We start from the raw sequence: 56,715 nt of genomic DNA, 5'->3' as shown, positions 1-56,715 counted from the left end.
GCGGCGACGGCGTTTGCCAGTCGTGCGGATCGACGTTCAGACCGACCGTCAGATAGCCGAGTTCGGCCCCGACCCGCGTCGCATGCAGTTCGTCGCCACGATCGGGATCGGCGTCGCCGAGGAACGGTGGCCGGAACAACCGCATCGCCCGCCCGGTATAGGCCTCGACCAGCCGTTCGGTCGCGGTCAGTTCCAGCCGGATGGCTTGCGGAGAGCGGTGCGACAGATTGGCATGCGAGGTGCTATGGTTGCCGAGTTCGCTGCCTTCCGCGACGATCCGTCGCAGGATCGGCCCCTGCCCCAGCGCATTGGCACCGGTAACGAAGAAGGTGGCGGGCGCGCCTTCGCGCTTCAGCACGTCGAGGATTTTGGGTGTCCAGAGCGGGTCGGGACCATCGTCGAAGGTCAGCGCGACCATGCGCCGCTGCGCGCCGGTGCGCTGGACGATATCGGGTCCGGGCAGGCGATCGACCCGCGCCGCGCGGACCATGCCGCTGGCGTCGGACCGCAGCGTGCGGTGTCCGGCGGTCGCGCCGGCGTCCAGCCGCAACACCTCGCCCTGCCCCAGCAGCGTCACGCCCGCTGGCTGGGGCAGGGTTCCGGTCCCGGTGGCGGAACCGGTACGGGCGACGGTCCAGAAATGCGGGTCCTCGCTGCCCATGCGCCACAGCGCCACCGCATGTGCGCCGGCGACCGACGCCGCGCGCAGCTGATTGGCGGCGGTGACGGCATCGAGCAACCAGACCTGATGGTCACGCCCCCGTTCGCGATAGGCGAAGTGCCAGTTGCCGCTGGCCCGATCATATATCGGCACGGCGCCCGCCTGTCGGGCAAGGTTCCACGCATCTGCCACGCGCAGCGGCTGGGTCGTGCGACCGTTCCAGTCATAGCCGTAATTGCCCAGCGCGACGATCGTGCCGGGACCGGCGGTGCGCAGCGCATCGGCCACGACCCGCGCGAACCAGGGTTGCGACGCGATCGGCCCCGCCGCCCCGCCCATCCAATGCTCGTCATAGGCCATCAGCACCAGCCGATCGACGACCTTCGCATAGCGGGCAAGGTCCCATTCCGCGTCCGCGACCGGGGTCGCGATCATCACCTGCCAGTGCCGGCGGGCAAAGCGCGTGCGGAGTTCGGACAGGAACCGGCGATAATTGGCGTGCGCGCTTGCGGGCAGGCTTTCGAGGTCGAGCATCACGCCCATTCCCCGCTCCGCCGCCACCATCGCTTCGATCTGTCCGGCGAAGCGGTTCCGCGCCGTTGCATCGGTCAGCAGCGCCGCGGTGCCGATACCGTCCCAGCTGCCGTCCTCACGCGCATTCTGGACCATCGGGATCAGCGCGGGCGGACGTTTCGCCTTCGCCAGTACGGCGTGCAGATAGTCGTCCGATTCATAGGCGAAGCGATGGTCGCGCCCGGCAACCGACGCGATGCCCGGTGCCAGCCAGTCGACCTCGTCCACATGACGCGCCAGCGACTGCCGCGATGCCGCGTCCCATGGCATATAGAATCCGAGTACCGGCAGGCGGCGAGCGGCGGCGGCGGTCTGCCCTGCCGGCAGCCAGGGACCGGTGCCCGTTGCGACGGGCGCAGCGGCAATCGCCTGCGGACGCACGGCATCCCCGGGGAGCGCCAGTGCGCCCCGCTGCGGCGTCCGCGTCAGTGCCGAAACAACCAGCGCGACGATCGCCAGCATCGTGACGACCAGGATCGTCGCCCCCCATCGCACCCGCCGGGCGCGCCGCCCGCTGGCATCGTAAAAGATGGGATGTGTCACGCCGCCCCCTGAAACCTGGTACGGCGCGCTTAAACCGTGAAACCGAACATGCGGTTAACTACCCGCCTGTTCCGGGGTCGCCGCGATCACCGGACCGCCTGCGTCCGACGGATTGATTTTCCTGTTCTGACAACGCTATCACGCTGCCAGGGAACGCGACGCGGACAGGGCGCGCACCCGCTTGTCCGGCATCGTTGCCGGACCGGTGCGGCAACCGAACGGGGGGGAGGAACAGCATGCGCCGGATCGCGCCACGCCATCATGGCCCGCCCCCCTGCGGCTTGGCCGACCAGCTTCTGATCCCGTTCGATACATCCCGTTCGCCCGAACGTTCTTCCCCTTCGCGAAAGACCCCATCGATGTCCGCATCCCTTCGCCTTGCCGCCCTGCTCGGCAGCACGCTGCTCACCGCCACGCCGGTTCTGGCGCAAACCACCAACAACGCCCCGCAAGCCGCCACCCGCCCCACCGACGGCCCGCAGGCGCGGCCGTGGATGGACCGTGCGCTCGATGCCGATGCCCGCACCGAACTGGTGCTGAAGGAGATGACGCTCGACGAGAAATTGCAGCTGACCTTCGGCTATTTCTCGACCAAGGCCGATTGGCAGCGCACGCCGATCAAGAATTACGAACCGCCCAAGGACGGGCTGCCTGATTCGGCAGGTTATGTTCCGGGCATTCCGCGCCTCGGCATTCCCGGCCAGTGGCAGACCGATGCCGGCCTCGGCGTCGCGACGCAGCGTTCGCCGACACCGCGGCTGCGCACCTCGCTTCCCTCGGGTATCGCCACCGCCGCGACGTGGAACCCCGAGGTCGCGCAAGCCGGCGGCGCGATGATCGGGCGCGAAGCGTTTCTGTCGGGCTTCAACGTGCAACTGGCCGGCGGCATGAACCTGATGCGCGAACCGCGCGGCGGCCGGAACTTCGAATATGGCGGCGAAGACCCGTTGCTCGCCGGCATCATCACCGGCCATGAGATCAAGGGCATCCAGTCGCAGCACGTCGTGTCGACGATGAAGCATTATGCGTTCAACGGGCAGGAAACCAACCGCTTCAACATCGATCACCGCATTGACGAGGCAGCGGCACGCCAGTCGGACCTGCTCGCCTTCGAATTCGCGGTCGAGACCGGCGACCCCGGATCGGTGATGTGCGCGTACAACCGCGTCAACGGCTTCTATGCGTGTGAGAATGACTGGCTGCTCAACCGCACGCTGAAGAAGGACTGGGGCTACAAGGGCTATGTCATGTCGGACTGGGGCGCGACCCATTCGACGACGCAGGCGGCCAATGCCGGGCTGGACCAGCAATCGGGCTGGGCGTTCGATCGCTCCGCCTATTTCGCCGATGCGCTGCGGGAGGCGGTGAACAACGGCTATGTTCCCGAAGCGCGGGCGACCGACATGGCGCGCCGCATCCTGTGGGCGATGTTCAAAAACGGCCTGTTCGAAACGCTGGTCGCCGGCGACCGCGCGACGACGATCGATTATGCCGCCCATGCCGCCATCACCCGCACCGATGCCGAGGAAGGCATCGTCCTGCTCAAGAACAGTGCCGGGTTGTTGCCGCTTGCCGCCACCGCGAAATCGATCCTGCTGATCGGTGCCCATGCCGATGTGGGCGTGCTGTCGGGCGGCGGATCGAGCCAGGTCTATCCGCATGGCGGCCCGGTCAACGGCCTTGCCGTCGCCGACGAATATCCGGGCGGCTTTCCGGGGCCGAAGCTCTACCACCCGTCGTCGCCGATGAAGGCGCTGCAGGCGCGCAGCCGGGCGCAGATTACCTATCTCGACGGCAAGGACGTGAAGGCCGCTGCCGCCGCCGCGCGCAAGGCCGACATCGTCATCGTGTTCGGCGAGCAATGGACCGGGGAATCGATCGACGCCCCGAACCTGAACCTGCCCGACAATCAGGACGCACTGATCGACGCGGTCGCCCGCGCCAACCGCAAGACCGTGGTCGTGCTCGAAACCGGCGGCCCGGTGCTGATGCCGTGGCTGGGCAAGGTCGGGGCCGTGCTGGAGGCATGGTATCCGGGAACGTCGGGGGGCGATGCGATCGCCCGGGTGCTGACCGGAGAGGTCAACCCGTCGGGCCACTTGCCCGCGACCTTCCCCGCATCGCTCGCGCAACTGCCGCGTCCGGTGATCGAGGGCGATCCGAAGCTCGACCGCGATTCGCACCCGATGGGCAACTATAATATCGAAGGGGCTGCGGTCGGTTATAAATGGTTCGACAAGACCGGAGCCAGGCCGCTGTTCCCGTTCGGCTATGGCCTGTCCTACACCGGCTTTACGCTGGGCGGGCTGACCGCCCAACCGTCCGGCAAGGGCGTGCAGGCGCGCTTCACCATCACCAACACCGGCAAGGTGCGTGGCAAGGGACTGGCGCAACTCTATGTCGCGGGTGCCGGCTGGGAAGCGCCGAAGCGGCTGGGCGGCTTTGCCAAGGTCGATCTGGCCCCCGGCGAAACGCGGACGATGGACGTGACGGTCGATCCGCGACTGCTGGCGACGTTCGACAGCCAGACGCGCGGCTGGAAGATCGCGGGCGGCACGTATCAGCTGCTGCTGGCCAACAGCGCGACCGACATCGTCGCGCGTACGAGTGTGCAAGTGGCAGGCGCTACGCTCGACAATCGCGGGCGGTAACTACGTCCGAACGTCGGGAACGCCTCGAGCCCGATACACCGCCTATCGGGCGCTCGAGGCAGGATCGTCACTCCCGCGAAGGCGGAAGTCCATAATCGCCGATGTCGAGGCTCTTGCAGCGACCTCAGCGGATATGGATTCCCGCCTTCGCGGGAATGACGAATGGCGCGGTACCGCCAATGCGTCACGGGTGGCATCGTTCTCCGGGATATCCGCCTGATTGCCATTCCTGTGATTAGAGGCGGGGAGTGCTTCCGATCCCCGGACGACAAAAAGGCCGCGGTAGCAGACGCCACCGCGGCCTTTCCATGCAGTGCTGCGCGCGGGCGTCGCCCGCGCCGCCGGCTTACTTCTTGCCGAGCGTGAGACCGCCGAAACGCTTGTTGAAGCGTGCGACCTGACCACCCGAATCCAGCATCTGGCCACGGCCGCCGGTCCATGCCGGGTGCGCCAGCGGATCGATGTCCAGCGTCATCAGATCGCCTTCCTTGCCCCAGGTCGAACGGGTTTCGAACACGGTGCCATCGGTCATCTGGACCTTGATGGTGTGATAGTCGGGGTGCGTTTCTTTCTTCATCGGTCTTCTCCACGAGCGGCTGGTTCCGACCAGCCTGGAAACAGGAAGGCGCGCCCGTACACGGACGCGCCCGCAATAGCAATGATCCGCGCCGGCTTACGCCTTGGGCGGGTCGGCGATCATCGCGGTGAATTCGCATTCGGCGGCGAGTTCGCCGTCGATGCGCGCCTTCCCCGCGAATTTGCAGACCCGCGAACGCTTTTGCAGGAATTCGGCCTCCAGCGTCAGCAGGACGCCCGGCTCGACCGGCTTGCGGAATTTCACGCCATCGATCGACATGAAATACACCAGCTTGCCCGAACCGACGAGACCGAGGCTTTCGACCGCGAGGATACCGGCGGCCTGCGCCAGCGCCTCGACGATCAGGACGCCCGGCATGATCGGACGGCCGGGGAAATGCCCCTGGAAAAAGCCTTCGTTGATCGTCACCGCCTTGATCGCGGTGATCGACCGGTCGGGGATCAGTTCCACGACACGGTCGACCAGCAGCATGGGATAGCGATGCGGGATCGCCGCCATCACCCGGGTGATGTCGAACGGTCCGATCGAGGTCGCCTCCCCTTCCACGATCAGCGGCCTGCCGGGGCCGGACGCGTGCCAGCGGCGGGGGCGGTCGGAGCGGCCTGTGCCGGCGCGGTCACGCTGACGCTGGGCAGCTGCGAATTGAGCGTGGTCAGCACGGCGTCGGTGATTTCGGTCGCCGGCGCGTTGTAGAAGCTGTTGCCCTTGTCGACGGCCAGCGTCGCACCGCGCTGCTGCGCGATCTGGGTGATGATCGGGCCGAGGCGGGTGCCGATCTGTTCACGGACATAGGCGATGTTGCGCTGAACCTGCTGTTCCTGCTGGCTGATCTGCTGCTGCGCCTGCTGCTGACGCTGCTCGAACGTGCGGATGCGGGTCTGGAGCGCGGCGTCGGGAGTGCCCTTGGCAGCGGTCACCGCCGTCTGGAGCGACTGCGCTTCGGTCTGGAGCGGCTGGCCCAGCGAGGTGGCGAGCGACTGGAGCTGCTGACGCTGCGACTGGAGCTGCGTCGTCGCCGCCTTGCACGCGGTGCAATCGCGGAAGATTCGCTCGGAATCGACGACCGCGATCTTGGCGTCGGGCAGCGCCTGCGCGAACGCCGGGGCGGTCGGAGCGGCAAAAACGAATGCGGCGATCGCCGCCTTGGTGAGGCTACGCATTAGAATTGAGTTCCTACGTTGAAAGTGATGAGTTTCTTGTCGTCGCCCGGCTGGCTCAGCAGCGCCTTGGCCAGATCGATCCGCAACGGGCCGAACGGCGAGTTCCAGTTCACGCCGATACCGATCGACAGACGCGGCTTGGCCGAATCGCCAAGGAACTGTTCGAGGAACGGCTGCGTGGTGTTGATCGCGACCGTGTTCGGCTCGCCGCCCAGACAGGTGCCGCCGACCGTCGTCGCATAGCCGACCGAACAGGTCGTCTGCCGGATCGCCGGTTGGCCGGACCCGTCGGTGAACTGGTTGTTATAGACCTGCAACCCGTCCGACGTCTTGATCGGCGAGCTGAACGGCAACAGCGAGGGCGATCCGTCCTTGTTGAATTGCAGCGTGCCATCGGCACTGCGCGCCTGTTCGAATGCCAGCGTCGGCCGTGGCCGGGTAACCCCGAACAGCGCACCTGCCTGGATGAAGACCGACGGCCGCAGACCCAGTTCGGCGATACCCGAACCCAGCGGCGGTTCGAGCTCGATTTTGCCGAGATAATAGGCCTTGCCGCCCAGCGGATCGTTCAGCGTCTGATCGCGTGCGGTCACCAGCGTCTGATCGCCGCCGGCGACCGAACCGGTATATTGCTGGCGCTGGATGCGCGGGCCGACGCCGCGGATATCGAAGCCGCGGAACTGCGGTTCGCCAAGGTAGAAGCGGTCGACGATGCGGACCGGATCGATCCCCTCGCCGGCGCGCTTTTGCAGCGAGTGGATATAGCCGCCCTCGACCCCGGCGGACAGGATGAAGCCGCCGACATTCCAGTATTTGTCGAAATCGCCGCGAATACGCGCGAACCGGACGTCGCCGCCCAGACCCGCGAAATCGAGGCCGGTGACGAGACGCTGGCCACGCGACGGCCGCAGACGGTTGTTGAGATTGTCGAAGATCAGGTTCCCGCCGACCATGCTGGTCAGCCGGTTGCCGATCGAATCGCACAGATAGCGCCCGGCCTTCAGCGGGTCGCAGACGCCGTTGGTGAAATACGTCCCCTGGTCCAGCCCGACATTGTCCTGGCTCAGCTGATACCGGCCCGACAGCGTCCAGAATTCCGTCAGCGGGACGCTGGCCACGATCTGCCCGCCGGTCGAAACCTGCGAATAGAGCGAGTTGCGGCCGGTCCCGAGGAAATTGAACGAGTTCAGATCGCGGCGGAACAGCGTCCCGCCCAGCGCGATATTCTTGTCGAACAGATAGGGTTCGGTGAAGCCCAGCTCGACCGACTTCTGATAGGTCGAATAATTTACCGACGCTTGAAGATCCTGCCCCTTGCCACGAAAATTACGCTGCCGGATCGATGCCTGGATGATGAAACGTTCGAGGCTGGAGAAGCCTGCCGACAGCGTCAGTTCGCCGGTCGACTTTTCCTCGACGTTCGCGCCCAGCACGATGCGATCCGGCGAGGAGCCCTCGGTGCGGTCGATCTCGAACTTGTCCTGGAAATAGCCGAGCGAGTTGATGCGATCCTGCGACCGCTTGATCAGGAAGGCGTTGAACGCATCTCCCTCCGCCACGCGGAATTCGCGGCGGATGACGCGGTCCTGCGTCTGGGTGTTGCCGGTGATGTTGATCTTCTCGACATAGGTGCGGTTCGCTTCGTTCAGGACGAAGGTGATCGCCATCGTATGTTTTTCGCGATCCGGCACATAATCCGGGCGAACATCGGTAAAGGCATAGCCGAACAGGCCGGCATATTCGCTCAGCTGGTCGATCGTATCCTCGACCAGCTTCGCGTTGTACCAATCGCCCTTCTTCATCGGCAGCGTCTTGGTCAGCGCGGCATTGTCGAAGTCGCGGATCGCGCTCTCGACCTTGACGTCGTCGAACTTATAGCGCGCGCCTTCCTCCACCACATAGGTGATGATGAAGTCTTCCTTGTCCGGCGTCAGTTCGGCGACAGCCGAGATGACACGGAAATCGGCATAGCCTTCGGTCAGGTAGAATTGCCGCAGCTTCTGCTGATCGGCGGCCATGCGATCTTCGTCATAGCTCGTCGCCGAGCTGAAGATACGCCACGGCCGCGACTCCTTGGTGTACATCTCGCCGCGCAACTGGCTGTCGCTGAACACCTCGTTGCCGAGGATGTTGATCTGGCGGACCTTCGACTTCGCGCCTTCCGACACCTCGAAAATGACGTCGACGCGGTTCTGGTCGAGCATGACCATCTTCGGTTCGACCCGCGCGGCGAAGCGGCCCTGGCGGCGATACAGTTCGATGATGCGCGCGACGTCGGCGCGAACGGCGGTGCGGGTGAAGATCTGCCGCGGGGCGAGCTTGATCTCCTTGGTGATCTTGTCGTCCTTCAACCGCTTGTTGCCCTCCAGCACCACGCGGTTGATGATCGGATTCTCGCGGACCCGGACGATGATGTCGCCGGTCTCGGCACCTTCGATCGCCACGTCGGCGAGCAGATCGGACGCGTACAGGTCCTTGATCGCCTGATCGAGGGTTTCGGGGGTGTAGGGGATGCCGATACGCAACTTGGTATAGGACAGCACCGTATCGGGTTCGATGCGCTGCGATCCCTCGACGCGGAGCGAGCGGATGGTGCGGATCGGTGCGGCGGGTACCGCCGGAGCGGCAGCGGCGGGCGCGCGCTGTGCCGGCGCGGCAGCGGCGGGCGTACGCTGCGCCTGCGCGAAGGCCGTGCTCGAGAGCATCGTGCCCGCGAGCAGCGCGGCACCGCGCACGCCGTGAATCGAAAACTTGCTTAGCGTCACCAAACCCACCCCAATCGGAGGAACTTTTACTACAGGACGTGCGCGCACTGCCCTAACCACGTCAGCCGATCAAGCCGGCCAGCCCCCGCCACACGCCGAACGTCCCCAGATCGTTCACCGTGACGAATATCATCAACGCCAGCAACAGGGCCAATCCACCACGAAACGCCCATTCCATCGTCCGCGGACGGACCGGCCCCCGCTTCACCGCCTCGATCGCGTAGAACATCAGATGGCCGCCATCCAGCATCGGAACTGGCAACAAGTTGATGAATCCAAGATTAATCGAAACGAACGCGACGAACGTCACCAGCGCCGGCCAGCCGAGCGAGAACTGCTCGCCCGACGCCTTGGCGATGCGCAACGGCCCGCCCATTTCCTCGACCGATCGCCGGCCGGTGATGATCTGTCCCAGCCCGTCGACCGTACCGCGCAGGATCGTGCCGACCATGCGGACGCCCTCGCCCGGTGCCTGCCAGAGCGGCAGCGCCGCGAAGACCGGCACCCCGCGCTCGATCCCGAACCGGCCGATCCGCGCCTCGTTGCCGAAGCGATCGCGCTGCCGCACCGCGCCGATCGTGGCATCGGTCGTCCGCGGGGCATCGTCGCGCAGATAATCGACGCGCACACGCTCATCGGGACGCATGACGGTGTAGAAGGAAAGCTCGGCGAAGGTATCGATCGGACGGCCGCCCATTGCCGTGATCTGGTCACCCGCCTGCAGCCCGGCGTGCTCGGCCGCGCTGCCGGCGACCACGCGGCCGATCGTTGCCGGGGTCCGGTCGACGCCATAGGCCGCCGCGAACCCGCCAAGGATCGCGACCGCCAGCAACAGGTTCACCGCCGGTCCCGCCGCGACGATGATCGCCCGTTGCCAGACCGGCTTGGCCTGAAACGTCCGCGCCCGTTCGGCGGCGGGCAGTTGCAGCCATTCGGCATCGGCTTGGGATGCAGGGTTCATATCGCCGGCAAAGCGAACATAGCCCCCCAGGGGTAGCCATCCGAATTTCCAGCGCGTGCCGTGACGGTCGGTAAAGCCGGCGATTTCGTTGCCGAACCCGACGGCGAAGGCATCGACCTTCACGCCGAACCAGCGCCCCGCGGCATAATGCCCCAGTTCGTGCAGGAAAACGAGCGGCCCCAACACCAGCAGGAACGCGACGACGGTAATCAGCAACCCGGGGGATTCGATCAAGCCGCGCAATCCTTCACACGCTCCCGCGCCAATGCACGCGCTTCGGCATCGATCGCCAACACGGCGTCGAGCGTCTGCGGCCCTGCCGGGTCGAAGCGTTGCAAGACATCGCCGACGATTGCGGCAATTTCGAGGAAACCGATCCTGCGGTCGAGAAACGCCGCCACCGCAACCTCGTTGGCGGCGTTCAGGATCGCGGGCCGCCCGCCACCGGCCGACAATGCGGCACGCGCCAGTGCCAGCGCCGGAAACCGCACCATATCGGGCGCTTCGAAGTCGAGCCGGCCGATCCGCGCGAGGTCGAGACGTTCGCACGGCGTTTCCATGCGATCGGGCCATGCCAGCGCATGCGCGATCGGTACCCGCATGTCGGGCGATCCAAGCTGCGCCAGGGTCGACCCGTCGACATATTCGACCATCGAATGGATGACCGACTGCCGATGGACCAGCACGTCGAGCTGCTCGGGCGTGACCGGGAACAGGTGATAGGCCTCGATCAGTTCGAGCCCCTTGTTCATCATCGTCGCCGAATCGACCGAAATCTTGGCACCCATCGACCAGTTGGGATGCGCCACCGCCTGTTCGGGGGTGATGCCCTGCATCTCGGCGAGCGAGCGTTCGCGGAAAGGCCCGCCGCTCGCGGTCAGGATGATGCGGCGGATGCGTTCGGGGGGACAATCGTCGAGGCACTGGAACACGGCATTATGTTCGCTGTCGACCGGCAACAACGTAGTGCCGGCCCGGCGAGCCGCCGCCATCATCACGTCGCCTGCCGAAACCAGTGCTTCCTTGTTGGCGAGCGCCACCGCGCCGCCACGGGCGAGCGCCGCCATCACCGGCTTGAGGCCAGCGGTGCCGACGATCGCCGCCATCGTCCAGTCGACGGCACGCGCCGCGGCATCGATCACCGCCTGCTGACCGCCCGCCGCCTCGATTCCGCTATCGCCAAGCGCATCGCGCAGTGCCGGCAGACATGCCTCGTCGCCGACCACCGCCAGCTTCGCACCCACCCGACGCGCCGCTGTCGCCAGCTTGCCGACATCGCGGTTCGCGGTCAGCGCCTCGACCTCGAAATCACCCGGTGTGCGCTCGATCAGGTCGAGCGTCGACGTGCCGACCGATCCGGTCGCTCCCAATATACTGACGCGCTTCATGCCAAATACAGTCCTGCCAACAGCATCAGTGCCGCGGCCGGCGCGACCGGTACCAGCCCGTCGAGCCGGTCCATCACCCCGCCATGGCCGGGCAGCACGTTGCCCGAATCCTTGACGCCAGCCATACGCTTCAACTGGCTCTCATAGAGGTCGCCCACCTGCGCCAGCACCGCCAGCAACGGCGTCGCCAGCACCAGATGCAGCGGCAGCCCGGCATATTGCAGCACGCCGCCCAGTACCGATGCCGACAAGACGCCGCCGATCAGCCCGGCCCATGTCTTGTTCGGACTGATCGTCGGCGCCAGCTTCGGTCCGCCGATCGTCCGGCCGGCAAAATACGCACCGATGTCGCAGGCCCAGACCAGCGCCATCGCCCAGAATGCAAGCAGCAACCCATCCGGCCGGTCGCGCAAAAACACGACCGCCAGCGCCGGAAAGCCACAATAGAGAATGCCACGGGCCAGTTTCGGCAGGCGGGTCGTGATGACGATGAAGAACGCCGCACCGATGATGAGGCCAAACGCAAGGAACCCCGCCCCCGCCGCCAGCGGTGACAGGATCGCCAACGGTACGGTCAGCGCCAGTTGCGCCAGCCGCTTATGCTCGCGCGAAACCTTATGCAGGTCGGCCCATTCGGCCATCATGAACAACGTACCGATCGCCACCAGCAGCCAGAAGGCGAACCCGCCGATCCACAAGGCGGTCGCTGCGACGGCGATCATGCCGACGCTGGCAAATGTGCGCGTGGCGAGGTCGGACTTGCGGCGCGCTACGGGATCGGTAACGGGGTCGGGTGTCACAGGCCCCCGAACCGGCGCTGACGCCGGCCATAGGCGGCGATCGCCTCCGCCAGTGCCGCACCGTCGAAATCCGGCCACAGCGTGTCGACGAACAGCAACTCGGCATAGGCCGCCTGCCACAGCAGGAAATTCGACAGCCGCTGTTCGCCCGAGGTGCGGATCATGAGGTCGAGTGGCGGCAGGTCGTGTGTATCGAGTTCGCGATCGATCGCTGCTTCGTCGATCGCCGACACCGGCATGCCCGCAGCGACCCGCTCGGCGAGGCGACGGGCCGCCATGACCAGTTCGGCCTGCGCGCCATAGTTCAGGGCAATCGCCAGGATCGGACCGGTATTGGTCGCGGTGCGGACAACCGCCCCCTCGATCAGTTTGACAAGATCGGGCTGCAACGCCTGATAATTGCCGAGAATTCTCAGCCGTACGCCCTCGCGGTGCAGTTCGTCGATCTCGCTTTTCAGGAAATGGCGCAGCAACCCCATCAGGTCGCCGATCTCCTGTTCGGGACGGCGCCAGTTCTCCGACGAAAAGGCGTAGAGGGTCAGCGCCTCGACGCCCTGTTCGCGTGCCGCCCGCGCGATGTTCCGCACCGCCTCGACACCCTGCCGATGTCCCGCGATCCGCGGCAGACGCCGGGCCTTTGCCCAGCGTCCATTGCCGTCCATGATGATTGCGACATGGCGGGGGATCGAAGCGGTATGGGGCATCCCCGGTGCCGCACGATCGTCCGCCGGAACCGAGGTGCGAGCGGCGAACGACGTCACTTGCCGAGGATTTCCTTTTCCTTCGCGCTTGCCGTCGCGTCGAGCTCGGCGATGGTCGCGTCGGTCAGCTTCTGGACTTCGGTTTCGTGGCGCTTGCGCTCGTCTTCCGAATAGACGCCCTTCTTTTCGTCGGTCTTCAGGCTTTCCATGCCGTCGCGCCGGACGTTGCGGACCGCGATACGCGCCGATTCGGCGTATTTGCCGGCCAGCTTGGCGAGTTCCTTGCGGCGCTCCTCGGTCAGGTCGGGGATCGGCAGGCGCAGCGTCTGACCGTCGACGATCGGGTTGAGGCCGAGACCGGCCGAACGGATCGCCTTGTCGGCCGGGCCGACATTCGTCTTGTCCCACACCTGTACCGACAACATCCGCGGTTCGGGTGCCGAGACGGTCGCGACCTGGTTCAGCGGCATGTGCGCGCCATACACCTCGACGGTGACCGGATCGAGCAGCGATACCGCCGCGCGTCCGGTGCGCAGTCCGCTTAGATCGCCCTTCAGCGCCTCGACCGCGCCGGCCATGCGACGTTCCAGATCGGCCTTGTTATATGCGGCCATAACCGACTTCCTTTTGAATCAAGCGTTGTTCTGAACGATCGTCGAAACCCCGTCACCCGCCAGTACGGCGGCAAGGTTGCCCTCGTCACGGATGTTGAAGACGACGATCGGGATATTGTTGTCGCGGCACAACGCCACGGCCGAGGCGTCCATGACCTTCAGGTCGTCGGCCAGCACCCGCCCGAAGCCGAGCGTGTCGTACCGGGTCGCGGTCGGCACCTTCTTCGGGTCGGCATCATAGACGCCGTCGACGCTGGTGCCCTTGAACAGCGCTTCGCAGCCCATTTCGGCGGCGCGCAGCGCGGCGGTGGTGTCGGTGGTGAAGAACGGGCTGCCGGTGCCGGCGGCGAAGATCACGACGCGGCCCTTCTCCATATGGCGGACCGCACGACGGCGGATATAGGGCTCGCATACCGATGCCATCGGGATCGCCGACTGGACGCGGGTCTCGACGCCGATCTGTTCGAGCGCGTTCTGCATCGCCAGTGCGTTCATCACGGTCGCCAACATGCCCATATAGTCGGCACTGGCCCGTTCGAAGCCCTGCGCCGCACCTGCCACGCCGCGGAAGATGTTGCCGCCGCCGACGACGACGCACACCTCATGCCCCTCGCCCCGCGCCGCCTTGATCTCGCGCGCGACCCGGTCGCACATCGCCGGATCGATGCCGAACTGCCCCGATCCCATCAGGACCTCGCCCGAGAGTTTCAGGAGGATACGGTTGAAACGGGGACGGGACATGACACCTGCGAAAATAGCCGATCGGGAGCGCGGCGGACCCTAGCCTTGAGCGTTCCCAAAGCCAAGCGACGTTATGCCGAACCGAAACGGGCCGCGAGGATGGTCTATCCTCGCGGCCCGCAAGCCCGTGAAACGGAAGCGCGAATTTAGCGGGCGAGGCCGGCCGTCGCGGCGACTTCGGCGGCGAAGTCGCTCTCTTCCTTCTCGATGCCTTCGCCGAGCTGGAAGCGGACATAGTCCTTCAACACGATCGCGGTGCCGGCATCCTTCGCCGCCTTGGCGACGACGTCGGCGACCGGCGTCTTGCCGTCCATCACGATCGGCTGGCTGAGCAGCGCGTTTTCCTTGGCGAACTTCTTCACCGAACCTTCGACCATCTTGGCGATGATGTCGGCCGGCTTGCCCGAATCGGCGGCCTTTTCGGTCGCGATCTGGCGCTCACGCTCCAGAATGTCCTGGTCCAGACCGCTCTCGTCGAGCGCCAGCGGGAACGCGGCAGCGATGTGCATCGCGATCTGCTTGCCGAGCGGCTCCAGCACGTCGAAACCCGCATCCGATTCGAGCGCGACAAGCACGCCGATCTTGCCGAGGCCCGGTGCGGCCGAGTTGTGGACGTACGGGATCACCGCGCCCTTGGCGACTTCGACGGCCTTCGCGCGACGCAGCACCTGATTCTCGCCGATGGTCGAGATGTTGGCGACCAGCGCGTCCTCAACGGTGCCGCCGTTCGGCATCGTCTGGCCCTTCAGCGCGTCGACATCGTCACCCTTTTCCAATGCGATCGCGACCACGTCACGAACGAAGCCCTGGAACTGGTCGTTCTTCGCGACGAAGTCGGTCTGGCTGTTCACCTCGATGGCGACGCCCTTGGTCCCGGCCACGGCAACGCCGACCAGACCTTCGGCAGCGGTGCGGCTCGACTTCTTGGCGACGGCGGCGAGGCCCTTGGTCCGCAGCCAATCGACGGCGGCTTCCATGTCACCGTTGTTTTCGGTCAGCGCCTTCTTGCAATCCATCATGCCGGCGCCCGAGCGCTCACGCAGTTCCTTGACGGCGGCGGCGGTAACTTCTGCCATGATCTGGCTCCTGTTTGGTGTTCGATATGCTTGCGGGCGAGGCAGCGCGTGTTTCGCCCTGCCCCGCCCGCACGTCAGTTCCGTGACAGCTTACGCTTCGACCGGAGCTTCCGACTGCTCGACGCTCAGCGCCTCTTCCGCCGGCGGTTCGTCCATCGCGCCGAGATCGCGGCCCGAATGCGCCATCGCCTGCTGACCGCCACGGGTCGCGGCGATCGCGATCGCTTCGCAGTACAGACGGATCGCGCGGCTGGCGTCGTCGTTGGCGGGAACCGGGAAGGCGATGCCGTCCGGCGACACGTTCGAATCGAGGATCGCGACGACCGGGATACCCAGCGTATTGGCTTCCTTGATCGCCAGCTCTTCCTTGTTCGCGTCGATCACGAACATGATGTCGGGAATGCCGCCCAGATCGCGAATACCGCCGAGCGACAGCTCCAGCTTGTCCTTCTCACGGGTCAGGTTCAGCACTTCCTTCTTGGTCAGGCCGTGCGTGTCGCCCGACAGCTGCTCTTCGAGTGCCTTGAGACGCTTGATCGAGTTGCTGATCGTCTTCCAGTTGGTGAGCATGCCGCCCAGCCAGCGATGGTTGACGAAATGCTGGCCCGACTTGCGAGCGGCTTCGGCGATCGGCTCCTGCGCCTGGCGCTTGGTGCCGACGAACAGGACCTTGCCGCCCGACGCGACGGTCGACGACACAAATTCGAGCGCGCGCGCGAACAGCGGCACGGTCTGCGACAGGTCGAGGATGTGGACGCCGTTACGATCGCCAAAAATGTACGGCTTCATCTTCGGGTTCCAGCGATGGGTCTGGTGGCCGAAGTGCGCGCCCGATTCGAGCAGCGCTTGCATGGTGACGACGGGTGCCGCCATAGGATAATTCCTTCCGGTTGATCCTCTGGGAAGCAGGAACCCTTAGAGAGCCAAAGGCTCGGGCACCGGTATGTGCGCTTCCCATGTGGGGTGGAGACCGGGGCCCTTAGCGCAGGACGTACCAACGATCAAGTCTTGACGTTGGAACGATATGAGAACATTACAGGTTCAGAAACGGACCATGGAACTGTGGTCTGGCCGAGATGTTCGACAAGTTGCGATTTTTCGGAATCGCACCTGTTCCGGGGAGTTTTGAGATGGCCCTGTTTGCTTACGCCTTGTTCGCCGCCGCGTTCCTGATCGCCATGGGAACGATCGTCGCCACCATATTGACGGCGAGCGATCGCATCCTGCGCCTGCTACGCCGGGGTCCGGAATGGTCGATCGATCCGTTGCCACCGGTTCGCCTCACGTCACGGCGTGGTGTCATCCGGCCGCGCGTTGTTACGGTCGCGCCGCAGCCGCTTCGCGCTGTTGCCTGATCCGGCCATAGCTGCGGATGCTGAACGGTAGCGTCGCCAGATAGGCGACGCATACCACCGTCAGCGTCTGCCACGGCGCGGATACCAGTGCGGCGGCCACCACGACGAGTCCGACGATCGCCTCGAAACGGATGTGGCGGCGAAGCTTGAGCGACGACCAGCTGAACGTCGCGAGGCTTGACACCATCAGGAACGCGACGAACGCCACCCATGGTGCCACGATCCATGGCGAGCGGAAGATTTCCTCACCGCTCCAGATCCAGGCATAGAGCGGCAACATGGCGAGGCCCGCGCCGGCCGGTGCCGGGATACCGGTCAGGAAACCGGCCGATTTATGCGGCTGTTCGGCTACGTCAATCCGCGCGTTGAACCGGGCAAGTCGCAGCGCCGTGAACACCGCATAGATCAGCGAGACGATCCAGCCGACGCGCGGTTCGTTGAGCAGTGCCCAAAGATACATGATCAGCGCCGGCGAAACGCCGAACGAGATCGCATCCGACAGCGAATCCAGTTCCGCACCGAACCGGCTCTCGCCGCGCAACATGCGCGCGACGCGACCGTCGATGCCGTCGAGCACGCCGGCCAGCAGCACCATCAGCACGGCGCGTTCCCATTCGCCACCGATGGCGAACCGGATGCCGGTCAGGCCGGAACATAAAGCGAGCGCGGTGACCGCGTTCGGAGCGAGGGCGCGCAGCGGAATGCCGCGGACTGGCAGGGGGCGTCGCATCGCTACTGTGCAATCCCGGAGGGCGCAGGCAGGCCCGGTCGGCCGAGAACGGTCTCTCCGGCAACGCTGCGCTGGCCGAGCACGACCTGTGGCGCGATACCCTCGGGCAGGAACACGTCGACACGGCTGCCGAAGCGGATCAGTCCGACCCGCTGCCCGGCGGCAACGAAATCGCCCGATTTCACGAAACCGACGATCCGCCGCGCGACCAGTCCCGCGATCTGGGTAAAGCCCACACGCTGGCCGTCGAGGCTTTCGACCACGACATGCTGACGTTCATTTTCGTCGCTCGCCTTGTCGAGATCGGCGTTCAGGAACTTGCCCGAGATATAGACCACCTGCCGGATCGTCCCCGCAATCGGGGTGCGGTTGATATGGACGTCGAAGACCGACATGAAGATCGACACGCGCACCAGCGGCTGATCGCCGAGACCGTTCGGCCCCCGCAATTCGGACGGCAGGTCGACGCGCTCGATCATCGTCACCAGCCCGTCGGCAGGCGCGACGATTAGCCCGTCGCCCTGCGGCGTGGTACGGATCGGATCGCGGAAAAACGCCGCGACCCAGAGGGTGACCAGCGCCATCGGCCACGCCAGCGTTTCCCACGCCATGAACGCGAAGAACGCGGTGATTGCGGCGGCGATGAGGACGTATTTGCGCCCTTCGGGGTGAACCGAGGGCCAGCGCCACTTGACGGTCGTGGTGCCGACCGCGGGCTTTTCGAGCGATGCCATGAAGCGTGGTGTACCCAAGGCGGGCCGTGCTGACAACCGCCGCGCATTCCCGACGCGGTTGATCCTTGCCAACCGACCCCGTAAGGCCGCGGCAATCGCAACAGAAATCGAGAGCAGGCGCATGGCGAAGATCAAGGTCAAAACCCCGGTCGTGGAGATCGACGGCGACGAAATGACCCGCATCATCTGGGTGTGGATTCGCGAGCGGCTGATCCAGCCCTATCTCGAGATCGACCTCGATTATTACGACCTTGGCATCGAAAAGCGCGACGAGACTGACGACAAGATCACCGTCGACAGCGCCAAGGCGATCCAGAAGTACGGCGTGGGCGTGAAGTGCGCCACGATCACTCCCGACGAACAGCGCGTCGAGGAATTCGGCCTGAAGAAGATGTGGCGTTCGCCCAACGGCACGATCCGCAACATCCTCGGCGGCGTGGTCTTTCGCGAACCAATCGTCATCTCGAATGTCCCGCGCCTGATCCCCGGCTGGACCAAGCCGATCGTCGTCGGCCGTCATGCGTTCGGCGACCAGTATAAGGCGACCGATTTCAAGGTCCCCGGCGCGGGCAAGCTGACCATGAAATGGGAAGGCACCGACGGCCAGGTGATCGAGGAGGAAGTGTTCGACTTCCCCGCCGCCGGCGTCGCCATGGGCATGTACAATCTCGACGAATCGATCCGCGATTTCGCGCGCGCGTCGATGAACTATGGCCTCGGCCGCGGCTGGCCGGTGTATCTGTCGACCAAGAACACGATCCTGAAGGCCTATGACGGCCGCTTCAAGGATATCTTCGAGGAAGTGTTCGCGACCGAGTTCAAGGACAAGTTCCAGACCGCCGGTATCGAATATCAGCATCGCCTGATCGACGACATGGTCGCCTCGGCGCTCAAGTGGCATGGCGAGTTCGTCTGGGCCTGCAAGAACTATGACGGCGACGTGCAGTCGGATCAGGTCGCGCAGGGATTCGGATCGCTGGGTCTCATGACCTCGGTCCTGATGTCGCCCGACGGCAAGACGATCGAGGCCGAAGCGGCGCATGGCACCGTCACGCGTCACTATCGTCAGCATCAGCAGGGCAAGGCGACCTCGACCAACCCGATCGCGTCGATCTTCGCGTGGACCGGCGGCCTGAAGTATCGCGGCAAGTTCGACGATACGCCCGACGTCACCAAGTTCGCCGAAACGCTGGAGCGCGTCTGCATCGAGACCGTCGAGGCGGGCCATATGACCAAGGATCTCGCGATCCTGATCGGCCCGAACCAGCCATGGATGACCACCGAACAGTTCTTCGAACAGGTTCGCGTCAACCTCGAATCGGCGATGGGTTCGCAGGGCTGATCCACGCCGCCCCGATGGCCGAAGGAGCGGCGTCCATCCGATCGGATGGGCGCCGTTCGTGCGTTAGCGGTTGCCGCCACCGTGTCGCGTCCGCAACAATGCACCCATGCCATTGCCGATCGATTCGACGCCGTTCAGCGATTCGCTGGTCATTCTGGGGGCCGCCGGCCTCGTCATTCCTGCGTTTGCCCGGTTTCGCGTAAACCCGGTGATCGGGTTCATCCTCGTCGGCGTTCTCGTCGGTCCGTTCGGGCTGGGCGCGTTGGTCGACCGGGTGCCGTGGCTCTATCACATCACGATCACCGACCGACATTCGATCGAACCCTTCGCCGAATTCGGTATCATCCTGCTACTGTTCTCGATCGGTCTCGAACTGTCGTTCAAACGGCTCTGGGCGATGCGGCGGCAGGTGTTCGGACTTGGTGCCGCCGAGCTGCTCGGATCGGGCCTGCTGATCGGCCTCGCACTGATGATCATGGGGCAGGCGAGCACCGGTGCGATCGGCCTTGGCCTCGCGCTTGCTCTCTCCTCGACCGCGCTGGTGCTGCCGATGGCGGGCACCACCGGGCCGGTCGGGCGCACCGCCTTCGCGATGTTGCTGTTCGAGGATCTGGCGCTGGTGCCGATCATCTTCGCGCTGGGCGCGCTTGCCCCCGCCGCGTCCGACGACGGCTGGGCTGGGTTGGCCAATACCGCGATGTGGGGCGGGGTCAGCGTCGCCGCGCTCTATCTGGCGGGACGGTTCGTCCTGCCCAAATTGTTCGCACAGGCGGCGCGGACCAAGAGTCCCGAACTGTTCCTGTCGGCCAGCCTGCTGGTGGTAATCGTCGCCAGCCTCGTCACCACCGCCGCCGGGCTATCGCCGATCGTCGGTGCGCTGCTCGCCGGGCTGCTGATCGCCGAGACCGAATATCATAGCGAGGTCGAGGTCATCACCGCACCGTTCAAGGGGCTGGCGCTCGGTGTGTTCCTTATCACCATCGGCATGAGCCTCGACATCGCGACGATCGTCGAGAATTGGCCCGAATTGCTCGGTGCGATCGCCGGGGTGGTGGTGGTGAAGGCACTGGTCACCGGCATCTTGTTGCGGTTGAACGGCGTGCGCGCCGGCACCGCGACCGAGACCGGGCTGCTGATGGCCAGCCCGTCCGAAACGACGTTGATCGTGCTGGCGGCGGCGACGCAGGCGCAGTTGATCCAGGCATCGACCGCCGCCTTCTGGCAGACGGTCACCGCGATCGGCCTGACCATCACGCCGCTGCTGGCAATGCTCGGCAAGCGCGCCTCGCGGCGGATCGAACGCCGGACCGGCAGCGAGGAATCGCCCCCGGTCGACCCGACCGGATCAGGCGTCGTCATCATCGGGTTCGGCCGGGTCGGTCGTCTGGTCGCGGAAATGCTCAAGACGCACGGCAAACGTTATATCGCGGTCGATTCGGACATCGACAATGTCGCGGCGGCGCGGGCCGAGGGGCACCCGATCCTGTTCGGTGACGTCGCCCGGTCGGAACTGGTCGACCGGCTCGATCTGGGTCGCGCAACTGCGCTGGTGCTGACGATGGACGATCCGGTGCTGACCGTCCGGCTGACGCGGCGCGTGCGAGGGTGGGTGCCGAACCTCACGATCCTCGCTCGCGCCCGCGACGCCGCGCATGCCGCCGAACTCTACGCCGCCGGGGTCAGCGATGCCGTGCCGGAGACGCTCGAAAGCTCGTTACAGTTGTCGGAAGCGGTGCTGGTCGATCTCGGCGTTGCGATGGGACCGGTCATCGCCTCGATCCACGAAAAGCGCGACGAACTGCGTCAGATGATCCGCGAACAGGCGAGCATCGAACGCGAACCGCGCATCCGGCGGCTGCGGCGGGTCGACGATCCGGCCTGACGTCCTGTCCGTAAAACGAGCGCCGCCGCGGCATCGATCCGGGGCGGCGCTGTTCGTCGCTACTTAGCCGCGCCCGATCAGGCGGCGGGCGATCGCATCGGCGACGTCGGAATGCGGCAGCCCGCTCGCGTCGCTTTCGTCCCACACCTCGACCAGCCGGTCGGGAATGCGTGCGATGCGGCTTTCGACCTCGGCACGGTCGCCCTGCCCCAGATATTCGAGCGCGACGTTGATGATGCCGCCGGCGTTGATGACATAGTCCGGGGCATAGAGGATGCCACGTTCCTGCAGACGCTTGCCGTCCCCTGCCGTTGCCAGCTGGTTGTTCGCGCCACCGGCCACGGCCTTGCACCGCAGCGCCGCGATCGTGGCCTCGTCCAGCACCGCGCCGAGCGCGTTCGGGCTGACGATGTCAGCGTCCAGCGTCAGTACCGAGGCCGGATCGGCGGTCGTGGCCCCCAGCTCGCTGGCCAGTGCTTCCGCCCGCGCTTCGTTGACGTCGGCCAGCGTCAGCACCGCGCCGTCTTTCGTAAGCAGCCGGGCGAGGCCACCACCGACCGAGCCCACGCCCTGCACCGCCACGCGCACGCCGCGCATGTCATCGGTACCGAGCGCCCGCTTCGCCGCTGCGCGCACGCCGAGATAGACGCCCATTGCGGTGAACGGACCCGGATCGCCGCCGGCATTGCCCGCCGCGACCGGCAGGCCCGAAACATATCTGGTGGCGCTGGAAATGGTGATCATGTCGGCTTCGGACATGCCGACATCCTCGGCCGTCACATAGCGTCCGCCGAGCGATTCCACCGCTCGACCGAACGCCGCGAGCAGTTCGGGGGTCTTGGCACCACCCTCGGGGGCCAGGACCACGCCCTTGCCGCCGCCCATCGGCAGGCCGGCCATCGCATTCTTGAAGCTCATGCCGCGCGACAGGCGCAGCGCGTCGGTCACCGCCGCGTCGCTGCTGGCGTACCGCCAGAAGCGCACACCGCCCGCCGCCGGTCCAAGCGCGGTCGAATGGACCGCGATGACGCAGCGCAGGCCGGTCTGGTGATCCGAGAACAGGTGGATGCCTTCGTGATCGTCGAAGTCGGGATAGCCCCAATCGGTCTGCACGGTGGCGGCTCCAGCGCTGTAAGGGATGGGGCGACCGACGGGACTTGAACCCGCAACTTCCGGCATCACAAGCCGGCGCTCTAACCAATTGAACTACGGTCGCCGTGGAAGGGCGCGATTAGCCGGGCCGCAGGCATCGGTCAAGCAGTGGCGTGCCGACAATCCTTCTGGCAGGAAAAAGACCATGGAAACGGTCCCGCCCCCTGCCCCCGCCCGCCCAAATTTCGGCTCGGGCTTTCCGAGCGAACCGGTCGTCGCGCATATCATGACCCGCCCGGGCGTCCAGCGTGCGCCCAGCGCCAAGCTGTCGCTGTTCATCCGACGCGCGCTGATCCCGGCCGATCTGTGTACCGCATTGATCGAGCGGATCGACGCCAAACGCCGTCCGTCGACGATCGCCGACGCCAATGGTGACCCGACCTTCCGCACCAGCGAGACCTGCGATCTCGATTCGACCGACCCAGTCGTGGCGGCGGCCGAGTCACTGATCCTCGATTTTTGCGGGCTTGATCCCGCGCATGGCGAGCCACTGCAGGGGCAACGCTATGCCGTCGGACAGGAGTTCAAGGCCCATACCGACTATTTCGACCCGAACGGCGGCGACTTCGCGCGATATTGCTCGGTCGCCGGCAACCGGACCTGGACGGTGATGCTGTACCTGAACGAACCCGGCGCGGGCGGCGCAACGCGGTTCAAGGCGATCGACAAGATCGTTCAGCCCGAAACCGGCAAATTGCTGGCGTGGAACAACCTGCGAAGCGATGGCAGCCCCAATCCGGCGACCTTGCATCATGGGATGAAGGTCCGCGACGGCAGCAAATATGTGCTGACGAAATGGTTCCGCGAGCGTCGGTGGGGATAAGCGAACGGGCCGCCGGCATCACTACCGACGGCCCGTCGATCCGTTCGAAATTCGATCAGAACTGCGCGGTGATGCCCAGCGAGAACATCCGGCCAAGATCGTAGCGGTTGATATAGACCTGATTTCCGCCGAAATTCTGGCCTTCGGAGAAGCGCGTACCGGTCAGGTTGCGGGCCTCTGCCTTCACTTCCAGCTGCGCGCCGGCGACCTCGATGCCCTGCCGTGCGACGAGGTCGAGGCGGATGCCCGGACGCTCGACGATATCGGGCTGGAACCCGCTACCCGACAGGTTCGACGGACCACGATTGGTCACGCGGTCGCTGGCATAGTTGAACAGCAAGGTCAGCTGCGACAGAGCCGCCGTGTCCTCAACCCCCAACTGAACGTTGACCAGATGGTCCGACTGGCCGGTCAGCGGCGCGCCGTCGCGGAACAGCGCGTTCGCCCGACCGAAGCCGGCTTGGCAGCCGCCGATGCCGGGCGATCCCAGCGCGGCCGCCGGGTTGGGCACGCAGGTACCGTCCGCGGTAATCTGCGACTGGGTGTAGGTATAGTTGGCCAGCAGCAACAGGCGGCGGGTAGCGAAGACATTGCCGAGACCGCTTAGCGGCACGTATTTCAGCGCCTCGACCTCGGCACCATAAAGCGTCGCCTTGGGCAGGTAGGTGAAGCCGGTCTGCAACGTCGCGTCGGGGCTGGGATAGAAGCCGGCCTGTTCGATCGGATTGTCGATCCGCTTGTAGAAGCCGGCGGCGGTGATGCGCTGATCGCGCCCGAAGAACCACTCGTAGCGACCTTCGAGGTTCCAGAGCTTGGAGTCGCGCAGGTTCGGGTTACCGAAGAACAGGCGATCCGAGTCGGGATCGCGGAACTGTTGCGGGGCCAATTCGCGGAACTGCGGGCGTGAGATCGTCTTCGCACCGCTCAGGCGAAGCTGCATGTCCGACGCGAAGTTCCACGTCAGCGTGCCCGCCGGCAACCAATAGGCGTTCTTCAGGATCGTCGGCGTCAGGTTGATCGGCGTGACCCGCTCGTTCGCCGTTTCGTAGCGGACACCGGCCACGGCGCGCAGCCCGTCCGACACTTCGGCCTCTGCCTGCACATAGCCGGCATGGATTTCGAGACTGGCGTCATAGGCATAGGCACCAGCCTGGGTATTGAACTGCAGCTCGATTGTGCAGGCACCGGTACCGCGCTGCGGACAGGCATTGAACAGCGAATCGGGTGACAGCAGATAGTCGGGCCGCAGCAGATTGTTCGGGAAACCCGGCGCGGTGCCGGCACCGTCGCTGGTCTGATAGTTGAACTGCAACCGGCGCGACGAACGGTCGGTGTTCGAATAAAAATAGCCGGTCGATACGGTCATCGGACGATCGGTCGGCAGCTTGTACGCAAGGTCCGCCTGTCCCGTGTACAGGTCTTCGTTCAGCTCACTGAACACGACGCTGGCGAAGGGCGAGAAACGCTGCGTCACCTGATAGGCGCCGTTGCAGTTGAACCCGCGCGACACCGGGGCATCGGTGACCGTGATCGGATAGCCGTTGGTGGTGCGGTTCGAACACAGATAGTCGAACTGGCGTTCGTACGGCGCATTACGCTTCGAATTGGCGAAGGCGCCGCGGGCGTCGAACTTCAGCGCGTCAGTCAGCTTGAATTCGCCGACCAGCTGGCTTTCGATAAGCTGGCGTTCGAACCAGTTGGTGTTCTGCTGAACGCGCAGCCCGCTGAAATTGTTGTAATTGTCCGACGCCGCCAGACGACCCTGCTTCAGCGTGTCGTGGATATAGACGTTGGTCCAGCGCAGCGTATTGTCGTTGAACTCATAGCCCAGCCCGACCAGCCCGTTGGCGACGATCCGGTTGTCGGTCAGCACGGTGCGGAAGTCGTTACGGACCGTGCCGTTTTCGCTGACGCTGTCCTGCTGCGTCGCGTCACGCGTCCGGAACGTGTTCGACAGGCCGAGCGAGGCGATGACGCCCAGACGGTCGCTGCCGACATCGAACACCGACCCGCCGGAAATCTCACCCGACAGGTTCGCCGGCAGCTGGTTGTTGACCTGCAACAGCGAGGTCCGGGCATTGTCGAGCTGCGCGACCTGCGCGACCGGAATCAGACCCGATCCCTTGTCCGCGTTGCGGATGAACGACGGCACACCGCGCGTCCCGTCGTCATAGCCGACCCAGTCGCTCTTGCCGCCGGCATAGAGATAGCCGAGTTCGCTGGTGGTGACCGTATCGGCCGCGACCGAACCGCCGATCGTCAGGAAGTTCTTTTTCGGGATCGCCTTCGACGTCAGGTTGATGACACCGCCGCCGAATTCACCGGGAAAGTTGACCGAATAGGTCTTCTGCACCAGCGCCGACCCGACGATCGACGTCGGGAAGATGTCGAGCGGAACCGAACGGCGCAGCGGTTCGGGACTGGGCAGCGGCGAACCGTTGAGCAGCGACGACGAATAGCGATCGCCGAGACCACGGACATAGACGAAGCCGCCGCCAACGACCGACAGGCCGGTCACGCGGGTCAGCGCCCCGGCGATGTCGCCGTCGCCGGTCCGGGCAATGTCCGCTTCCGACAGCACCGATACGATTTGCGGCGTGGCGCGCACGACGTTCGGAATATTGCGGCCGACGACGACGATTTCCTCGCCAGCGGCTTCGTCGAAACCGGGTGACGAAACTTCGGCAGGAGCGTCGGTCGTCGTACCGTCCTGCGGCGCGGACGTCGCGGTATCGGGTTCGGTGCCGGTCTGGACGACCGGCGGCGTTGCGGTCGCCGGGGCGGCCGGCGTCGTCGACTGCGCCAGCACGGCCGGCGCAACCAGTTGCGAGGTCAGGAGGAGGAGTGTTGCGTAAGCGCGGCGGTGCTGCATGACCGTTGATCCACCTTGTAAGTCTGAAAGAGCGAATGCCGGGACGGGCGTATCGGCCCGCCCCGGCATCGGCGTGTCATCGCGGGTTACGCGACGGGTCGGATCAACGGCCCTGGCAGGCGAAGTAGACCGACGAGAAGACCGGCGGGCCGGCGTCCTGCTTGGTGGTGTCGGCCGCACGGATCGTCGAGCGGTCCGTCGCGCTGGTTTCGCCGGCGATCAGGTTGACGCAGGCCACGTTGCCGACCGACTTCACCACGCCGTTGACATAGCGCATGTCCGAACCGCCGCGCTGACGGATCGCCGCCGGGGCGAGCGCGGTCTGAATGAAGGTGAAGTTGGCATAGGTGCTGTACGTACGCGGCAGCAGGTCTTCGCCGTTGTTCGAGTCGATCTCGGTCGAGAACGAGTCGGCGGTCGCGCCCAGCACGCGCTGCGCCGCGATCATGAACTGCATGAAGCCGCGATAGCCGTTGTCGATGTCGAAACCGTCATCGTCTGCGCCGGTGATGGCGATGTACTTCAGGTTGGTCGTACCGCCGAAGATTTCGATGCCGTCATCGGCCGAGTTGTGGCTCTGGATATGATCCAGCACGGTGCCGCTGCCGGTACCGCCCAGCGTCAGGCCCTGCAATTCGTTGCCGTCGCTGATCGCGATACCCGAATAACGGATCTGGACGTAGGACATCTGACCCGAATTGTCGGCAGCGTTCGGACCACCGTAGAAGCGGCCGGTCACGCCTTCGATCGCCTGCTGGCACGTCGTCGACGAACCGTCGGCATTGTTCGGACCGGTACCGGTGGCGCAGACTGCGGTCGGCGCGCGGCCGAGCAGGATGATGCCGCCCCACTGACCCTGCGATGCGTCGGACACGCCGTTGTTCGCCAGATTCTGCTGCGAGGTAAAGACGATCGGTGCGTCGCGCGTGCCGATCGCCGAAATCTTCGAGCCACGGTTCACCAGCAGCAGATCGTTCGTGTTTTCCGACGAATCGGCCGCGATCACCGCACCGGCAGCGATCGTCAGCGTGACGCCAGCCGGGCCGGCGCTACCCAGATCGGTGCCGACTTCAGTCTGACCGCGCAGGCGATACACGACGCCCGCGATCTTCGGCAGCGACAGGTCGGTCGTGATGTTCTGCGGCAGACGGCAATAGCGCAGCGTCGGGCTGGTCGAGCTGTTCGTGCCATCATCGGTCGTGCCGGTCGGGCAGACCGAGGTCGCCGCGGCATAGGTACCGATCGACGGCACCGAGGTGCAGCGCGCGCCCGAACCGCCGAATTCGGCCGAGGTCGAGTTGCAGGTCCAGCCCTGGAACGCGGTATCGGTCGGACCGTTCAGCGCGCCAACATAGTTGGTGCTGGTGAAGAAGCTGTTGATCGTCGACGGATCGGCTGCGGTCGTCAGCGAGGTTGCGCCGACCGGATACACGCCGTTCAGCACCGACCCGACGCCGTTGACGTTGTTGTTGGTGCCGGCGTTGACGATCGCGAGCTGTTCGTCCGACGTCACGGTGATGCCGTTGACGGCGGTCTGCGCGGCGAACTGTGCCGCGGTGATCGCGCTCGGCGTGGCCGACGCGGTCGGGGTGGGCGTGGGAGCCGGGGCCGGGACGGTCACGTTGATGCTGCCGGCGCCCGGCGACGCGACACCGTCGGCACCACTGCACCCGGCGAGCGCGGCACAAGCCGTCGTTGCCATGAGAATAAGACCGAAGCGCTTGCTGCTGGCCATCACCGATGAACTCCCGAAACCTGGTTTGTCGTTATGCGGGCGCGAGGCCCGGCGATCGTCCAGGGCTCCCCCTCTGTCCGATCCACGCTTGCCCGTTAGGATCGCCGGATGACGGCACCATGCGATTCCGGTGAAGGTTCGAAGACGGTATGGTTTCTATTTTGTGACAGTGCGCCGGATCGGGACGGCAGCCGCCCGAATCAGAAACGGCCGCCCGGCACATCGCCTCTGGACAGAGGTTCGACGTGCCGGACGGCCGTTGATCTGGTGGGCGCGACAGGGATTGAACCTGTGACCCCACCCGTGTGAAGGGTGTGCTCTACCGCTGAGCTACGCGCCCGGAAACCCGGAGGCCGGGTCCCTAAAGGGGTCCGGCCAAGGTGTCCAGAACTTAATTCACCGAGTCCTTCAGGCCCTTGCCGGCCTTGAACTTGGGCTGCGACGACGCCTTGATCGTCATCGGTTCGCCGGTACGCGGGTTGCGGCCGGTCGATGCCTTGCGCTTCGATACCGAAAACGTGCCGAATCCGACAAGGCGCACTTCATCGCCCTTCTTGAGCGCCGCCGAGATGACGTCGAATACCGCTTCGACCGCCTTCATCGCATCGCCGCGGGTAAGCCCCGAATGGTCGGCGACCTGCCCGATCAGCTCCTGCTTGTTCATCCCGTGGAACCCCCTTCGTATCAGAAAAAATATAGCCAGATTCGAACGCGCCAATAAGGCCGCTTCGTCGAAACCTGTCAAAGCAAATTGGCAAAGTCAGCGCAATCCAATGGATTGCGTAATATCGCTGCGATGCGTCGGTTGGGCGACGCCGGCGGGACGGTGTTACCCGCCCCGCCGCCATCGATCAATGCGGTCGCGACTCGGCAATACCGGGTACCGGCACCGGCGGCTGCGCGGCCAGATCGTCGGCCTCGGTCCAGTCGATCGCGGTCAACGGTTCGGTCAGTGCGAGTCGCAGCACTTCGTCGACATGCGACACCGGGATGATCTCCAACCCGCTGCGGATATTGGCCGGAATTTCTGCCAGATCCTTCTCGTTCTCGATCGGGATCAGCACCGTGGTGATACCGCCGCGCATTGCCGCCAGCAGCTTTTCCTTCAGGCCGCCGATCGGCAACACCCGGCCGCGCAACGTCACTTCGCCGGTCATCGCCACTTCGCGCCGTACCGGCACACCGGTCAACGTCGAGACGATCGAGGTGACCAGCCCTATGCCGGCCGACGGCCCGTCCTTCGGCACCGCCCCTTCGGGCAGGTGGATGTGCACGTCCTTGCGGTGGAACAGACTCGGCTTGATGCCATAGCCCGGCGAGCGCGCCTTGACGTAGCTCCACGCCGCCTCGACCGATTCCTTCATCACGTCGCCGAGCTTGCCGGTCGTCTTGACCGCGCCCTTGCCCGGCACCGTGACGCTTTCGATCGTCAGCAATTCGCCGCCGACTTCGGTCCAGGCGAGCCCGGTAACCGCACCGATCTGATGCTCTTCCTCACCCACGCCGAAGCGATATTTGCGAACGCCGGCAAATTCCGACAGGTTTTCCGGCGTGACGGTGACCGACGTCGCCTTGCCCTCGAGAATGCGGCGCAGCGCCTTGCGGGCCAGCTTCGCGATCTCGCGCTCCAGCGTCCGCACGCCGGCTTCGCGAGTGTAATAGCGGATCAGATCGCGAAGCCCCTCCTGCGTCAGCTCGAACTCGCCCGATTTGAGGCCATGGGCGTCGACCTGCTTGGCGACCAGATGCCGTTCGGCAATCTCGACCTTCTCGTCCTCGGTATACCCCTCCAGCCGGATGATCTCCATCCGGTCGAGCAGCGGCTGCGGCAGGTTCAGCGTGTTCGCGGTGCACACGAACATCACGTCCGACAAATCGATGTCGATCTCCAGATAATGATCGTTGAACTTGGCATTCTGTTCGGGATCGAGCACCTCGAGCAGCGCCGATGCCGGATCGCCACGGAAATCCTGACCCAGCTTGTCGATCTCGTCGAGCAGGAACAGCGGGTTGGATGCGCCGGCCTTCTTCAAGTTCGTGACGATCTTGCCCGGCAGCGACCCGATATAGGTCCGGCGGTGGCCGCGAATCTCGGCCTCGTCGCGCACGCCGCCCAGCGACTGCCGAATGAACTCCCGGCCGGTCGCCTTGGCGATCGACTTGCCGAGGCTGGTCTTGCCGACGCCCGGCGGGCCGACGAGGCACAGGATCGGCCCCTTCAGCTTGTTGGTGCGCGCCTGTACTGCCAGATACTCGACGATCCGGTCCTTGACCTTTTCCAGCGCGTAATGGTCTTCGTCGAGCACGTTCTGCGCGACGGCGATGTCCTTTTTCAGCTTGGACTTCTTGCCCCAAGGCAGGCCCAGCAGCACGTCGAGATAATTGCGCACGACGGTCGCCTCGGCGCTCATCGGGGCCATCGTCTTGAGCTTCTTCAACTCCGACGTCGCCTTGGTCCGGGCTTCCTTGCTCAGTTTCAGCGTCGCGATCTTCTGGGTCAGCTCGGCGATTTCGTCGCCGTCGCCATCCTCGCCCTCGTTGCCGAGTTCGCGCTGGATCGCCTTCAGCTGCTCGTTGAGATAATATTCGCGCTGGGTCTTCTCCATCTGCCGCTTCACGCGACTGCGGATCTTCTTTTCGACCTGCAATACGCCCAGCTCGCCTTCCATGAAGGCGAACACCATCTCGAGCCGCTTCTGCGGATCGGCCTCGACCAGCAGCGCCTGCTTGTCGGCGACCTTGACCGCGATGTTGCCCGCGACCGCATCGGCGAGGCGCGATGCGTCGTCCAGCTCGGACAGCTGCACCGCGGTTTCGGCGGGCAGCTTCTTGTTGAGCTTGGCGTAATTCTCGAACTGATCGACGACCGACCGCATCAGCGCCTTCAGTTCGGCACTTGGCTGGGCGACGGCCTCGGCGACGCGCTCGTCCGTGCCTTCATCGGCGTCTTCGAGCGTCGTGTCGCCCGCTTCGGTCGGGGCAACCGTCGCGACCAGATAATTGTCGACCGTCTCCAGTTCGGTCAGCGTCGCGCGCGCCTTGCCCGACACCAGCACCCGCACCGTGCCGTCGGGCAGCTTCAGCATCTGCATGACTTCGGCCGAGACACCGACATCGTACAGGTCTTCGCGCGACGGATCGTCCTCACCCGGATCGAGCTGCGCCACGAGGAAGATTTCCTTCGATCCCGCCATCGCCGCTTCCAACGCGGCTACCGACTTGTCGCGCCCGACGAACAGCGGCACGATCATATGCGGAAAGACAACGATATCGCGCAGCGGCAGCACCGGCAGCTTCAGCGGCTCGGACGAAACGGAATTGGTAATCTCGGACATGGACACTCCACGACCCGGCCGAACTGCCGGACCCATCTACCTATATGGTGGTACTTATCGCCCCATCAATCTCCGGTCGATGGGAAGCTGATCGGTGGCCTTTTCCCTGACGCTCCTGCTCGCCGGCGCGGTGGCGCTATCGGCCGCCCCCAAATTACCCCCGGTTCCGCCGGTGCATCCGATGACGCTTCGATCGGGAGGGCCGGTCGCACCGGAACGTGCGGCGTTGCGGCTGGCGCATGTCGACCTCGCGATCGAGGCACTGCCGGCACGGCGCACGCTGTCGGGGCGGGCCGTCCTCACCCTCGACGCACGGGCAGCAACGCCGCGCATCGTCCTCGATCTCGACGATGCGCTGACGGTGTCGGCAGTGGCGATCGGCGGGGCTGTCCTGCCGAGGGCGGCATGGCGGCAGGGCGGCGGGCAGATCGTCATCGACCGTCCGCTACCCGCCGGGCAACGAACGGCGGTCGACATCCGCTATGCCGGGCAACCCCGCGTCGCCAAACGAGCGCCATGGGACGATGGCTTCGTATGGAGCGAATGGCAGGGCAAGCCATGGTTCGGCACCACCGCCCAGCTGACCGGCTGCGACCTGTGGTGGCCGTGTCTCGACTTTCCGGCGGGTGAGCCGGCCGCGGCGGATTTGCACTTCACCGTGCCCGCCGGCCTGTCCGCGCCCGCCAATGGCGTGCTGCGCGGGATCGACCGGCTACCGGACGGGCGCACGACGTGGAACTGGCATTCGGGATCGGTGAACCCCTATGCGCTGGCGATCAGCGTCGGGCCGTATAGCGAGATCAGCGGCACCTATCGCAGCCGTTACGGTAACGTCATTCCGCTTCATCTCTGGCATCTGGCGGGCAAGGATGCGCAGGCGGCGCAGCTATTCGCCGAATTCGCACCGACCCTCGATTTCTTCGAACAGGTCATCGGTCCCTACCCGTTCGCCGACCAGAAGGTCGGCGTGGTCGAGACACCGTATCTCGGCATGGAGCATCAGACGATCAACGCCTATGGCAATGGCTACAAGCCGGCATCAGAGGGCTTCGACTGGCTGTTCCAGCACGAATTCAGCCACGAGTGGTTCGGAAACCAGATGACGGCGGCCGACTGGGACGATTTCTGGCTCCACGAATCCTTCGCCGCGTATATGCAGCCGCTCTATGCAAAATGGCGGGAGGGCGATGCCCGTTACAGCGCGATGATGCTGGTCCAGCGCGACCGGATCGCCGCCAAGGTCCCCGTGGTGTCGGGCGTTCCCCGCACCGCGCGTGAGATGGAAAGCAAAGCCGGCCCCGGCAGCGACGTCTATTTCAAGGGTGCGTGGATGCTCCACACGCTGCGCCACCTGATCGGTGACCGGGCCTTTTTCGCCGCGACCCGGCGGCTGGTGTATGGGCGGCCCGATCCGAAGCCCGGCAATTTCCAGCCGCGGTTTGCGACCACCCGCGATTTCGAAATCGCGGTGGCGCAGGAAAGCGGCCGCGATCTCGGCTGGTTCTTCGACACCTATCTACGGCGAGGCACCCTCCCCGACCTGATCGATACCCGCGACGGCGACCGTCTGACGCTGCGGTGGAAGGTGCCGGGCGATGGCCCGTTCCCCCTGCCGGTCGAGGTGGCGGTCGATGGCGTCGTGCGAACCCTGCCGATGGCCGATGGCAGCGGCACCATCGTCGTGCCTGCCGACGCGCATGTCGTGATCGATCCGATGGCACGGCTGCTGCGCCGATCGATCGCGGTCGAACGGATGCAGGCACCGATCGCGCCGCCGAACGTTGCAACGCCATGAAACAACTTGGCAAACGTGCGGCCGAAATGGCGGCGACCTTTATGATCGGCGATGGTATGCTCGGCCTGTTGCAGCCGCGCCGTCATGTCGAACTGTGGCAGGAGCATGCGGGCGGCGCGGAGCTGCTGGTGCGGCCGTTCGTCGACCGCCCGAACCGTCGCCGGGCCTATGCCGTCTTGCAGATCGCCGCCGGTCTGGCACTCGCCGCGCGGCAGGCTACGACACGACGATAACCCGGTAGCCGCGAGTGCAATGCCTCGCGCCAGATCGATTATCCTGCGGCGATTACGTCGATCCATGTGGGCAATTCGGCCAGGCTTGAGAGTTGCCTGAACCGGTCGTGGCCCGATGGCGGCGGGGCAGCTTCATGCGTCCATGCCAGCGGTTGCGGTACGAACGCCGCCCATGCCCCGGCGGCCAGCGCGGGCAGGACATCGGATCGCATCGAATCGCCGGCCATCACCGCCCGTTCCGGTCGAACGCCATAGCGATCGAACAACCGCGCAAAGGTATCGACCGTCTTGTCGCTGACGATTTCGATCCCCGAAAACCGGTCACCCAGCCCCGACGCCGCCAGCTTCGCTTCCTGATGCAGCAGGTCGCCCTTGGTCACCAGCACCAGTCGGCCACGATCAGCAAGCGCGTCGAGCGTCGCCTCGATCCCGTGCAGCAGTTCGACCGGATGGGCGAGCAGCCGTCGTCCGGCCGCAAGCAGGTCGGCGATGACGCCGCTCGGCAATCGCCCGCCGCCCAGTTCCAGCGCGGTTTCGATCATCGACAAGGTGAACCCCTTGGCACCATAGCCATAGAGTTTCAGGTTGCGCGTCTCGCACGCATCGAGCGTTTCCATCGCCACGTCGCCGTCCGCGAAGGGCCGAAGCATCGCGACGAAGGCGGCATGCGCCTCATCGAAATGCCGCATATTATGCCACAGCGTGTCGTCGGCATCGAGGCAGATGAGTTCGATCGGCACGACCCAAACGATACCGGACGAGTCCGCCCGCCGAAAGCCCGGAAACGAAACGGGCGCCGGTTACCCGACGCCCGCCTGTCATTACAGGGTCGGCAGCCTACGCCGCGTCGCCCGCCTTTTTCTTCTCGGCATATACGCGGACCGGTTCCTTGCGGCCCTCGATCACGTCCTTGTCGATCACGACTTCGTCGACGCCATCCATCGACGGCAGGTCGAACATCGTGTCGAGCAGGATGCCTTCGAGGATCGATCGCAGGCCGCGCGCACCGGTCTTCCGCTCGATCGCGCGCTTCGACACCGACACCAGCGCCTCGTCGTTGAAGCCGAGCTTCACGCCCTCCATGTCGAACAGCTTCTGATACTGTTTGACCAGCGCGTTCTTCGGTTCGGTCAGGATCTTCAACAGCGCCGCGACGTCGAGGTCTTCGAGCGTTGCGATCACCGGCAAACGGCCGACGAATTCGGGGATGAGGCCGAACTTGAGCAGATCTTCCGGCTCGGTCTGGCGCAGCACCTCACCGGTGCGGCGCTCTTCGGGTGCCGCGACATAGGCACCGAAGCCGATCGACTTGCCCTGCAGACGGTCGGCGATGATCTTTTCCAGACCCGCGAACGCACCGCCGCAGATGAACAGGATGTTCGTCGTATCGACCTGCAGGAATTCCTGCTGCGGATGCTTGCGCCCGCCCTGTGGCGGGACCGACGCAGTCGTGCCCTCCATCAGCTTGAGCAGCGCCTGCTGCACGCCCTCACCCGACACGTCGCGCGTGATCGACGGGTTTTCGGCCTTGCGGCTGATCTTGTCGATTTCGTCGATATAGACGATCCCGCGCTGCGCACGCTCGACGTTATAGTCCGACGCCTGCAACAGTTTCAGGATGATGTTCTCGACATCCTCACCGACATAGCCGGCTTCGGTCAGCGTCGTCGCGTCCGCCATGGTGAACGGGACGTCGAGGATGCGCGCCAGCGTCTGCGCCAGCAACGTCTTGCCGCAACCGGTCGGACCGACCAGCAGGATGTTCGACTTCGCCAGTTCGACGTCGGCACCCTTCTGCCCGTGGTTCAGCCGCTTGTAATGGTTGTGGACCGCGACCGACAGGACACGCTTCGCCTGCTTCTGCCCGATGACGTAATCGTCGAGCACGTTGCAGATTTCCTGCGGCGTCGGGACACCACCATCCTTCTTGGCGACCAGTGCCGACTTCGTTTCCTCACGGATGATGTCGTTGCACAGTTCGACACATTCGTCGCAGATGAACACGGTCGGACCCGCGATCAGCTTGCGCACCTCATGCTGCGATTTGCCGCAGAACGAGCAGTACAGTGTGCTCTTGGAGTCGCCGCCGCTGAGCTTCGTCATTCAAATCATCTCCCGCGCCGCCGTGGCGCGTCTTGCCGCCTGTCAGGATACACACAGGCACATATCCGGCAATGCCTTAAAACTTTATCCGACCGCGCCGCCGGTTGAGGCGCGGTCGGACGATCCGCTTCAGGCTGCCGGGGTTGCTTCCTCGGGCGCACCCGGACGCTTGTCGAACACCTGGTCGACCAGCCCGAATTCCCGCGCCTCATCCGCTTCGAGGAAGGTGTCGCGGTCCATCGCCCGTTCGATCACGTCCAGCGGCTTGCCGGTGTATTTGGCGTACAGGTCGTTCATCCGGCGACGGATACGCAGGATTTCCTTGGCCTGGATCTCGATGTCCGACGCCATGCCCTGCGCGCCACCCGACGGCTGGTGGATCATGATGCGTGCGTTGGTCAGGGCGACCCGCATGCCGGGTTCCCCCGACGCCAGCAGGAAGCTGCCCATCGACGCCGCCTGTCCGATGCAGACCGTGCCGACGCGCGGGCGGATATACTGCATGGTGTCGTGGATCGCCATGCCGGCCGTCACCACGCCGCCCGGCGAGTTGATGTACATCCAGATGTCCTTCTTCGGATTTTCCGATTCGAGGAACAGCAGCTGGGCGGTGATCAGCGAGGCCATGTGATCCTCAACGCCGCCGGTCACGAACACGATGCGTTCGCGCAACAGGCGCGAATAGATGTCGAAGCTGCGCTCGCCGCGGCTCGACTGTTCGATGACGATAGGGACGAGGCCGTCGTGAATATCCTGCATTGGGTTCCCGCTGAGTAGATTTCGACCCCTACATCGGCGCTCGCGGAAGGCGACGCAAGAGGCTACCCCGCCGCAGCGCACCCGGAAAGATGGTTAGCGGCCACCCGGTGCGCGGTGCGCGAGATAGGCAAGCCGCCGAACCTCGCGCCGGCCGCGTACGACGGTATCGAGGATCAATCCCGAAAACAGGCACAGCGACGCCAGGATCACGAGGCCGGTCGCAAGGATCGCGGTCGGAAAGCGCGGCACCAGTCCGGTCCGGGCATAGGTGATGGCGAGCGGCACCGCGAGGATCACCGCCAGCACCGCCAGCGCCAGCCCGATCGCACCGAAAAACCACAAGGGCCGCTCGATCCGGTAAAGCGTCGCGATGGTGCGGGCGATGCGGAAGCCGTCGCCATAGGTTGACAGCTTCGACGCCGATCCCTCCGGACGGGCGAAATAGCGCGTGGCGATCTCGGCGACGGGCATGCGCAGTTCGAGCGCATGGACGCTGATCTCGGTCTCGATCTCGAACCCGGCCGACAGCGACGGAAAACTCTTGACGAACCGGCGCGAAAATACCCGGTATCCCGACAGGATATCGGTGAAACTCCGGCCGAACAACCGGGCGAGCATGCCCGTCAGCATGGCATTGCCGAAGCGGTGGCCGCGCCGATAGGCCAGTACGGCCTCGCTCACCCGCTGGCCCACGACCATGTCGAGCTGTTCGTCGATCAACCGCGCCACCAGTTGCGGGGCAGCCTCCGCGTCATAGGTCGCATCGCCGTCCGCCATGACATAGATATCGGCGTCGATATCGGCGAACATCCGCCGGACGACCGCACCCTTGCCCTGCAGGCGCTCGGTCCGCACCACTGCGCCGGCCGCCTGCGCGACCTCGATCGTGTGATCGGTGGAGTTGTTGTCGTACACATAGACCGTCGCCTGCGGCAGCGCGGCGCGGAACTCGGCGACGGTCGCCGCGATCGCGGCTTCTTCGTTATAGCAGGGCAGCAGGACGGCGACGGTCATGGACATGCCGGCGCGTACAACATCCCGCGTCGCCGAAAGCAAGCATCCCGACAGCAAAAGGCCGCCCGCTCCCGTTCGGGAAGCGGGCGGCCGTCCTGCCGTTGGGTCGCGATCGATCAGCCTTCTTCGGCTTCGGTCTCGACCTTCTTCTTGGCGCGTGGCTTCTTGGCCGGTGCCGGCTCGGCTTCCGCGTCGGCGGCTTCGGCCGGCGCATCGTCCGCCTTCTTCGCAGGTGCCTTGCGGGTCGCGGCCTTCTTCTTCGGCGCTTCGGCTTCGGCCTGCGCGTCGGGCGCAGCCGGCTCGACGTCCTTGGCCGTCACCGGCTTTGCTTCGGCATGGTCATGGTCATGGCTGTGATCGTGACCGCAGTCCGGGCCGTGCACATGCGGCACCGCGCCTTCTTCGCTCTCGATCTCGGCTTCGAGTTCCTCACGCGTTACTTCGCGGTCGGTGATCTCGGCCTTGCCGAACAGGAAATCGACGACCTTGTCCTCATACAGCGGGGCACGCAGCTGGGCGGCCGCCATCGGCTCCTGCTGGACATACTGCATGAAACGCTGGCGATCTTCCGGGCCGTACTGCTGCGCAGCCTGCATGATCAGGCGCTGCATTTCCTGCTGGCTGACCTCAATGCCGTTGGCCTGGCCGATTTCCGACAGCAACAGGCCGAGGCGGACGCGACGGACGGCGATCTGGCGATAATCCTCGCGCTCGGCTTCCAGCTCGGCACGGGCGGCTTCCGGATCGGCTTCGTGGCCGGCTTCATGCTGCAGCTGTGCCCAGATCTGGTCGAACTCGGCTTCGACCATCGACGGCGGCACTTCGAAATCATGGCCCGCGGCAAGCTGATCGAGCAGCTTGCGCTTCATGTGCGTGCGGGTCAGGCCGTTGAGCTCCTGCTCGATCTGGCCCTTGATAAGGCCACGCAGCTGCTCAAGGCTTTCGAGACCCAGCGACTTCGCAAACTCGTCGTCCGGACCGCCTTCGGCAGGTACCTTCACGTCGGTGATCTTCAGGTCGAACGTCGCGGCCTTGCCCTTCAGGTTTTCGGCCTGATAGTCGTCGGGGAAGGTGACGTTGATGGTCTTTTCGTCGCCCTTCTTCACGCCGACCAGCTGGTCTTCGAAACCGGGGATCAGACGACCCGATCCGATCTCGATCGCCATGCCCTCGCCGGTGCCACCGTCGAACGCCACGTCGTCGACCTTTCCGACGAAATCCATCACGACTAGATCGCCGGTCGCGGCTTCATGGCCTTCCTCGGCGTCGTCGTGGCGCTTGTTGTTGCTGGCGAGCTGCTCGATCTGCTGATCGACCACCGTTTCGTCGGCGGGAACGGTCAGACGTTCCAGCGTCAGCCCGTCGATCGCCGGGGCCGGCACCTCGGGCAGGACTTCCAGCGACACCGTGACCGCGGCGTCCTGACCGGGCGCATAGGTGCCGTCGAGCGACACCTGCGGGGCGGTGGCCGGGCGCAGCTTCTGTTCGGCGATCAGCGTCTGGATGCCGTCCTGGATCGAGCTGTTGAGCGCGTCCTGCGCCAGCGCTTCGCCGTGCATCTTGCGAACCAGGTTCGCCGGCACCTTGCCGGGGCGGAAGCCGGGCATTTTCACGGTCGGGGCAACGCGCTTAACCTCGGCATCGACCTTTGAGTCGATATCCGCCGCGGTGATGGTCAGCGTGTAGGCGCGCTTCAGGCCCTCGTTCAACGTCTCGACAGTCTGCATTCTCGAAGCTTTCGTCAAAGGAATCGATTCGGGGCGGCTCCAGCCTCGACCGGGCGGCGGCGTCACTGGTGCGGGCGAAGGGAGTCGAACCCCCACATCTTTCGATACTGGAACCTAAATCCAGCGCGTCTACCAATTCCGCCACGCCCGCCGAGCGGACGCCGCCGGCACGGGCGCGTCTATAGCAGCCATGCACGCCGGGGCAAGTCGCCACGCTTCGCAGAGTTGCTTGCGTGCCGCAACCCGCATCCATCGGACGCGTTGAGGGAAATGAAGGAGAGCGCGTTCATGCCCGTAGAACCACCCATTCCCGCCGAGACCCCCGCCCCCGATCCCGGCGTCGCCCCCACCACGCCGCCGCCCGAATATCCGGTGCCGCAGACCGAGCCGGGACAACCGACCGCCCCACCGCCCGAAATCGACGTGCCTGGCCCTGACATCGACGTGCCATCGCCCATGCCCGGCAGCGATCCCGGCGTGACGCCGGTGCCCGGCCAACCTGTGATGGATGGGAATTGACATGAGCGACCGCGATCGCAGCAGCCACCCCGACAGCCCGCCCGAAGGCGACACCGATCGCCGCAGCGACATCGAAAAGGCGGTCGACACCGTCAATGGCGACGTCGAACGGGCCGGTACCGACGCCGGTGCGACGTCACCGACCGAACCGACCGTCTCGCCCGACAGCGCCGGTGGGTCGGGCGGCGTCGTCCGCAATCAGGAAGGCGACGGCCAGTAGGTCAGCGCGAAATGACCCGCCGCGCGGTGATAACCTTCACCGGCGTGGCGGGCATCTCGCCCTTGAAAGCGCCATTGGTCGCCTTGGTCGGATCGACCGGCGTATCGAGTATTTTGGTCAAGACATCGCGCCCCTCGACGATCCGGGCGAAGGCTGCGTAGCCCTGTCCGTCGGCCGGTACGCCCGGTGCGGCATCGAGCGAACGCCGCTGATCCCCGACCGAAATCGTGAACTCACCCCGCGCCGTTCCGACGCCGAGTCGCGCGACCGATAGCGTGCCATCGGTGTGCGACAGACCGGTCTGCGTCGTCGGTTCGTGCCTGATCGGCGGCAGATATCGCTTCGCGTCGGTGTGCGGGCCGAACTGGACGAAGCCGAAATCGGGGCCGACCTTGACGATGCGATAGAAGCTGACGCCGTCGAGCCGCTTCTGATCGACATAACGCAGGAAATTGGCTACGGTGATCGGCGCGCGCTTCGTCTCCACCTCGACGACCAGTGTCCCCGCCGTCGTGACGATCGCGACGCGCGGCAGCGGCGCTTCGGCCGCCGGTTGTGGCGCCGGCGTCTGGGCCAGTGCCGGTCCGGCAAACGCCAGCGCTACCAGCAACGCGCGTCGCGTCGTTCGCATCATCCCAGCGCCTTCTTCAGCAGATCGTTGACGACGCCCGGATTGGCCTTGCCGCCCATCGCCTTCATCGTCTGACCGACGAAGAAACCGAACAGCTTGTCCTTGCCGCCGCGATAGTCGGCGACCTTGTCGGCGTTCTTTGCCATGACCTCGGCGATCACCGCCTCAATCGCGCCGGTATCGCTGGTCTGCTTGAGGCCGCGTTCCTCGACGATCGCGTTCGCCCCCTGCCCGGTTTCGAGCATGATGTCGAACACCTGCTTCGACAGCGTGCCCGACAGCGTGCCATCGGCGACCAGCTTCAGCAATTCCGCACCCTGTGCCGGCGAGACCGGGCTATCGACGATGCCCTTGCCCAGCCGGTTCAGTGCCCCGTACAGGTCCGAAATCAACCAGTTGGCGGCAGACTTTGCCGGGACATCCGAACCGCATTCGGCCAGCAGCGCCTCGAACCAGCGCGCCGTTTCGACCTCGGCGGTCAGTACGGCGGCGTTGTACGCCGACAGGCCCAGTTCGCCCTCATAGCGATTGCGCTTGGCGTCCGGCAGTTCGGGCAGGCTCGCACGGCATTCGTCGAGAAACGCATCGTCGAGTTCGAGCGGCAGCAGGTCGGGATCGGGGAAGTAGCGGTAATCGTGCGCGTCTTCCTTCGACCGCATCGACCGCGTCACGCCCTTGTCCGGATCGAACAGGCGGGTTTCCTGAACGATGCGGCCGCCATCCTCGATCACCGCGACCTGCCGATTCGCCTCATATTCGATCGCGGCCATCACGAACCGGACCGAGTTGACGTTCTTGGTCTCGGTCCGCGTGCCCAGTTCCTCGCCGAGGCGGCGCACCGAAACGTTGACGTCGGCGCGCATCGACCCCTGATCCATATTGCCGTCGCACGACCCGACATAGCGCAGGATCGTCCGGAGCTTCGACAGATAGGCCCCTGCCTCGGCCGGCGAACGCATGTCGGGACGGCTGACGATTTCCATCAACGCCACGCCCGACCGGTTGAGGTCGACGTACGAGCGGGTCGGATGCTGGTCGTGCATCAGCTTGCCGGCATCCTGCTCGACATGAATGCGCTCGACGCCGATCGTCTTGGTCGGGCTGTCGGGATTTTTCTCGTCAAGCACGACCGTGACCGACCCCTCGCCCACCAGCGGGTGGTAGAGCTGGCTGATCTGATAGCCCTGCGGCAGATCGGCGTAGAAATAATTCTTGCGATCGAACCGCGACCATTTGTTGATGACCGCATCGATCGCCATCCCGGTCCGCACCGCCTGCCGGATGCATTCGCGGTTCGGCGTCGGCAACATGCCCGGCATCGCCGCGTCGACCAGCGACACCTGCGTATTCGGCTCGGCACCGAACGCGGTCGCCGCGCCGGAGAACAGCTTGGCATTCGACGTAACCTGCGCATGGACTTCGAGGCCGATCACGACCTCCCAGTCGCCGGTCGCGCCACGGATGCGGTAATCGCTCATGTCATCGCTCTTCATACGGGCCGGTCGGCGGCCACTGTTCGATCATATTCCTCGGAACCGGCTGCGGTTCGTCGGAGCCTTTGTTTTTCGTCTTCGACTTCCCGTCGGGCAGCAAATCGATGGCGCATTCCAGCACCGTACCGATCGCCTCGATCAGGATTTCGGCGACTACCACCATTTGTCCGCCCGAGCGACGAAGCCAGCGCGCTGCTCGATTGCCAATCCGGCGTTCAACACGCCCTGTTCGTCGAGCGGTCGGCCAATGATCTGCAACCCCAGCGGCAACCCGTCCTTGTCGACGCCGCCCGGCACGCTCATCGCCGGCAGGCCCGCCAGCGACGACGGCACCGTGAAGACGTCGTTCAGATACATCGCGATCGGATCGGCACTCTTCTCGCCCAGCGCGAACGCCGCCGACGGCGCGGTCGGGGTCAGCAGCACGTCGCACTGCTCGAACGCCGCTTCGAAATCGCGCGCGATCAGCGTCCGCACCTTCTGTGCCTGCGTATAATAAGCGTCGTAGAAACCGGCCGACAGCACATAGGTGCCGATCATGATCCGGCGCTTCACTTCGTCGCCAAATCCCGCGGCGCGGGTCGCGGCATACATGTCCTGCAGGCCGGCACCATCGGGCAGCACCCGCTGACCATAGCGCACGCCATCATAACGGGCGAGGTTCGACGACGCTTCGGCGGGCGCGATGATGTAATAGGCCGGCAGCGCATATTTGGTATGCGGCAGCGAGACCTCGACAATCTCCGCGCCGGCATCCTTCAGCCAATCGATACCCTGCTGCCACAGCGCCTCGATCTCGGTCGGCATTCCGTCGACGCGATATTCCTTCGGAATGCCGACGCGCTTGCCGCGCAGGTCGGCGTTCAGGCCCGCTTCCCATGCCGGGACCGGCAGATCGAGCGAGGTCGCATCCTTGGGGTCGAACCCGGCCATCGCCTCCAGCATGATCGCGCAGTCGCGGGTATCGTGCGCCATCGGTCCCGCCTGATCGAGCGACGAGGCGAAGGCGACAACGCCGTAGCGCGAGCAGCGGCCATAGGTCGGCTTGATGCCGGTGATCCCGACGAATGCGGCCGGCTGACGGATCGAGCCGCCGGTATCGGTGCCGGTCGCCGCGGGGCACAGCCGCGCCGCGATCGCCGCCGACGAACCACCCGACGAACCGCCCGGCGCCAGCGGCGCGGTATCACCCGGCCGACGCCATGGCGAGATGACGTTGCCGAACGCACTGGTCTCATTGGACGATCCCATGGCGAACTGGTCGAGGTTCAGCTTGCCCAGCATCCCCGCACCGGCATTCCACAGATTGCCCGACACGGTCGATTCATATTGCGGCACGAAGCCCTTCAGGATGTCGCTCGCCGCCGTGGTCTCCACGCCCTGCGTGCAGAACAGGTCCTTCATGCCGATCGGCACGCCGGCAAGGGGCTTGAGCGTCTCGCCGGCGGCGCGCGCATCGTCGGCTGCCTTGGCAGCGGCGCGCGCATGGTCGGGGGTCTCGACAAGGAAGGCGTTGAGCGGCTTCGCAGCAGCGACCGCGTCGATGAACGCATCGGCGACGTCGCGGGCGGAAAAATCGCCGCCGCGCACGCCGTCGCGGATCGCGGCGACGCCAAGGTCGGTCAGGTTCGACACTATTCGATCACTTTCGGAACGGTGAAAAAGCCATGCTCGCCCTGCGGCGCATTGGCGAGCACACGGTCGCGGACATCACCATCGGTGACGACATCGTCACGCAGGCGCAGATGGTTGGGGATGACGGCGGTCATCGGCTCGACGCCGCTGGTATCGACCTCGCCCAGTTGCTCGATAAAACCGAGGATATTGCCGAGTTCGGGTGCCAGCTTTTCGGCTTCGGCATCGGTGATCGCGATACGGGCAAGGCCGGCCACGCGTTTGACGGTTGCAGGTTCGACGGACATGGCATGGGCGGCTAGCATCCCGGCGAGCCCCCCACAAGCACCGCAAAGCGGTTGCGTGTGAACGCCGCTTCCCCCACCAAGGCCGGGATAACGGCGGAGACGGGGTTGGCGCGCAAATTCCTGTATGTGGTGGCGGCGCTGATCGTGCTGGCGATCGCCGCGCTGTTCGCCTTTCGCCTGTTCGGCAACGACCTGTTGCGCCGGGCGATGGTCCCGGGTGTAGCGTTCCGCGCCGAACCGGCGATGCCGGCCAACGCCTATGCCGACCGCGCCCTGTGGTTCGCCCGGCCGGGACTGACCAATACGCCGGTCGACTGGCTGCCGCAGGGAATCGCACCGACGGCACCGGGCAATGCCGAAATCTTCTTCGTTCATCCGACCTCGTTCGTCGGCACCGATCGCTGGAACGCCGCGCTCGACGATCGCGAATCGAACGGACGGGCGCAGGTGTTCCTGCGCGGACAGGCCAGCGCGTTCAGCGCCGCCGGTCGCGTCTGGGCACCGCGCTATCGTCAAGCGACGTTCGGTGCCTTCCTGACCGGTGACGCCGCAGCCACGCAGGCGCTCGACCTCGCCTATCGCGACGTCGCGGCGGCGTTCGATACGTTCGTCGCCGAAGCCGATCCGAAGCGCCCGATCATCCTCGCCGGCCACAGCCAGGGCGCGCTGCACCTGACGCGACTGCTGCGGGAGAAGGTTGCCGGCACCCCGCTCGCCCGCCGCATTGTCGCCGCCTATGTCGTCGGCTGGCCGGTATCGAAGGCGACCGACCTGACCGCGCTCGGCCTGCCCGAATGCACCACCGCCGATCAGGCGCGCTGTCTGCTGTCGTGGCAAAGCTTCGCCGAACCCGCCGACCCGGCACTGATCGTCGAGCGATATGACGCATCGACCGGGTTCGACGGACGTCCGCCCAGCGGCACGCCGATGGTGTGTACCAACCCGCTGACCGGCACCGCCAACGCTGCCGCACCCGCCAGCGCCAATCGCGGCACGCTGATCCCCGACAAGGAACTGGCCGACGCGACGATCACGCCAGGGCTGGTCCCCGCCCGTTGCGACGAACGCGGTTTCCTGCTGATCGGCGACAGCCCGCCCGATCTCGGCCCCTATGTGCTGCCGGGCAACAACTGGCACGTGTATGACTACAGCCTGTTCTGGGCGAATGTCCGCGCCGACGCCCTGCGCCGGCTGGCGGCGTGGGAGAGACGATGATTACCGAAAACCGCGCCGTCTTTCGCGACGCGCTGCCCGAAGGTGGCCGGCTGATCGGCCTCGATGTCGGGACCAAGACGATCGGCACCGCGCTGTGCGATGCCGGATGGAGCTTCGCCAGCCCGGCGATCCTGATCAACCGGACCAAATTCACCGCCGACAAGGCGCAGCTGACGACCCTGATCCGCCAGCAATCGGTGCGCGGCATCGTCGTCGGCCTGCCGCTCAACATGGACGGCACCGATTCGCCGCGAACGCAGTCGATCCGGGCATTCGCCCGCAATCTCGACGATAGCGGCCTGCCGATCTTCCTGTGGGACGAACGCTGGTCGACGGTCGCGGTCGAACGGCAGATGATCGCCGAAGATCTCAGCCGCGCCAAACGCGCCGAACGCGTCGACAAGCTCGCTGCCGCCTATATCCTGCAAGGGGCGATCGACGCGCTGGTCAACGTTCCGCTCGGCTGACCTTGCGCGAGCGCGTGGCCCGGCTTAACCGGTCGCCTCGATGCATAGCTCAGACCACCGCCCCGCCGCCATGATCGATGGGGGTGCCGTTTTCCCGCATCGCCACCTGACCGGGATCGAGGGGTTGCAGCCCCATGAGATCCTGTTCCTGCTCGACGAAGCCGAACAATGGATCGACGCCAATCGCAGCCGCGGTCCCAGCGACCACCGGCTGGACGGCGTGACGCAGATCAACGCATTCTTCGAAAACAGCACGCGCACGCTGTTGTCGTTCGAGATCGCCGGCAAGCGGCTAGGGGCCGACGTGGTCAACATGCACGCCGGCCAGTCGAGCGTGAAGAAGGGCGAGACGCTGATCGACACCGCCGTCACGTTGAACGCTATGCGCGCCGACGTGATCGTCATCCGCCACGGTTCGTCAGGCGCGGTGCAATTGATCGCCGACAAGGTCGATTGCCCGGTGCTGAATGCCGGCGACGGCTGGCACGAACATCCGACCCAGGCGCTGCTGGATGCGCTGACCATCCGCCGGCGGCTGGGGGAGATCGCCCATAGGCGCGTCGTGATCTGTGGCGACATCCTGCACAGCCGGGTCGCGCGGTCGAACATCCTCGCGCTCACCACCCTCGCCGCCGAAGTCCGCGTCGTCGCGCCGACGACGTTGATGCCGCAGGCGATCGAATCGATGGGCGTCACCCCCTTCACCGATTTCGACGCCGCGCTGGAGGGGGCCGATGTCGTGATGATGCTGCGGTTGCAGAATGAGCGGATGAACGGCGGCTTCATTCCGTCGACCCGCGAATATCACCTCCGCTACGGCCTGACCCGCGAACGGCTGAAACGGGCCGAGCCGCACGCGATCGTCATGCATCCGGGACCGATGAACCGGGGGATCGAGATTACCAGCGACGTCGCCGACGATCCCGAACGCTCGACCATCACCGAACAGGTCGAAATGGGCGTCGCGGTGCGCATGGCGTGCCTCGACGTGCTGACCCGGCGCAGCCGTGGCGTGGAGGGCTGGGCATGAGCATGATCTTTACCGGGGGCACGCTGGTTTGTCCCGATAGCGGCGTGCGTAGCGGCGATCTGGCCGTAAGCGGCGATACGATCGCCTCGCACGTTTCGAACGCCGAACGCATCGACATCACCGGCAAGCTGCTGGCACCCGCGATCGTCGATCTCGGCGTGTTCGGCATCGATGCCGCTGCCTGCCGGGCGGGCGGGATCGTCCGCGTCGGACTGATGCCCGATCAGGCACCGGTGCTCGACGATCCGGGCATCGTCGCGCGGGCAGCGCATATGGGCAAGCCCGATATCTGGATCCACCCGCTATCGGCCGCGACTCAGGGGCTGCGCGGCACCGACCTCGCCGAAATGGCGATCAATGCCGAAGCGGGTGCGGTGGCGGTCGCGACCGGGCGGCGCTGGATCGCCGACAGCGGCGTGATGCGAAAGGTGCTGGCCTATGCCCGCGACTGCGATCTGGTCGTAGTCGCCCATGCCGAGGACGGCGGCGTTGCTGGCGACGCGGTGGCGACGTCCGGCGAGACGGCAACGCGGCTCGGCCTGCCCGCTGCGCCGGCCATCGCCGAAGCACTGGCCATCGCGCGCGACCTGATGCTGGCGGAGGATACCGGCGCGCGGCTGCATTTCCGGCAGGTGACGACCGCCGCCGGGTTCGACCTGATTCGGGCGGCCAAGCGACGCGGCGTTCGCGTCACCTGCGGCATCACCCCCGCCCATCTCTATTTCTCCGATATCGCGATGAGCGATTTCCGGACCTTCGCCCATCTCTCGCCGCCGCTGCGCGACGAAGGCGATCGTCGCGCCGCGCGCGCCGCACTGGCCGACGGAACGATCGACGTATTGTGTTCGGGCCATGATCCGCGCGGTCCCGAAGCCAAGCGCCTGCCCTTCGCCGATTCGGAACCCGGCATGGCGGGGGCGGAGACGCTGCTGGCGCTCGGGCTGGGGCTGGTTCGCGACGGGCTGATCGAACTCGACCGCCTCTTCGCACTGCTGGCGCGGAACCCGGCAAGGCTGCTCGGCCTCGATACCGGCACCTTGGCCACCGGAGCGCCCGCCGACCTGATCGTCGTCGATCAGGATACGCCGTGGCAGGTCCGCGCCGACGCTCTGGCGGGCAAGGCGGCGAATACGCCGTTCGACGGCCTGCCGGTGCAGGGCCGCGCGGTCCGGGTGATAAAGGGCGGCGCGTTCCTGTAAGGGAACGCGCCGCCTCCTCCTGGGAGAGGCTCGGGAAACTGGTTCAGCGCGAGGCGAGGCGTTCGGGGCGAGCCCAATTCGCCAGTTGCTCGCCGGCATGGGTACGAACGAAACAGCGTTCGCCCTTTGCCCGCACGCGACCGCACAACGCCGCGGCATCGGCATGGGCGAGACCGCCGACCGACAGCCGGTAGAAACTGGCACCACGGACGCTCGCTTGCATACCCTGTGGCGACATTCCGGCAAGCCGGGGTACGTTTCGGCTCAAACGTCGCCACGCGGACCGGGCGACCGCCGGGGTATCGAATGCACCGAGCTGCACATAATAGCCGCCGGCATCGCGCGATGTCGGAGCCGCCGCCATGCGGACCGGGCCGATCGAATTGCCACGGGCCCCTCGATAATCGCTCGGCAGCGCCTGCACGATTTCCTGCCGTGGTGCGAAGGTGATGGCCGGGCGTATCACGCTCGCCACCCGGGTCGGCGCGGCGACCGGCTCGACAAGGACCGGCTCGACCAGCGCGACCGCCACCGGCGCGGCATCGCCCGGTGCCGACAGTGCCAGTTGCATCGGCTGCCCGCGATCGACTGCCGGCGTCACACCGAGCAACGCGGCGACCTGCTGCGCCGCCGATTGCGGCCGCGCGAAACCCGCCCATTCGACCAGTCGCGCATCGACCTGTTCGGGCGACATGTCGACCGACGCCACGGTCCGCGCTTCGACCCAGCGTCCATCGAGCGCAAGGGCAAGCGCAAGATTCTGTCGCATCGTCGCGGTCGCCGCCGGATCGCGGGCCGCTTCGCTGAGCAACGCGATACCACCGGTCGGATCACCAGCCAGCGCCAGCGCCAGTCCGCGATCGGCATTGGCGATCCGCGCGGCATGTGCGGTCAGCGTCTCGCGCGCCGCCACCCATTCGCCGGTCGCGGTCTGCGCCAGGGCGAGGTTCAGCGCGGCGCGACCATCGGCCGGGTTCAGCGCCAGCACGTCGCTGAACGCCTGCGTGGCCGAGCCGAACCGCCCCGCCTGCAGATAGGCCTTGCCCAGCAGCGTGCGATAACCGGGATCGCGCGGCGCGAGCGTGACCGCCTGTTCGGCGAGGGTCACCGCTTCATCGCCGTGCCGCTTCGCCAGCGCCTTGGCCGCCTTGCCCGCCAGCTTCTGCGCCATAGTCTGTTCGGACGATGCCACCGCCACGCTCCCGCTGGCGACCAGTGCCAGCGAGCCGCCGAGCATCGCCGTGGCCAGACCGACCGAGATGAGCAGATGGGTCTTCATTGCGTGCCCTTTGCGGCCCCATCGGGGGCAAGGCGCTGAACGAGCGCCGCGATGTCGGAGGTCGACGGGAGGGACCGATCGAGCGTTTCGCGAACGAACGCCTCCGGGGAAAGGTTGCGTACCGTCGCCGCCAGCCGCAACCGCAACAGCCGGTCGGCATCGAGCGTCAGGACGATCGATCCTTCCTCCGCCGACGGCGCGGCATGCAGCATCGCCCGTTCGCGCAGGACGGCGGGAACCGGCATCGTCGGCTCGCCCAGATCGTTCCAGCCGAGATCGTCACCCGGATCGGTCGCATCGCCGGTCCCATGCGGGCGCATCGCCGGACGTGCCTCGCCCTTGCGGGCCAGCAGGCCGGGATTGATCTGTGTGGGATTGCGCGGTGTAGCCATGGCTAGCCCCGCACCCGACGGCCGAAGCCCCCGGCAGGACGCGGACCACCCGCCAACGTCGGCACGGCGAACACGGTACGCCGGAAATTCTTTTCGAGGCGATCGTGGATATAGTTCCATAGCCCCTCGATTTCGGCGCTCGACTTCGACGTCGGATCGATCTCCATGACCGTCCGCCCGTCGACCATCGACGATGCGAAATCGACGCGGTGATGGACCGTCACCGGTGCGACCGTGCCGTGTTGCGACAGGGCCATCGTCGCCTCCGCAGTGATCTTCGCACCCGGAGTCGCCGCGTTGACCACGAAGACCAACGGCTTGCCGGCACGATCGCACAGGTCGACGGTCGCCCCGACCGCGCGCAGGTCGTGCGGGCTGGGCCGGGTCGGCACCACGATCAGTTCGGCAACGGCGATCACGCTCTGGATCGCCATGGTGATCGCCGGCGGGGTATCGATCACTGCCAGCTTGAACCCATGGGCACGCAGCGTTTCCAGATCGGCCGCCAGCCGCGCGACCAGCGTCTGCGCGAACGCCGGTTCGTCGGTGACGCGCGCGTTCCACCAGTCGGCCAGCGAGCCTTGCGGATCGATGTCGACCATGACGACCGGACCCGCGCCCGACCGTTCGGCCTGCACGGCGAGATGCCCGGACAATGTCGTCTTGCCCGATCCCCCCTTTTGCGATGCCACCGCCAGAACGCGCATGCCGCTTACGTCTCCCTTCACTTGCAGCCGGGATTGGCACGGACAGGCCTAAAATGCGGTTAACGTCCCGTACGGGGGCGACCGATCGCGAAAGCCGTTCCGCCGACCGGCAAGCGCTGATAATGGACGGCGATGATCGCAAGGGGGACTTGGATGCGCGGTGCGATGGGGGCGGCTCTGGCGGCGACGATGCTGGCGGTGCCGGCGCTTGCCGATGTGAAGGCTGGCGTGGAGGCGTGGGCGCGGGGCGACTGGACGACGGCGGTCGGCGAATGGCGCGAACCGGCGGTCGCGGGCGATGCCGATGCGCAGTTTAATCTGGGGCAGGCCTATAAGCTCGGTCGCGGCGTGCCAATGAACCTGACCGAAGCCGAACAATGGTATGCCCGCGCCGCACAACAGGGGCACCGGCAGGCCGAGGAAAATTACGGCCTGATCCTTTTCCAGAACGGCAAACGCCCCGAAGCCGTTCAATGGCTCGAAAAATCGGCAAACCGCGGCGAGGCGAGAAGCCAGTTCGTCCTCGGGACGATGCTCTTCAACGGCGACGCCGTGCCGAAGGACTGGCGGCGCGCCTATGCGTTGATGACGCGCGCATCGTCGGCGGGACTGCCGCAGGCGGCGGCGACGCTGGCGCAGATGGACCGGTATGTCCCGCTGCCCGACCGGCAGGCGGCGCTGGCGATGGCGCGCGATCTGGAGCGGAATGCCGGACGCCCCGCCCTGCCCGCCACGCCCGAGCTACCCAAGGCAACGCAGGTCGCCAAGGCCTCCCCCGCCCCCAGGCCGGTCCCTCGCGCCGCTCCGCCAGCGTCTCCGGTCGCCACCGGCAACTGGCGGGTGCAACTCGGCGCGTTCCGCGATGCGGGCAATGCGCGGCGGCTATGGACCGAGGTCGCGGGCAAGTTCACGGGCCGACAGCCCTTTTACGACGATGCCGGCGGCGTCACCCGGTTGCAGATCGGCCCATTCGCCAGCAGCGCCGAGGCGACCCGCGCCTGCGCCACGATCCGCCCGACGACCTGCGTCCCGGTAAAGCGGTAATCCCCGCCGCGCTGCTGCTGATGGCGCAGATCGGCGCTCGGGCTGCCGCAAGCCTGCGCCGACATCGCCATGTGACGGCCGCTCGCGACGCGTGGTAATACCGTTCGCGCGCGGCGATCAGCCGCGCACCCACTCCGATGGCGCGATCCCCTGCATATACAGCAATGCGGTCAGGTCATTATGGTCGATCCGCACCCCTGCCTCGGCAGCGACGATCGGCTTGGCGTGATAGGCGACGCCCAGCCCCGCGCGGCGGATCATCGGCAGGTCGTTGGCCCCGTCGCCGACCGCCAGCGTCGATTGCCCGTCGATGCCGAGTTCATCGATCGCACCCAGCAGCGTGACTTCCTTCGTCGTCGCATCGACGATCGGCTTGGCGACCTTGCCGGTCAGCTTGCCATCCTCGATCAGCAAGCGGTTGGCGATCATCCGGTCGAAACCTAGTTCGGTGCCGACCGGCTCGGCAAAACGGGTGAAGCCGCCCGACACGAGAATCGTCGTTGCGCCGCGAGCACGCATCGTCCGGATTAGCGTCTTGGCCCCCGGCATGAGCTTGACGCGTTCGTCGAGGCACCGCTGGATCGCGCTTTCCTCCAGCCCTGCCAACAGGGCGACGCGGGCATCGAGCGCCGAGGCGAAGTCGAGTTCGCCGCGCATTGCCCGTTCGGTCACCTCGGCGATCTGCGCCTTGATCCCGGCATAGTCGGCTAGTTCGTCGATGCATTCGACGGTGATCATCGTCGAATCCATGTCGGCGACCAGCAGCGTCTTCTCGCGATTGGCGGCGGGCTGCACCGCGACGTCGGTGCCGGCAACAAGGCCTTCGATCGCGCCCCGCGCTGCGGCGGCATCGCTGGCGAACCGGATATCGGCGGCGCGGCCTTCGTCGATCCACGTCCAGCCCTCGACCAGACAGCCGGCCACGTCCAGCCGATCGGCGGCGGCGGAAATATCGCCCGCGGCGATCGATTCGGCTGCTATCAGCGTGGCGATGAACATGGCGAAATCTCCTGACCGTCCGAGGGTCGCGCTCATCGCAGGCCCGACCGCCAGCGGCAAGTCCGCGCTGGCGATCGCGGTCGCCCGGGCGCATGACGGCGTCGTCATCAATGCCGACAGCGCACAAGTGTATCGCGACCTGCGCATCCTTTCCGCGCGCCCGTCGCCCTATGAAGAAGCGCAGGCACCGCACCGCCTGTTCGGCCATGTCGACGGCGCAAACAGCTATTCCGCGCCGGCATGGGCGAAGGACGCGATCCGCGAGATCAACGCCGCACATGCAGCAGGCAAGCTGCCGGTGCTGGTCGGCGGCACCGGCCTGTATCTGCGGACCCTGATCGACGGCATCGCGCCCGTCCCCGAGATCGATCCCGCCATCCGCAAGGCCGTCCGTGCGCTGCCGATGGCCGAGGCAACCGAGGCGCTCAGCGTCGCCGATCCGGCAGCCGCCGCCCGGCTGAACCCGGCCGACACCACCCGCATTGCCCGCGCGCTGGAAGTGGTGCGATCGACCGGTCGGACGCTGGCCGACTGGCAGCGCGACCGGACCGGCGGGATCGGCGACCGCATCACGCTGTCGACCATGATCCTGCTGCCCGAACGCGACTGGCTGACCGGACGCTGCGACCGCCGCTTGTCAGCGATGTTCGACGGCGGGGCAGTCGAGGAAGTCGCCACGTTGCTGGCGCGCAACGACATCGCGCCACAGGCTTCTGTCCGCCGCGCCATCGGCGTGATCGAGATCGAACGCTGGCAAAAGGGTGAATGGACCCGCGATGAAGCACTGCGCGAAGCGCGCTTCGCAACGCGGCAATATGCCAAACGGCAGTATACATGGTTCCGCAACCAGCCACCGGCCGATTGGCTTCGCACCAGCGAAACCGAAACATGCGCGTTATCATCTCAATTCGACATTTTATTACGTTAAAGATGGTTGACACGTACATTTATGGCGACTAGCGACGCTGCTCCAACGGTGCTATTCGCGCCTGCGAAAATATTGAGGAGTTGAAGACCCATGACCGAGAAGAGTGGAGCCGCCATTTTGGTCGAGGCCCTCGTCGACCTCGGCGTGGAAGTCGTATTCGGCTATCCCGGCGGCGCGGTGCTGCCGATCTACGACGCGTTGTTCGAACACAGCCGGATCAAGCACATCCTCGTCCGCCACGAACAGGCCGCGACCCATGCGGCGGAGGGCTATGCTCGCTCGACGGGCAAGCCGGGCGTCGTGCTCGTCACCTCGGGTCCGGGGGCGACGAACGCGATTACCGGCATCACCGACGCGCTGCTCGATTCGATCCCGATGGTCGTCATCACCGGACAGGTCCCGACCGCCCTGATCGGCACCGACGCGTTTCAGGAGGCCGATACCGTCGGCATCACGCGCCACTGCTGCAAGCACAATTATCTGGTGAAGGACCCGGCCAGGCTCGGCCACGTCATTCACGAGGCGTTCCATATCGCCACCGCCGGCCGCCCCGGCCCGGTCGTGGTCGACATTCCCAAGGACGTGCAGGTCGCGACCGCGCGCTACACCAAGCCCGGCCCGATCCAGCACAAGACCTATCGTCCGAAGGTGAAGGCCGACCGGGCGCAGATCGAGCAGGTCGTCGACATGCTGGCGGCGGCCGAGCGGCCGGTGCTGTATACCGGCGGCGGCATCATCAATTCGGGTCCGGGCGCGTCGCAACTGCTGCGTGAACTGGTCCGGGTGTCGGGTGCGCCGGTCACCTCGACGTTGATGGGTCTCGGTGCCCTGCCCGCTTCCAGCCCGAACTGGCTGGGGATGCTGGGGATGCACGGCACCTATGAAGCGAATATGGCGATGAACGAGGCCGATCTGGTCATCGCCATCGGTGCGCGCTTCGACGACCGGGTGACCGGGCGGCTCGATGCCTTCAGCCCGCGCAGCCGCAAGGTCCATATCGATATCGACCGGTCGAGCGTGAACAAGATCGTGCGCGCCGATCTGGGCATCATCGCCGATGCCGGCCACGCGATGGAGGACATGGTGCGGGTGTGGAAATCGCGCCAGCATCCCAAGCCCGACCTGAAGGCGTGGTGGGCGAAGATCGAGGGCTGGCGCGCCAAGCGTTGCCTCGACTTCCCGGAATCGACCAAGGAAATCATGCCGCAGCGCGCGATCCGGGCGCTGTACGCCGCGACCAAACATCGCGCGCCGATCATCTCGACCGAGGTCGGCCAGCATCAGATGTGGGCGGCCCAGCATTTCGGCTTCGAAGCACCGAACAAGTGGCTGACCAGCGGCGGTCTCGGCACGATGGGCTATGGCCTGCCCGCCGCGATCGGTGCGCAGCTCGGAAATCCGGGGGCGCTGTGCATCGACATCGCCGGCGAGGCGTCGATCCAGATGAACATTCAGGAGCTGGCGACGGCGACGCAGTACCGGCTGCCGGTGAAGATCTTCATCCTCAACAACGAATATATGGGCATGGTCCGCCAGTGGCAGGAGCTGACCTACAGCTCGCGCTATTCGAGCAGCTATTCGGACTCGCTGCCCGACTTCGTAAAGCTGGGCGAGGCATATGGCTGGAAGGGTATTCGCATCGAAACGCCCGACCAGCTGGAGGACGGGATTCAGGCCATGCTCGACCATGACGGCCCGGTGATCGTTGACTGCATGGTGGCGAAGCTGGCCAACTGCTTCCCGATGATCCCCAGCGGCGCGGCGCATACCGACATGATCCTGCAGGCGAACGAAGTCTCGGGCGAAATGGACGACGAAGCCAAGGCGCTGGTTTGACATAGCAAGCTCCTCCCCGTTCACGGGGAGGGGGACCGCTCGCAGAGCGGTGGAGGGGGACTTCCCCAAGCGCACCGCCGGTGGATATCTTCCACCAGCATGCGACTGGTCCCTATCCCCGCGCCGGGGAGGAACAGGAACGAACATGCACATACGTCAGGAATCAGTGGAACGGCATACGCTGGCCGTCCTCGTCGACAACGAACCCGGCATCCTCGCGCGCATCGCCGGGCTGTTCTCGGGCCGTGGCTATAATATCGAAAGCCTGACCGTGTCGGAAATCACCGCCGACAAGGCGGTCAGCCGCATCACCATCGTCACCAGCGCATCGCCGCCGGTAATGGAACAGATCATTGCCCAGCTCGACCGGCTGGTGCCCGTCCACAAGGTCGTCGACCTGACCGTGCAGGGCGCGCATGTCGAACGCGAGCTGGCGCTGGTCAAGGTCGTCGGCACCGGCGAGCACCGGATCGAGGCACTTCGCCTTGCCGAAGTCTATCGCGCGCGCGTGGTCGATGCGACCGTGTCGAGTTTCGTGTTCGAGGTGACGGGATCGATCGAAAAGATCGACAAGTTCACCGAATTGATGGCCGAAGTCGGTCTGGTCGAGGTTGCTCGCACCGGCATCGCCGCCATCGCCCGCGGACGAGAGGCCGCCTGAAACCTATTCGCAACCATCCCGTCACCCCAGCGTAGGCTGAGCTCTCCGTCCGCAAGCGAGCGGTTCGCGGGACGAGCCCCCAGCCTTCGCTCGGGTGACGAACCTGATCTAAGAGGGAAATCATCATGCGTGTCTATTACGATCGCGACGCCGATCTGAACCTGATCTCGGACAAGAAGATCGCGATCCTCGGCTATGGGTCGCAGGGCCATGCCCATGCGCAGAACCTGCGCGATTCGGGCGTCAAGAACGTCGCCATCGCGCTGCGTCCCGGTTCGGCCAGCGCCGCCAAGGCCGAAGGTGCCGGTTTCAAGGTGATGCCGAACGCCGAAGCCGCCGCATGGGCCGATATCCTCATGATCCTGGCGCCCGACGAGCATCAGGCCGCGATCTATGCCGACGACATTCACGCGAACCTGAAGCCCGGCGCGGCGCTCGCCTTCGCCCACGGCCTGAACGTCCATTTCGGACTGATCGAGCCGCGCGCCGATGTCGACGTCATCATGATCGCGCCCAAGGGTCCGGGCCACACCGTGCGCAGCGAATATGTGAAGGGCGGCGGCGTGCCCTGCCTCGTCGCGATTCATCAGGACGCCAGCGGGAACGCGCACGACATCGCGCTGGCCTATGCATCGGGCGTTGGCGGCGGCCGGTCGGGCATCATCGAAACCAACTTCCGCGAGGAATGCGAAACCGACCTGTTCGGAGAGCAGGCCGTGCTGTGCGGCGGCGTCACCCACCTGATCCAAGCCGGGTTCGAAACGCTAGTCGAGGCCGGCTACGCGCCGGAAATGGCTTATTTCGAATGCCTCCACGAAACCAAGCTGATCGTCGACCTTCTTTATGAGGGCGGCATCGCCAACATGCGCTATTCGATCTCGAACACCGCCGAATATGGCGACATCGTCACCGGCCCGCGTATCATCACTGACGAAACCAAGAAGGAAATGAAGCGAGTCCTCGCCGACATCCAGTCGGGCCGCTTCGTAAAGAACTTCGTGCTCGACAACCGCGCCGGCCAGCCCGAACTGAAGGCAGCGCGCAAGCAGGCGGCGGCGCATCCGATCGAGAAGACCGGTGCCGAACTGCGCGCGATGATGCCGTGGATCGGGGCGAACAAGTTGGTCGATCAGACCAAGAACTAACGACGTTAGTTCGTACTGATCGGCCAACCGGCCGGCGCGACGAAGCCCGCCCTTCGGGGCGCGGCTTTGCCGCGACCGACGGGCGGGCGGGCCAGTGCCCCCTCGCTCGTCATTCCCGCGCAGGCGGGAATGTGGATTCACGTTTGAAGTGCACCGGTTGAGATGCGCAGGAATGCCTCGGCGGGGGTTTGGAAGTCGAGACATT

General features: G+C 65.6%; 52 protein-coding genes and 3 tRNA genes (1 of these 55 only partly in view). 18 read left to right on the top strand and 37 right to left on the bottom strand.

The window, feature by feature from the left end; translation table 11 throughout:
* A protein-coding gene (locus tag ASE50_RS10550; RefSeq protein WP_156347371.1) for a glycosyltransferase crosses the window boundary here: on the bottom strand, window positions 1-1,777 show its 5' portion. It extends 1,595 nt beyond the left edge of the window; 1,777 of the gene's 3,372 nt are visible here — the first part of the coding sequence; the start codon lies at window positions 1,775-1,777; the stop codon falls past the left edge of the window.
* Window positions 1,778-2,136: 359 nt separating this feature from the next.
* Between ASE50_RS10550 and ASE50_RS10545 the strand changes: the two genes are divergently transcribed.
* On the top strand, window positions 2,137-4,428 hold the full coding sequence (locus tag ASE50_RS10545; RefSeq protein ID WP_056399728.1) for a beta-glucosidase: 2,292 nt from the start codon (window positions 2,137-2,139) through the stop codon (window positions 4,426-4,428).
* Window positions 4,429-4,774: 346 nt separating this feature from the next.
* On the opposite strand, the gene rpmE is transcribed toward ASE50_RS10545, so the two are convergent.
* The 12 genes from rpmE to rpsB all read right to left on the bottom strand — a co-directional run bounded on the left by rpmE (window position 4,775) and on the right by rpsB (window position 16,105).
* Entirely contained in the window at window positions 4,775-5,005 is a 231-nt protein-coding gene (gene rpmE, locus ASE50_RS10540) for a 50S ribosomal protein L31 (RefSeq protein WP_055994557.1), read from the bottom strand.
* Window positions 5,006-5,101: 96 nt separating this feature from the next.
* On the bottom strand, window positions 5,102-5,524 hold the full coding sequence (gene fabZ / locus ASE50_RS10535; protein ID WP_056399745.1) for a 3-hydroxyacyl-ACP dehydratase FabZ: 423 nt from the start codon (window positions 5,522-5,524) through the stop codon (window positions 5,102-5,104).
* 50 nt (window positions 5,525-5,574) lie between these two features.
* Complete coding sequence (locus tag ASE50_RS10530) at window positions 5,575-6,186, bottom strand: OmpH family outer membrane protein (protein ID WP_056399725.1); 612 nt, start codon at window positions 6,184-6,186, stop codon at window positions 5,575-5,577.
* Window positions 6,186-8,951 carry an outer membrane protein assembly factor BamA gene (gene bamA / locus ASE50_RS10525; RefSeq protein ID WP_056399742.1) on the bottom strand — a complete coding sequence of 922 codons (2,766 nt, stop codon included), beginning with the start codon at window positions 8,949-8,951 and terminating at the stop codon, window positions 6,186-6,188. The genes ASE50_RS10530 and bamA overlap by 1 nt, the downstream gene beginning before the upstream one ends.
* A gap of 61 nt (window positions 8,952-9,012) precedes the next feature.
* Window positions 9,013-10,146, bottom strand: a complete 1,134-nt coding sequence (locus ASE50_RS10520; protein ID WP_056399739.1) for a M50 family metallopeptidase — start codon at window positions 10,144-10,146, stop codon at window positions 9,013-9,015.
* Window positions 10,143-11,300, bottom strand: a complete 1,158-nt coding sequence (locus ASE50_RS10515; protein WP_056399720.1) for a 1-deoxy-D-xylulose-5-phosphate reductoisomerase — start codon at window positions 11,298-11,300, stop codon at window positions 10,143-10,145. The genes ASE50_RS10520 and ASE50_RS10515 overlap by 4 nt, the downstream gene beginning before the upstream one ends.
* Window positions 11,297-12,100: a phosphatidate cytidylyltransferase gene (locus tag ASE50_RS10510; protein ID WP_056399718.1), complete on the bottom strand. Its 804-nt coding sequence runs from the start codon at window positions 12,098-12,100 to the stop codon at window positions 11,297-11,299. Before ASE50_RS10510 ends, ASE50_RS10515 begins: the two co-directional genes overlap by 4 nt.
* Window positions 12,097-12,804 (bottom strand): isoprenyl transferase, encoded by a 708-nt coding sequence (locus ASE50_RS10505; protein ID WP_056399715.1) that lies wholly within the window; start codon window positions 12,802-12,804, stop codon window positions 12,097-12,099. The genes ASE50_RS10510 and ASE50_RS10505 overlap by 4 nt, the downstream gene beginning before the upstream one ends.
* A 53-nt stretch (window positions 12,805-12,857) precedes the next feature.
* The gene (frr, locus tag ASE50_RS10500; protein ID WP_056399711.1) at window positions 12,858-13,415 is read right to left on the bottom strand and encodes a ribosome recycling factor; all 558 of its coding nucleotides are present in this window, start codon (window positions 13,413-13,415) and stop codon (window positions 12,858-12,860) included.
* 18 nt (window positions 13,416-13,433) lie between these two features.
* Complete coding sequence (pyrH, locus tag ASE50_RS10495; RefSeq protein ID WP_055994572.1) at window positions 13,434-14,156, bottom strand: UMP kinase; 723 nt, start codon at window positions 14,154-14,156, stop codon at window positions 13,434-13,436.
* 146 nt (window positions 14,157-14,302) lie between these two features.
* Window positions 14,303-15,232, bottom strand: a complete 930-nt coding sequence (tsf, locus tag ASE50_RS10490) for a translation elongation factor Ts (RefSeq protein ID WP_056399708.1) — start codon at window positions 15,230-15,232, stop codon at window positions 14,303-14,305.
* A 90-nt stretch (window positions 15,233-15,322) separates the two neighbouring features.
* A complete protein-coding gene (gene rpsB, locus ASE50_RS10485; RefSeq protein ID WP_055994578.1) occupies window positions 15,323-16,105 on the bottom strand; it encodes a 30S ribosomal protein S2 in 783 nt (260 codons plus the stop codon).
* A 203-nt stretch (window positions 16,106-16,308) separates the two neighbouring features.
* On the opposite strand from rpsB, the gene ASE50_RS10480 reads away from it, so the two are divergent.
* Entirely contained in the window at window positions 16,309-16,587 is a 279-nt protein-coding gene (locus ASE50_RS10480) for a hypothetical protein (protein ID WP_156347370.1), read from the top strand.
* Here the strand turns inward: ASE50_RS10480 and ASE50_RS10475 are convergent.
* Both ASE50_RS10475 and ASE50_RS10470 read right to left on the bottom strand, forming a co-directional pair.
* Complete coding sequence (locus ASE50_RS10475) at window positions 16,550-17,317, bottom strand: CDP-alcohol phosphatidyltransferase family protein (RefSeq protein WP_056399704.1); 768 nt, start codon at window positions 17,315-17,317, stop codon at window positions 16,550-16,552. The genes ASE50_RS10480 and ASE50_RS10475 overlap by 38 nt on opposite strands.
* A 2-nt stretch (window positions 17,318-17,319) precedes the next feature.
* Window positions 17,320-18,051, bottom strand: a complete 732-nt coding sequence (locus tag ASE50_RS10470; RefSeq protein WP_056399701.1) for a phosphatidylserine decarboxylase — start codon at window positions 18,049-18,051, stop codon at window positions 17,320-17,322.
* A gap of 121 nt (window positions 18,052-18,172) precedes the next feature.
* Here ASE50_RS10470 and ASE50_RS10465 point away from each other — a divergent pair, with 121 nt between their 5' ends.
* A complete protein-coding gene (locus tag ASE50_RS10465) occupies window positions 18,173-19,393 on the top strand; it encodes an NADP-dependent isocitrate dehydrogenase (protein ID WP_056399698.1) in 1,221 nt (406 codons plus the stop codon).
* A gap of 106 nt (window positions 19,394-19,499) precedes the next feature.
* The gene (locus ASE50_RS10460; RefSeq protein WP_056399696.1) at window positions 19,500-21,275 is read left to right on the top strand and encodes a cation:proton antiporter; all 1,776 of its coding nucleotides are present in this window, start codon (window positions 19,500-19,502) and stop codon (window positions 21,273-21,275) included.
* A gap of 63 nt (window positions 21,276-21,338) precedes the next feature.
* On the opposite strand, the gene ASE50_RS10455 is transcribed toward ASE50_RS10460, so the two are convergent.
* Together ASE50_RS10455 and ASE50_RS10450 are read right to left on the bottom strand one after the other, a co-directional pair.
* The gene (locus ASE50_RS10455; RefSeq protein ID WP_056399693.1) at window positions 21,339-22,388 is read right to left on the bottom strand and encodes a Glu/Leu/Phe/Val family dehydrogenase; all 1,050 of its coding nucleotides are present in this window, start codon (window positions 22,386-22,388) and stop codon (window positions 21,339-21,341) included.
* A 26-nt stretch (window positions 22,389-22,414) separates the two neighbouring features.
* Window positions 22,415-22,491 (bottom strand) — tRNA-His (locus ASE50_RS10450).
* 162 nt (window positions 22,492-22,653) lie between these two features.
* Between ASE50_RS10450 and ASE50_RS10445 the strand changes: the two genes are divergently transcribed.
* Window positions 22,654-23,250, top strand: a complete 597-nt coding sequence (locus ASE50_RS10445; RefSeq protein ID WP_162236188.1) for a prolyl hydroxylase family protein — start codon at window positions 22,654-22,656, stop codon at window positions 23,248-23,250.
* 55 nt (window positions 23,251-23,305) lie between these two features.
* Here ASE50_RS10445 and ASE50_RS10440 read toward each other — a convergent pair whose 3' ends face one another.
* The 5 genes from ASE50_RS10440 to lon all read right to left on the bottom strand — a co-directional run bounded on the left by ASE50_RS10440 (window position 23,306) and on the right by lon (window position 31,192).
* Window positions 23,306-26,122, bottom strand: a complete 2,817-nt coding sequence (locus tag ASE50_RS10440) for a TonB-dependent receptor domain-containing protein (protein ID WP_056399687.1) — start codon at window positions 26,120-26,122, stop codon at window positions 23,306-23,308.
* A 103-nt stretch (window positions 26,123-26,225) separates the two neighbouring features.
* Window positions 26,226-27,824 (bottom strand): hypothetical protein, encoded by a 1,599-nt coding sequence (locus tag ASE50_RS10435; RefSeq protein ID WP_235512291.1) that lies wholly within the window; start codon window positions 27,822-27,824, stop codon window positions 26,226-26,228.
* 298 nt (window positions 27,825-28,122) lie between these two features.
* Window positions 28,123-28,197: transfer RNA gene (locus tag ASE50_RS10430), tRNA-Val, on the bottom strand.
* Window positions 28,198-28,248: 51 nt separating this feature from the next.
* Entirely contained in the window at window positions 28,249-28,521 is a 273-nt protein-coding gene (locus ASE50_RS10425) for an HU family DNA-binding protein (RefSeq protein WP_055756411.1), read from the bottom strand.
* A gap of 187 nt (window positions 28,522-28,708) precedes the next feature.
* A complete protein-coding gene (lon, locus tag ASE50_RS10420) occupies window positions 28,709-31,192 on the bottom strand; it encodes an endopeptidase La (RefSeq protein ID WP_056399681.1) in 2,484 nt (827 codons plus the stop codon).
* A 94-nt stretch (window positions 31,193-31,286) separates the two neighbouring features.
* Here lon and ASE50_RS10415 point away from each other — a divergent pair, with 94 nt between their 5' ends.
* The gene (locus tag ASE50_RS10415) at window positions 31,287-32,987 is read left to right on the top strand and encodes a M1 family metallopeptidase (RefSeq protein ID WP_056399678.1); all 1,701 of its coding nucleotides are present in this window, start codon (window positions 31,287-31,289) and stop codon (window positions 32,985-32,987) included.
* Window positions 32,984-33,220 carry a hypothetical protein gene (locus ASE50_RS10410; RefSeq protein WP_056399675.1) on the top strand — a complete coding sequence of 79 codons (237 nt, stop codon included), beginning with the start codon at window positions 32,984-32,986 and terminating at the stop codon, window positions 33,218-33,220. Before ASE50_RS10415 ends, ASE50_RS10410 begins: the two co-directional genes overlap by 4 nt.
* A gap of 38 nt (window positions 33,221-33,258) precedes the next feature.
* Here ASE50_RS10410 and ASE50_RS10405 read toward each other — a convergent pair whose 3' ends face one another.
* The 6 genes from ASE50_RS10405 to ASE50_RS10380 all read right to left on the bottom strand — a co-directional run bounded on the left by ASE50_RS10405 (window position 33,259) and on the right by ASE50_RS10380 (window position 38,974).
* On the bottom strand, window positions 33,259-33,960 hold the full coding sequence (locus ASE50_RS10405) for an HAD family hydrolase (protein ID WP_056399672.1): 702 nt from the start codon (window positions 33,958-33,960) through the stop codon (window positions 33,259-33,261).
* A gap of 97 nt (window positions 33,961-34,057) precedes the next feature.
* Window positions 34,058-35,323: an ATP-dependent Clp protease ATP-binding subunit ClpX gene (gene clpX, locus ASE50_RS10400; protein WP_055994619.1), complete on the bottom strand. Its 1,266-nt coding sequence runs from the start codon at window positions 35,321-35,323 to the stop codon at window positions 34,058-34,060.
* Between the two features lie 129 nt (window positions 35,324-35,452).
* Entirely contained in the window at window positions 35,453-36,082 is a 630-nt protein-coding gene (locus ASE50_RS10395; protein ID WP_056399668.1) for an ATP-dependent Clp protease proteolytic subunit, read from the bottom strand.
* A 93-nt stretch (window positions 36,083-36,175) separates the two neighbouring features.
* Complete coding sequence (locus ASE50_RS10390; RefSeq protein WP_056399666.1) at window positions 36,176-37,102, bottom strand: glycosyltransferase family 2 protein; 927 nt, start codon at window positions 37,100-37,102, stop codon at window positions 36,176-36,178.
* A 110-nt stretch (window positions 37,103-37,212) separates the two neighbouring features.
* Window positions 37,213-38,823, bottom strand: a complete 1,611-nt coding sequence (tig, locus tag ASE50_RS10385) for a trigger factor (protein ID WP_056399665.1) — start codon at window positions 38,821-38,823, stop codon at window positions 37,213-37,215.
* A 66-nt stretch (window positions 38,824-38,889) separates the two neighbouring features.
* Window positions 38,890-38,974, bottom strand: a tRNA-Leu gene (locus ASE50_RS10380).
* Between the two features lie 137 nt (window positions 38,975-39,111).
* Between ASE50_RS10380 and ASE50_RS10375 the strand changes: the two genes are divergently transcribed.
* Together ASE50_RS10375 and ASE50_RS10370 are read left to right on the top strand one after the other, a co-directional pair.
* Window positions 39,112-39,342 carry a hypothetical protein gene (locus tag ASE50_RS10375; protein WP_056399734.1) on the top strand — a complete coding sequence of 77 codons (231 nt, stop codon included), beginning with the start codon at window positions 39,112-39,114 and terminating at the stop codon, window positions 39,340-39,342.
* A 1-nt stretch (window position 39,343) separates the two neighbouring features.
* Window positions 39,344-39,562: a hypothetical protein gene (locus tag ASE50_RS10370; protein ID WP_055994631.1), complete on the top strand. Its 219-nt coding sequence runs from the start codon at window positions 39,344-39,346 to the stop codon at window positions 39,560-39,562.
* A gap of 1 nt (window position 39,563) precedes the next feature.
* Here the strand turns inward: ASE50_RS10370 and ASE50_RS10365 are convergent, their stop codons facing one another.
* Genes ASE50_RS10365 through gatC form a run of 5 tightly spaced genes read right to left on the bottom strand, consistent with a single transcriptional unit; the run spans window position 39,564 to window position 43,608 of the window.
* Window positions 39,564-40,196 carry a peptidylprolyl isomerase gene (locus tag ASE50_RS10365; RefSeq protein ID WP_056399662.1) on the bottom strand — a complete coding sequence of 211 codons (633 nt, stop codon included), beginning with the start codon at window positions 40,194-40,196 and terminating at the stop codon, window positions 39,564-39,566.
* Complete coding sequence (gene gatB, locus ASE50_RS10360) at window positions 40,193-41,671, bottom strand: Asp-tRNA(Asn)/Glu-tRNA(Gln) amidotransferase subunit GatB (RefSeq protein ID WP_156347369.1); 1,479 nt, start codon at window positions 41,669-41,671, stop codon at window positions 40,193-40,195. The genes ASE50_RS10365 and gatB overlap by 4 nt, the downstream gene beginning before the upstream one ends.
* A gap of 1 nt (window position 41,672) precedes the next feature.
* The gene (locus tag ASE50_RS18795) at window positions 41,673-41,849 is read right to left on the bottom strand and encodes a hypothetical protein (RefSeq protein ID WP_156347368.1); all 177 of its coding nucleotides are present in this window, start codon (window positions 41,847-41,849) and stop codon (window positions 41,673-41,675) included.
* Window positions 41,840-43,321: an Asp-tRNA(Asn)/Glu-tRNA(Gln) amidotransferase subunit GatA gene (gene gatA / locus ASE50_RS10355; protein ID WP_056399657.1), complete on the bottom strand. Its 1,482-nt coding sequence runs from the start codon at window positions 43,319-43,321 to the stop codon at window positions 41,840-41,842. The genes ASE50_RS18795 and gatA overlap by 10 nt, the downstream gene beginning before the upstream one ends.
* Entirely contained in the window at window positions 43,321-43,608 is a 288-nt protein-coding gene (gene gatC / locus ASE50_RS10350) for an Asp-tRNA(Asn)/Glu-tRNA(Gln) amidotransferase subunit GatC (protein WP_056399654.1), read from the bottom strand. The genes gatA and gatC overlap by 1 nt, the downstream gene beginning before the upstream one ends.
* A 105-nt stretch (window positions 43,609-43,713) precedes the next feature.
* On the opposite strand from gatC, the gene ASE50_RS10345 reads away from it, so the two are divergent.
* The 4 genes from ASE50_RS10345 to ASE50_RS10330 are packed head-to-tail and all read left to right on the top strand — an operon-like array spanning window position 43,714 to window position 47,519.
* The gene (locus ASE50_RS10345; protein ID WP_056399652.1) at window positions 43,714-44,823 is read left to right on the top strand and encodes a DUF3089 domain-containing protein; all 1,110 of its coding nucleotides are present in this window, start codon (window positions 43,714-43,716) and stop codon (window positions 44,821-44,823) included.
* Window positions 44,820-45,290 carry a Holliday junction resolvase RuvX gene (ruvX, locus tag ASE50_RS10340; RefSeq protein ID WP_056399731.1) on the top strand — a complete coding sequence of 157 codons (471 nt, stop codon included), beginning with the start codon at window positions 44,820-44,822 and terminating at the stop codon, window positions 45,288-45,290. Before ASE50_RS10345 ends, ruvX begins: the two co-directional genes overlap by 4 nt.
* Window positions 45,291-45,330: 40 nt before the next feature.
* Window positions 45,331-46,320: an aspartate carbamoyltransferase catalytic subunit gene (locus ASE50_RS10335; RefSeq protein WP_056399644.1), complete on the top strand. Its 990-nt coding sequence runs from the start codon at window positions 45,331-45,333 to the stop codon at window positions 46,318-46,320.
* Entirely contained in the window at window positions 46,317-47,519 is a 1,203-nt protein-coding gene (locus ASE50_RS10330; protein ID WP_056399641.1) for a dihydroorotase, read from the top strand. The genes ASE50_RS10335 and ASE50_RS10330 overlap by 4 nt, the downstream gene beginning before the upstream one ends.
* Before the next feature lie 43 nt (window positions 47,520-47,562).
* Here the strand turns inward: ASE50_RS10330 and ASE50_RS10325 are convergent, their stop codons facing one another.
* From ASE50_RS10325 to ASE50_RS10315, 3 genes are read right to left on the bottom strand one after another with little or no spacing between them, the layout of a single operon-like run.
* Window positions 47,563-48,798, bottom strand: coding sequence for an SPOR domain-containing protein (locus ASE50_RS10325; protein WP_056399636.1), 1,236 nt, complete (start codon window positions 48,796-48,798; stop codon window positions 47,563-47,565).
* The gene (locus ASE50_RS10320) at window positions 48,795-49,190 is read right to left on the bottom strand and encodes a hypothetical protein (protein WP_056399633.1); all 396 of its coding nucleotides are present in this window, start codon (window positions 49,188-49,190) and stop codon (window positions 48,795-48,797) included. The genes ASE50_RS10325 and ASE50_RS10320 overlap by 4 nt, the downstream gene beginning before the upstream one ends.
* Before the next feature lie 2 nt (window positions 49,191-49,192).
* On the bottom strand, window positions 49,193-49,897 hold the full coding sequence (locus ASE50_RS10315) for an AAA family ATPase (protein ID WP_056399630.1): 705 nt from the start codon (window positions 49,895-49,897) through the stop codon (window positions 49,193-49,195).
* A 153-nt stretch (window positions 49,898-50,050) separates the two neighbouring features.
* Here ASE50_RS10315 and ASE50_RS10310 point away from each other — a divergent pair, with 153 nt between their 5' ends.
* The gene (locus ASE50_RS10310; RefSeq protein ID WP_056399628.1) at window positions 50,051-50,941 is read left to right on the top strand and encodes an SPOR domain-containing protein; all 891 of its coding nucleotides are present in this window, start codon (window positions 50,051-50,053) and stop codon (window positions 50,939-50,941) included.
* A gap of 117 nt (window positions 50,942-51,058) precedes the next feature.
* On the opposite strand, the gene serB is transcribed toward ASE50_RS10310, so the two are convergent.
* Window positions 51,059-51,940 (bottom strand): phosphoserine phosphatase SerB, encoded by an 882-nt coding sequence (gene serB, locus ASE50_RS10305; RefSeq protein WP_056399626.1) that lies wholly within the window; start codon window positions 51,938-51,940, stop codon window positions 51,059-51,061.
* Here serB and miaA point away from each other — a divergent pair.
* The 4 genes from miaA (at window position 51,939) to ilvC (ending at window position 56,510) form a co-directional block, all read left to right on the top strand.
* Window positions 51,939-52,868, top strand: a complete 930-nt coding sequence (gene miaA, locus ASE50_RS10300; protein ID WP_235512289.1) for a tRNA (adenosine(37)-N6)-dimethylallyltransferase MiaA — start codon at window positions 51,939-51,941, stop codon at window positions 52,866-52,868. The genes serB and miaA overlap by 2 nt on opposite strands.
* A gap of 90 nt (window positions 52,869-52,958) precedes the next feature.
* Window positions 52,959-54,704, top strand: a complete 1,746-nt coding sequence (locus ASE50_RS10295) for an acetolactate synthase 3 large subunit (protein ID WP_056399622.1) — start codon at window positions 52,959-52,961, stop codon at window positions 54,702-54,704.
* Between the two features lie 145 nt (window positions 54,705-54,849).
* Window positions 54,850-55,365, top strand: a complete 516-nt coding sequence (gene ilvN / locus ASE50_RS10290) for an acetolactate synthase small subunit (RefSeq protein WP_055994666.1) — start codon at window positions 54,850-54,852, stop codon at window positions 55,363-55,365.
* A 125-nt stretch (window positions 55,366-55,490) separates the two neighbouring features.
* Window positions 55,491-56,510, top strand: coding sequence for a ketol-acid reductoisomerase (gene ilvC, locus ASE50_RS10285; RefSeq protein ID WP_056399616.1), 1,020 nt, complete (start codon window positions 55,491-55,493; stop codon window positions 56,508-56,510).
* Window positions 56,511-56,715 lie beyond the last annotated feature (205 nt).

Source organism: Sphingomonas sp. Leaf5, from assembly GCF_001421155.1.
Classification (GTDB): domain Bacteria; phylum Pseudomonadota; class Alphaproteobacteria; order Sphingomonadales; family Sphingomonadaceae; genus Sphingomonas.
This window is presented reverse-complemented; position numbering and strand designations above follow the sequence as displayed.

Excerpts from the sequence above, each read along its gene's own strand:
- ASE50_RS10465 (WP_056399698.1), top strand. The coding sequence starts at position 18,173 with ATGGCGAAGATCAAGGTCAAAACCCCGGTCGTGGAGATCGACGGCGAC.
- ASE50_RS10410 (WP_056399675.1), top strand. The coding sequence starts at position 32,984 with ATGAAACAACTTGGCAAACGTGCGGCCGAAATGGCGGCGACCTTTATG.
- ASE50_RS10445 (WP_162236188.1), top strand. The coding sequence starts at position 22,654 with ATGACCCGCCCGGGCGTCCAGCGTGCGCCCAGCGCCAAGCTGTCGCTG.
- tig (WP_056399665.1), bottom strand. The coding sequence starts at position 38,823 with ATGCAGACTGTCGAGACGTTGAACGAGGGCCTGAAGCGCGCCTACACG.
- pyrH (WP_055994572.1), bottom strand. The coding sequence starts at position 14,156 with ATGTCCCGTCCCCGTTTCAACCGTATCCTCCTGAAACTCTCGGGCGAG.
- ASE50_RS10425 (WP_055756411.1), bottom strand. The coding sequence starts at position 28,521 with ATGAACAAGCAGGAGCTGATCGGGCAGGTCGCCGACCATTCGGGGCTT.
- gatC (WP_056399654.1), bottom strand. The coding sequence starts at position 43,608 with ATGTCCGTCGAACCTGCAACCGTCAAACGCGTGGCCGGCCTTGCCCGT.
- ruvX (WP_056399731.1), top strand. The coding sequence starts at position 44,820 with ATGATTACCGAAAACCGCGCCGTCTTTCGCGACGCGCTGCCCGAAGGT.
- tsf (WP_056399708.1), bottom strand. The coding sequence starts at position 15,232 with ATGGCAGAAGTTACCGCCGCCGCCGTCAAGGAACTGCGTGAGCGCTCG.
- ASE50_RS10470 (WP_056399701.1), bottom strand. The coding sequence starts at position 18,051 with ATGGCATCGCTCGAAAAGCCCGCGGTCGGCACCACGACCGTCAAGTGG.
- ilvN (WP_055994666.1), top strand. The coding sequence starts at position 54,850 with ATGCACATACGTCAGGAATCAGTGGAACGGCATACGCTGGCCGTCCTC.
- ASE50_RS10320 (WP_056399633.1), bottom strand. The coding sequence starts at position 49,190 with ATGGCTACACCGCGCAATCCCACACAGATCAATCCCGGCCTGCTGGCC.
- ASE50_RS10440 (WP_056399687.1), bottom strand. The coding sequence starts at position 26,122 with ATGCAGCACCGCCGCGCTTACGCAACACTCCTCCTCCTGACCTCGCAA.
- ASE50_RS10475 (WP_056399704.1), bottom strand. The coding sequence starts at position 17,317 with ATGCGACGCCCCCTGCCAGTCCGCGGCATTCCGCTGCGCGCCCTCGCT.
- ASE50_RS10375 (WP_056399734.1), top strand. The coding sequence starts at position 39,112 with ATGCCCGTAGAACCACCCATTCCCGCCGAGACCCCCGCCCCCGATCCC.
- ASE50_RS10390 (WP_056399666.1), bottom strand. The coding sequence starts at position 37,102 with ATGTCCATGACCGTCGCCGTCCTGCTGCCCTGCTATAACGAAGAAGCC.
- ASE50_RS10515 (WP_056399720.1), bottom strand. The coding sequence starts at position 11,300 with ATGAAGCGCGTCAGTATATTGGGAGCGACCGGATCGGTCGGCACGTCG.
- gatB (WP_156347369.1), bottom strand. The coding sequence starts at position 41,671 with ATGAGCGATTACCGCATCCGTGGCGCGACCGGCGACTGGGAGGTCGTG.
- rpmE (WP_055994557.1), bottom strand. The coding sequence starts at position 5,005 with ATGAAGAAAGAAACGCACCCCGACTATCACACCATCAAGGTCCAGATG.
- fabZ (WP_056399745.1), bottom strand. The coding sequence starts at position 5,524 with ATGGCGGCGATCCCGCATCGCTATCCCATGCTGCTGGTCGACCGTGTC.
- ASE50_RS10295 (WP_056399622.1), top strand. The coding sequence starts at position 52,959 with ATGACCGAGAAGAGTGGAGCCGCCATTTTGGTCGAGGCCCTCGTCGAC.
- ASE50_RS10460 (WP_056399696.1), top strand. The coding sequence starts at position 19,500 with ATGCCATTGCCGATCGATTCGACGCCGTTCAGCGATTCGCTGGTCATT.
- ASE50_RS10315 (WP_056399630.1), bottom strand. The coding sequence starts at position 49,897 with ATGCGCGTTCTGGCGGTGGCATCGCAAAAGGGGGGATCGGGCAAGACG.
- lon (WP_056399681.1), bottom strand. The coding sequence starts at position 31,192 with ATGTCCGAGATTACCAATTCCGTTTCGTCCGAGCCGCTGAAGCTGCCG.
- ASE50_RS10435 (WP_235512291.1), bottom strand. The coding sequence starts at position 27,824 with ATGGCAACGACGGCTTGTGCCGCGCTCGCCGGGTGCAGTGGTGCCGAC.
- ASE50_RS10480 (WP_156347370.1), top strand. The coding sequence starts at position 16,309 with ATGTTCGACAAGTTGCGATTTTTCGGAATCGCACCTGTTCCGGGGAGT.
- ilvC (WP_056399616.1), top strand. The coding sequence starts at position 55,491 with ATGCGTGTCTATTACGATCGCGACGCCGATCTGAACCTGATCTCGGAC.
- ASE50_RS10365 (WP_056399662.1), bottom strand. The coding sequence starts at position 40,196 with ATGATGCGAACGACGCGACGCGCGTTGCTGGTAGCGCTGGCGTTTGCC.
- ASE50_RS10395 (WP_056399668.1), bottom strand. The coding sequence starts at position 36,082 with ATGCAGGATATTCACGACGGCCTCGTCCCTATCGTCATCGAACAGTCG.
- ASE50_RS18795 (WP_156347368.1), bottom strand. The coding sequence starts at position 41,849 with ATGGTGGTAGTCGCCGAAATCCTGATCGAGGCGATCGGTACGGTGCTG.
- ASE50_RS10505 (WP_056399715.1), bottom strand. The coding sequence starts at position 12,804 with ATGCCCCATACCGCTTCGATCCCCCGCCATGTCGCAATCATCATGGAC.
- ASE50_RS10545 (WP_056399728.1), top strand. The coding sequence starts at position 2,137 with ATGTCCGCATCCCTTCGCCTTGCCGCCCTGCTCGGCAGCACGCTGCTC.
- serB (WP_056399626.1), bottom strand. The coding sequence starts at position 51,940 with ATGTTCATCGCCACGCTGATAGCAGCCGAATCGATCGCCGCGGGCGAT.
- ASE50_RS10330 (WP_056399641.1), top strand. The coding sequence starts at position 46,317 with ATGAGCATGATCTTTACCGGGGGCACGCTGGTTTGTCCCGATAGCGGC.
- clpX (WP_055994619.1), bottom strand. The coding sequence starts at position 35,323 with ATGACGAAGCTCAGCGGCGGCGACTCCAAGAGCACACTGTACTGCTCG.
- ASE50_RS10325 (WP_056399636.1), bottom strand. The coding sequence starts at position 48,798 with ATGAAGACCCATCTGCTCATCTCGGTCGGTCTGGCCACGGCGATGCTC.
- ASE50_RS10335 (WP_056399644.1), top strand. The coding sequence starts at position 45,331 with ATGCATAGCTCAGACCACCGCCCCGCCGCCATGATCGATGGGGGTGCC.
- miaA (WP_235512289.1), top strand. The coding sequence starts at position 51,939 with ATGGCGAAATCTCCTGACCGTCCGAGGGTCGCGCTCATCGCAGGCCCG.
- ASE50_RS10370 (WP_055994631.1), top strand. The coding sequence starts at position 39,344 with ATGAGCGACCGCGATCGCAGCAGCCACCCCGACAGCCCGCCCGAAGGC.
- ASE50_RS10310 (WP_056399628.1), top strand. The coding sequence starts at position 50,051 with ATGCGCGGTGCGATGGGGGCGGCTCTGGCGGCGACGATGCTGGCGGTG.
- ASE50_RS10530 (WP_056399725.1), bottom strand. The coding sequence starts at position 6,186 with ATGCGTAGCCTCACCAAGGCGGCGATCGCCGCATTCGTTTTTGCCGCT.
- rpsB (WP_055994578.1), bottom strand. The coding sequence starts at position 16,105 with ATGGCGGCACCCGTCGTCACCATGCAAGCGCTGCTCGAATCGGGCGCG.
- frr (WP_056399711.1), bottom strand. The coding sequence starts at position 13,415 with ATGGCCGCATATAACAAGGCCGATCTGGAACGTCGCATGGCCGGCGCG.